Below are 57,671 nucleotides of genomic sequence, written 5' to 3'. Positions count from 1 at the left end.
CAGGTCGATTTCAGTCACTTTACCGAATCTACCCGCTGCATCGATAAAATCACCGACTTTATAAGGTCTAAAAATCAACAGCATAACACCCGCAGCCAAATTCGACATCGCGCCCTGCAATGCTAAGCCAACGGCTAAACTTGCTGCACCTAACAGCGCGACGATCGACGCCGTTTGCACGCCAAATCGATTCAATACAGCGATAAGAACAAACGCCATAACAACATAACGCGCAACACTGCCTAAAAAGCGAAATAACGTATCGTCAAGCTTATCGTGTTTCTTACTCACGCCGACTACAAGCGCATTGACTCTGCCGGCAATCCACATACCCACCAATAATATGACGATCGCAAGCAATACGTTCGTAGCCCAATCAATCGCAGTTGGCAAATATTGGTTTATATCTACCCCTTCCATAAGATCCTTCATGTCTTTACCCTTTTTGTATTTACTTAGTCCTACATTCTTACCATCACGAATATCGCTTTAATACGAATATTGCTTTAAGAGACCACACCTTAACAGAACTCTCTTACAGTTAAAGTTGACCAAATGTAAAAATATATATCTAAATTGAACACTCTAGTAATTTCATGACCTTTAACGTACTTTCAAGTACTATCGAGCCAAAGGCTTATGCATCACATAGCTGTCGACATAACCTAGACGCTTATGCCGATAGGCTTTTGGAATCGTTCCAATAATCTCGAATCCCATCTTTTGCCAAAGCTTCACTGCTACCTCATTTGTCGAAACCACAGAGTTAAATTGCATGGCCTCGAACCCAAGCTCTAACGCGATATTTTGCGAATGTTCACACATTTTTCGCGCTAGACCTTGCCCTCGAGCATTTTCGCTAACCATGTACCCGCAATTACAAATGTGGTTACTTGGCCCCATTGCGTTTGCTTTTATATAGTAAGAACCCAAAATCGAGCCGTCTTCACCCTCAAACACAAATGTCTTAATAGGTGAAACACACCACAGCGAATACCCATCCTCGAAACGCATCTCGGGATCAAACGCATAGGTTTCCTGAGCGGCAACAATGGATTGAAAAACCGGCCAAAATTCTTTGAAATCTTGCTCTGTTATCAGCCTAAGCATCTCTTCTACCTCTGGAATTACGAAAATAAGAATCAAGAAATGAAATGTGACATGAACGAATCTATTTGACGCCTCAATACAAGCGCTCTTTCATTATGTTATACAGTAACACGGCTGTCTTGTTGTCTCTATCACTTCACGGCAATTCGCAGGTAAACCGTGATCACGATTAATAAGCTTAGAGTGAGTTACTTGTATCAATTCGAGGATTTTACTAAAAGAATTTACATCACACACTTACTTCATTGTGATGTAAATTTCCGATTGAGCTTGATCTAAATTCGTCTATTGGTGGTTCAATCTTCTGCTTCAAAATAAGCGAAGACTTCTGCACCCGTCATATTATGAGTTTCGTTTTTGAACTCGTAATACTCAGGCTTCTCGTCAATGAATATTTGATGAGTAAAAGTAAATTTGTTATCCGTTTGCAGTAAACCAATAGGAAGATGGTACTGATTGGCGGGTTTAAGGAAGTAAAATAGGTGAGTTCCACATTTGCTACAAAAGCCTCTCTCAGCCCATTCTGATGATGCATAACGAGTGACACTGCTCTCGTCTGATATTTTTACAGAATCGGCACAGTCAATCGCTAGCATTGGTCCGCCTCCCCAGTTGCGACACATGCTACAGTGGCATGCAGCAACTTCGCTACTGGCGTACTCAACTTCTAAAGCAACCAAACCACACATGCATTTACCATGACCTTTCATCGCAGTCCCTCCTCAATGTCTATATAGAAATAGTAACTATTTGCCATAATTGTGACAACCTCACTGTTGGCAGAGCCAATCGAAGCCTTTTTATTTTATTGAAAACCACACTCTTAACGGAGCGGCCATCAAACCCTTGGCTCTTGTTGAGTCGTACAATGAATGCCTCCGCCTCCCGCCGCTATAGCGTCGATGTTGATCTGGATAACATCTCGTTCAGGAAACGCTTTTTGAAGTTGGCGTTTTGCTGCGGCATCCGTTCGTGGATCACCAAATTCAGGAGCAATCACCGCACCATTACAAACGTAGTAATTGATGTAACCTGCAGCAAAATCGTCACTAGCATACTCTTCACGGATCCTTGTCGGTGCTTCTAATGTAATAATCTCCAGTTTGCGACCTTTTGCATCCGTCGCTTTACGTAGGATTTCCAAATGCCGCTTGGTAACAGCGTGATCAAACGAATAAGGATCTGGATCGTATCCCACCACAACCACCCCAGGACGAGCGAAACGAGCATAAAAATCAGTGTGCCCATCAGTAATGTCTTTGCCTTTAATGCCGGGCAACCAAATGATCTTGTTCAATCCAAGTAAACGCTTCAGTTCTTGTTCGCATTCACGCTTGCTTACACCGGGGTTGCGATTTTCATTGAGCACACAACTCTCTGTTATGATGGCCGTTCCGTGTCCATCGACCTCAATCCCGCCGCCTTCAAGAACTAAATCCGTCAGGATACGAGGCACATCAGCGTTTCTCGCAACAAACGCAGCGACCTTTGCGTCATGTTCATAATCTTGCTTATCGCCCCAGCCGTTAAAATTAAAATCAACGGCGGCCTTGTCGCCACTCTTTGTGACGACGAAAACAGGCCCTGAATCACGAATCCATAAATCATCAAGAGGACTAACGATGAGATCAACCTTGTTCCCCATTAATCGTCGAGCCAGTGCCAAGTCTGATTGACGAACCAACATTGAGACAGGCTCATACTGAGCAATGCTCAAAGCAATGGTCGCCAAGTTACGTTGAACCTCAAACAAAAGCTCGTGGCCCCAAATATCTCGACTCGCTCCAAAAGCCATCCATGTACGCAGGTGCGGATCACTTTCATCTGGCATAACCCAAATTTCTTCACCCTTGGACACAGCAAAAGCCCCTTTCGCTCCTCCAAGTACAGTGGATGCTGCTAAAAAGCTAAGTGATTTAATGACTGTGCGTCGAGTGGCCACGGTGTTTATCTCCTCAAGAATAAGACAAAGAATAATCGCCCAATGTTAAGCATCAGTTTACACAAGGTAGATTACGATGGACATGAGCATGATTGTCACAAGACGGTAGCCCGCTTGGATGAGTAACAGCGCCTTCCCCCAGCCACAAAACAAATTATCCGAAAGCAACGCGGGAAAAATAATCAGAAAAACCAACACAAAACCTAAAATTACTGCCTCTGTCACACTTGAAATGTCGAGATTTTCAGAAAGAAAAGATACACCGAAAGCACTAAGAATACAGGCAACGATACTGCCTATCATGGGTAAAGTTTGATTGCCTATATTTTCTGGCGTTTTACCGATGCTGGCCATCCATCTAGGGCCGAATGCTATTGGACTGTACCACAAAGCACCTAAAATCATCCCTGTTACAGAAGCTGCTAATATATCTATTATTTGAACGGACAATAATTCCATAGAGCAACACCTCATTTTACAGTGAACAGAAATCCGAAAATTTAAGAGTAATACAGTAACGCAGCTACTGCGATTATCAACAAACAATCGACTCAAAACGGGACATTAAACCTTGATAGCTCGCCCCATTTGCACAAGAGAACAGCCTAGTAACTACAACGATGCCAGTGTATGAGTAAATAAGCTCCTTACGCCATTCACAAGCATTTGAACCGCCATCATCAGGAGTAACATTCCCATCAAGCGCTCAAGAGCGGCAAGGCCTTTTTCTTTTAAAAGTCGATTTAACAAAGGAGCCATCGCTAAGATGGCGACAGAAATACCCCATGCAGCGACCACGGCTATTAATAGATTATTGGTACTTTCAGGATAGCTTTTAACCATCACCAATAACGTCGCTAAGGTAGAAGGTCCCGCTAACATCGGTATGGAAATAGGAACAATAAAGGGTTCCATCGCAGGACCTGAATCGGGTTTAGCAACGCTTGGAAAAATCATTTTCAGCGCAATCACGAAGAGCACAACACCGCCTGCAATGGAGATCGATTCTGTTTCCAGATGAAGCAGTTTTAAAAACTCAGCGCCGAAAAACAGAAAAAACATCAAGATTGCCAACCCGACAAAGCCATCTCGAATAACAATCTGTACTTGGCGTTTTTGGGGAACACCTTTCATAACCGAAAGCAATATTGGAATATTGCCAAAAGGGTCGATAACAAACAAAAACAGCAGCGCGGCAGATAAAATCGAAAAATCAGAAATCATGTTATGAAACTAAACGTGTCGTTAAAAAAGGGCGAGCATTATATGTATATACAAGTAACAAGTGAAGCTTGAAATAAGGTCGTAATGAGCAAGTCCGTCTGCTCATTAAAGACGTTCAGCAACACCTACCCTTGTTGAGCGAGCTTTACTAAGGTTTCAAGCGATTGCTTAAGCGCTTCAAGGTCATCCCCTTGAGGAACGGCTTTCTTTGCGCAGTCATTAACTGCAACAGCGTAATCCGTTACCAACTTTGAACCGGGGTATCGACTATTGAGGTTATTTACCAGTGACGCTTTATACGCATCTACCTGCTTCTGCATTGCGTCCGCTTTGCCTTGATCGCCATTGTTAAACGCCAATAAACCCGGAGAAACGACCGTTTTTTGAATAAATTGGTCGTACGCTACTAGTCCTTTTTTAACCGTTGCCAGGTCTTGGTCGTCATAAAGATCAGCTGCACCATCGACCTTATGTTCAACGAAATCAATAACGCCTTGGCACCCTTGCATCTCATTTATATTTGGTTGAGCAGCAAGTAGTAACGGTGAAGCGAAACTCGCCAACAAAAAAGCAGCGATTTTTGGTGTGTTCAGCATATTTGATTATTCCCTAATTCAGATTGTTGTTCTTCGTATGTCATTATTTAACACCTAGCTCTTTTATACCTAGCTCTTTTGCGCCTAGACGTATGAGCAACCTGCAAATCGATCAGACGTATATTAAACCAGAGATGAGGGTAAAGATAACAGATAATACGAAAACATGTTCAATAAATACTCATTCTAAGAGGGAGCTTGGTACGACGTCACGAGCGAAGCCAGGATAAGGCAAAAATAGACAAAGAAGCCGACACTTACATGAACGTAAATGCTAGGCCGACGCAGAGGTCTAACACCGCTTTTATGCGTTATTGAAGCACACAGTAATCATGCAGAGTTTCTATAAGCAGGAAAATGAGGAGCAGCCATCGACCTTTCAACAGTGCCCTCATTACAGGCATTCTAAAAATAATCTTGTTTATCAAGATAGGCTTGTTTGATGTGTTCAATCAATAAGCGTAACTTTTGAGGTAAGTACTTCGAATACGGGTAAATAGCATAAACTCCAAGCTGTCGGGGCTGGTAGTCAGTTAAAATTGCCGTTAATTTCCCTGCGACCAAATCCTCATACACGCAGCAACGAGGCACATAAACAATGCCAAAGCCAGCTAACGCGGCTTTCCTCAGCGCTTGCGCATTATTCGTCGCGATACTTCCCGAAATTCGAACGGTTAATTCTTCTCCTTGATGGGTAAAACGCCAATCATATGACCCTTTCGCCTGATACGTGTATGCAAGACAATTATGCGTCTTAAGGTCATCCGGTGTCTCAGGTTCACCATACTTGTTTATATAGTCTGGTGAACAGCACACAATCCAATTGGATTGAATGAGAGGCTTAGCAATGAGGCTAGAGTCTTCGAGAATTCCCGTCCTAATGGCCAAATCAAGCCCCTCTTCGATCAGGTTCGCAAAGCCATTGTCTAATCTCATATCAACTGAAATATCAGGGTGTTGATGACAAAACTCAGCAATCGCTTCAGACAATAACAGCTCGCCAGAAATCGTAGGCACCGACATTTTTATCGTCCCCGACAACCCGCGGCTGGCGTTAGAAACCGACGCGACCGCATCATTTACCTGCTCTTCGATGTTTTTCGCGTGCACATATAGACTTTCTCCGGCTTCTGTCAGACTCAAACGTCGAGTCGTCCGGTGAATAAGTTGAGCGCCTAGACTTTTCTCCAGTTTACTTATTTTCTTGCTGAGCGACGGTGTTGAAATACCCGCAACCTCAGCAGCCTTATTAAACGATCCTGTATCGGCAACATACGCAAACAGCGTTAAATCTGAAGCATTCATTTTATTACGTCGTTTTTGGAAATAGTTTTTTAGTTTATGTCATATTTATTAAGACTAGAAACCCTTTTATCCTAGAAAAATGAAAAACAACTCGGTTTTCGACCTAGGAATGATAATGAGACTAACAGACTGCCATAATTTTCAGGATTTTCGCGAGTTAGCAAAAAAACGATTACCCAGCCCTATTTTCAATTATATTGACGGCGGGTCCGATGACGAAAGTACATACCGCAGAAACACCAGTGCGTTTGAGACGTGTGATTTAGTGCCTAACGTGCTGACAGGAGTGAAAGACGTTGATCTGTCGGTAACCGTTATGGGTCAAAAACTCGATATGCCAGTTTATTGCTCACCCACGGCGTTGCAGCGACTTTTCCATCATCAAGGCGAACGCGCGGTTGCCGCAGCAGCCGAAAAGTACGGCACCATGTTTGGTGTGTCGTCTCTTGGGACAGTCAGCATGGAAGACATTGCTAAACAAGTGGACACCCCTCAGGTATACCAGTTCTACTTTCACAAAGACCGAGGCTTAAATCGCGTCATGATGGAGCGTGCCAAAGCGTCTGGTATTCAAGTAATGATGCTCACGGTCGATTCCATCACAGGGGGCAATAGAGAGCGCGATTTACGCACTGGGTTCTCGATTCCATTTCGCCTGACGTTAAATGGCATGCTGCAATTCGCCATAAAACCAATGTGGGGCATCAATTACGTCACTCACGAAAAGTTTAGTCTGCCGCAACTCGCCGAGCACATCGATATGGACGGCGGAGCAACCTCAATTGGCGATTACTTTACCAACATGCTGGACCCTTCAATGAACTGGGATGATGTCGCTGAAATGGTGAAATTTTGGGATGGTCAGTTCTGCTTGAAAGGCATAATGAGCCGAGAAGACGCACGACGAGCCGTTGATATAGGCTGTACCGGAATCGTCATTTCTAATCATGGTGGGCGTCAACTAGACGGCTCTCGAAGCTCTTTTGATCAACTTGAAGAAATCGTTGACGAAGTAGGAGATGAAATAGACGTTATTCTCGACAGTGGCGTCCAGCGCGGGACGCACGTTCTTAAGGCGCTGTCGCTGGGTGCTAAAGCTGTTGGGATTGGCCGGATGTATCTTTATCCGCTTGCGGCGGCGGGCCAACCCGGCGTAGAAAGAGCGTTGGGGCTCATGCGTTCGGAACTAGAGCGCGATATGAAACTGATGGGAAAAACCTCAGTGGATCAACTAACGCGTGCGAACCTCAGATTTCGCTAGCAACCTTTCTTCTATTCTTAAAATCACCTATCTTTAGACTGTCTATCTTTAGATAGTCTATCTTTTAGAACATTGTAGGCGTACACAAGGACACGCCTATGATTTCAGCAATAACCGATCTGTTTGCTATAAAAACATGACCATAATGTTTATAGTGATATACACATGGATATAAATAGGCGACAAGATGATTTTTAATAAATTTAAAGTCTCTCAAGTTCTAATGTTAGGCGTCGTGAATGTTCTGCTTTTATTGGTTGTAAACGACCAAATAACAGAAACGTTAGAACGAGCGTATTTGGACTTTAAAAAACAAGAAACACAAAATGCCGCCTACATGAGCAAAGCGTTTATTGAACGAACAATAGAAGAAGGCGAACAACTTGGCACACCTCAAATGGAGCTTGAGAATCAAGTCATCGACTATTTATCAAAATCTCACTTTAAAGACCTGTATGTATGGGCAAATGATGACTTAGCCGTTGCCCGAGTTCACGTAAAACCTGAGGTAATTGGCTCGTTTCAGAGATCCTATATTCGTCATACAAAAGCGCTTGAAGGCAAGGATATTATTTTTGAGACACTGGACAACATTAACCCCGTCACGGAAAACATTGAACAGAAGGTGAACGCGATTGTATTCATCGATAAATGGGGCTGGATTATTGGCTATGGCAGTTATTTATACGAAAGTGATATCTCGAAGCTCAAAAACTCGATTATGATTTGGGTTGGCTTACTTATTGTCTTGCTGGACTTGGTATCGTTAGCACTTATTTTCAAACTCTCTATTCGAAACCCAAAGTCGGTACTCTGAGATCGGCATAGGTTTGGCAAAATACCACCCTTGACCAAGCGCATTTGGGAGCTTCCCTAGTAAACGCGCCCTTTGCTCTTCCGTCTCTATACCCTCGTAGACAACACGAGCACTTTGCATCCCACTCAACATCGAAACAATGCCTTCAAAAGCAAAACCTTTAGGCGATTGATCGCCATTGGCTTGAGTAAACATCTTATCGATTTTAACTTCGTTGGGGTTTAATAGCGTCAACCAAGAAAGGTTCGAATGGCCTGTACCAAAATCATCTAATGACAACTTAACACCTAATTCATGAAACGACGCACACGACTGGATAAGCGATCGCTCAGGTGTGGAACTGCGTTCTGTTAGCTCTAATATCACTTGATCATAGCCAAACTCGTACTTCTTTACCTCCAACATTAGAAACTCTAAAAATCTCTTATCTGTTAATACTGAGGCAGACACATTAATTGATACGGTGAAGTTCGTGTCAGACGTCAAACGATCCTCAAGCTCCATAAACGCTTTTGAGACAACTACCTTTGTGAGGTCTAAGATATATTCTTGAGTTTCGCAGAACGGAATAAAAATATCAGGTGGAACTTGCCCGCACCTGCGACTCTCCCATCGCGCAAGCACCTCTACACCCGATAACGCTTCATTGTCTAAATGAAACAAAGGCTGGTAAACATTGTAGATTTTTTCTCGCTTTATCGCCCACTTAATGTCAGATGCCAACCCACGTGCACCTGAACGTAAAAGGACAAAAAAGTAAAATAGAAGAGAGCCAAATAAAGCGCTAAATGAGCCAAATGATAAGACAAAGGTCTCAGATGCGCGAAAAATACCTAAGTCTGTATCGATCGAAGTAAGGCATACATCCACATAAACGCTACAGCGAGAAATGGCCAACTTTTTCCCCCTAACCGGTAAATAGTCGCTCAGAGCATTCTGGTGATCTATTTCGTCTGTAAAGCTTCGCCTATCAACATCACCAAAATATAGATAGACTGCGCCTTCCCTGCTATGAATGATTGAGCCAATGCTGTTTTTAAGTGTATTTTGACTACTAAGGTCTCGGATAAATGATTTTGATGTAAAAAACACTAAATCGTTTTTCACAAAAGCAAAATTGCTATAAAGCACTTTATTTCTTTCCGCATCGAACGTTTTAACTCGAATTTGGTCCGTTCCATTCGTTAAAACATCAGGGACTTCTAACCCTCGTTGCCTTCCTGTCATTAGTGAGCAGTTTAACTTACCCTCACTCACACGTCCGATATCACCGATAAAGTAATACTGCTTTAGAATGTCGCTTTTCACAAACAGTTCGCTGCGAGTGCAGGGGGTAGCACCGGAATCTTGCAACTTTTTTGCGCCGCGTTTCACTTGAAACGCCAAGCGCTCGAGCTTTTCAAAATTAAGCTCTGAATGTTTCTCTAGCTCAGGAAAGTCGTAACGAATGATAGCGAAATGCACCACGATAAACGCGAAACATACGAAAAAAACCAAAAAAGAGAGATAGCCTAGCATGCTCCCTTTTCTCTTTTCATTCTTCGCTATAAACGCAATGATATTGTTTTCACTTGGCATACGAACATCACGGTCACTTTGCTCAATTTAGGTCAGACAAGGGCAATTTACAAAACCATCAGTCAGATTTATAGACTGTTTACGCTCGTGAATTTTGAACGGCATTCAACGAAAAGACGCTCAATTTAGTAATTTATAAAACACCGTTAACGCGCTGACACTTTCTTTAATATTCAACTAAATCCAATGCCCAAACAAGTAAGTAAATGTTGGTTAAAGAGATTAATTGTAAATATTCTGCCAATGATCAGCCGCATTAGTTCATATGAACTAATGCGTTATGAACCTTACTTTTTAAATGCTTAGGAAAAACCTTGCTCACCGACACGTCGTCGCATTGCTGAAAAGTACGGAAGTCCATCATAGACTGCGAGAATGCTGCTAAGAACCGATCGTAATCAATGCCGTCCAGCTCTAGAAACAAGACTTTAATTTCCAGATGCTTCGTCTTTCGATGTACCTTACAGTCCATCCGTCCCATGAAGCGGTCTTGGTACAATAACGGCAAACAGAAGTACCCGTATTGGCGCTTCGCCTCTGGAACATAACATTCAATTTGATAGTCAAATTGAAAAACGCCTTGTAAACGGTCTCGTTGAATCACCACAGGGTCAAACGGCGAAAGTATCTGAACTCTATCAAGCACTCTTGGTGCTCGTTGGTCAAAGGCACCTGCACCAACAACAAACTCCATGCCATTTGGTAAAACGTATTTTTCCAACGTCTTATCGTGTGTTTTCGTTTCGATGATCGCCTTCATAGCCTTTCGTAATTCGGGGTTACGACGAAGGTAAGTCGCACTCTTCAATGAAGCCATTCCTTGGCTTCTGAGCTGTTGATCCAACAGATGTTCGGCAAATTCATCAACACTGGGTGGCGTTTTATCCACCCAGTCGGGAAGAACTCTTTCTGTCAAATCGTACACTTTTTGAAAGCCATCGCGGCGACTCACCATTAAATCGCCTTCCATATAAAGCTGCTCTAGAGCTTTTTTAGCCGGTTTCCAGTCCCACCATCCTGCACCATTTTTCTTCTGATCTGCCTCAATGTCACGGGAACGAATGGGGCCATCAAGGCGAATTCGTTCAACTAATTCCCCAATCAGTTTACGATCAGGCTGTTTATACCAATGAGTTTGTCCGTTCTTTATTGCGTTTTTATAGGGAAGTGAAAAACGAAAATCATCAATGGGTAGGAAAGCCGCAGCGTGTGACCAGTATTCAAAAATTTCGTTTTCAGAGAGTAAACGATTAAGCATCTCTGCATTAAAATTCGGTACTCTGGAAAAAAGCACATGGTTATGTGCTCGTTCTACAACGGAGATCGAGTCTATTTGTAAGTAACCAAGGTGATTAATCGCATTGGATGCGCCACTCAGCCCACGACCAAACGGCTGAGTGTGCAGTAACCCTTGCGATGTTAAAACGAGCCGCCGAAGACGTTGGCTGTCTCTCTTGCTCCATTTTTCACTTACTTTGCTACCTACTTTTTTAGTTACGTTTTGACTTAAAACAGGATTCGCCATTCCTCAAGTTTGCTCTAAGAATGCGGCAGATGCAAACCCATCTAAGTGTCCATCTCCTTCCAAATCAATGGATGCCCAGCCTTCCTTTATCTCTTTTACATAGACAATCTGGCCGCGGCTCATCCCTCCAATAATATCGAAACCAGTACCTGGGCCTTCTCTAAGACGCAAGCCGCTTCGCGCAATAACACGATAGCGCGATTCGTTTTTCCCTGCCCCCAACGCTTGGCTTTCATCGTCCTCTATCGTAAAACTTCCAAAATCACTCACCTCTGGATTGACCACATCATAGTCAAAGCTCAAACCAAATTGAGAGACAGCTGGCGCTTGTTGGCACAGGTTGTACACTCCAGCGGCAAACGCTTGCTTGGTTCCTCTAAAACCACGTGACATAGACAGCCAAATAAACTCAACTAACCCTTTTTCCGTGAGACTATTACTGACGAGCCCTGAACCATACACACCAATTTTGTACTGAGGCTCATCGCCACTGACGGTGTCAAATCCCTCTTTAATTCCTTTGAAATACGGTATGATATTCGCTTCGATCTCCTCATGACTTGCGTCGAAATCGACAGCGAAATAGATGGCAGATCCTTCAGGCTGACCAATATCGTCTCTCGCATAGCTGAACGCACGTTTCCCTGCCGCAACCCCCTTTTGAAAGCTAAAACACGAGACCTTGTTTTGCAGCTGTTGAAATACAACCGCAAGCTTCATACCGTTCGCACAAATATGCTGAGCTTCTGCCAGTTCAAGCCGTTTTTCTGGCAAAGTTCTAGAATTACTAAAATTGTAATATCGAATAATGGTGGTGATACCTAACGAAGATAACTTAGCCAACTTATCCGACGTATTCCATGGTGTATCGATAATATTCATTTGAAACTCTCCATCACAACTCTCTTTCCCACTATCGTCCATCGGAAACAATTCCGATCCCTTACTTACCATAGTCAATATTTGGTTCGTTAGAGGGCATTAGCAATAAAATATCATTACTTTAAAAAATGATTCCCACAGACAATGACGTGGTTTCATAAGATTTGTGATGGTGTTCTGTACTTTCCTTCAAACCAGTATTTTAGTCGACCAAGCCGTTTTAATTGCTACTAGACAAGCATCATTAGACACAAAATTAGAGTCAATTGTACGAATCGCTTCTTATGCGTCCTATGCTTTAGAACCAATGAATATGAGACTTGGTCCAATTAGCGCAACAAAGAAAGCTCTTAAACTCGCAGACTGGAATATTCAACAAGTAGAATTAGCAGAAATTAACGAAGCATTAGCAGGTCAATCTACAATTGTAATCAAGGAACTTGGCATCGACGAATGTATCGTTAACGCTAATGGAGGCGGCATTGCACTCTGTACGTTGACAGGGTCTGTATGTCGAATAGTGGTATCGTTAATTCACGAAATGTATCGGAGACAGACAAAAAAGGCGATACAATGATGTATCGCCTTTTTGAGTCGAACTGTCTATTCTCGTTTAAGCCTTGGTAGGTAAGGGTTAAAGCTTAGTATGCAGACCACATTCGCGACCAAATTGAGCTTTAGTCGGGTCAAAATAATGATCTGGTGTAGGCAGACCATTTTCTTCTAGATACGTCATCATGTCAGCTTCTTTCCAATGCAAGACTGGCGCAACTTTAACAACACCATTAGGCCCTGTTTCTACAACACTCATGTCTTTACGGAATTCAGTTTGCTCACTGCGAACCGCCGTCAACCAAATATCAGGCGCTTGATCTGCCATCGCACGGCGGAAAGGCTCAAGTTTAAATTGTTCGGTAAACTCAGCATGCGCTTCGTCGTCAACACTTGGGATACCTCCAAGAGCGGCGTCGCGTCGAGCTGCACTCACCTTTGGCGTGTAAACTTCAAGGTTCAGGTTTAGTTTTTCTATAATTTCTTCTGCTACTTTATACGTATCACGAACGTTGTAGCCCGAATCAATCCAGATAACTGGGATGTTAGGATTAACTTGAGTCGCCATGTGCAAGATAACCGCTTCATGAGGGCCAAAGTTTGTCGTAACAATCGGCTTGTTCGCCTGTCCTAGTGCCCACTCAATAATTGCTTGAGGGGTTGCACCTTCTAATTCTGCGTTTGCTTTTTCAATATCGATCATAATGACACTCCATCTTTAATGGGAGCATACTAAAAGTTTGTATCTACAAATACAAATCCGTTAAGGCGTTATTTAAAGACTTAATTTGAATAAGAAAATTCGAATCGATTGTATGAGCTTTGCCTTGAAAGAGCGCTTAGAAAAGGCGCCTTAGTTTGTGAGCATAGAACACAAAAAATTAATCAAAGCCTCTGACCTTATGATACTGATTCATTTTCGTAATATTGTGCTTTACCTTCGAACGATTATGTTTCGCATCCGAAAGCTCTGCGCTCACTTTTTGACGCTCTAATTCAACAATAGACTCCGCTCTTCGGATATTTTGGGCAAACTGAAGCAGAAGCGAATGATTGGCTTTCAACTGATCAGTACTCAATGCTCGAAAATCAAACTGTCTAATATATTGGTCTAATTCAAGTATTGATTTAACGTCGCTCTGCTCAATCATTGTATGCAACGCATCATTGAGCCGTTCAATAGAGTTTGAATCAAACTCTATTTTTTTACCTACTAACTTTTTTTCGTCGACATTAGGGTGGCTAGTCAAAACTACGAACTCAATGAACTTAAGCTTTCAAGCAACGCAGTACCACTATTATTTAGGCTTGCTAACAGCACATCTAAGTTAGAAAACTTTTCCGTTAATTGCTCTTCGTATTGATCCATTCGATATTCGAAATTTTCCAAATCTTCCTCTGTGTCGTCTGCTGCCTCTTGTGCCGCATCACTTAAATCCTTCATTAAACCACTGGATCCCGTATAACTGTCCAAGTATTCGTCCATGATGTTCGCTAGCCCATCGTCGCCAGTGAACAAGGTGACGACATCGTCATAGCTGTCTTCCATCGCCTCACTAAAAGCCGTCGAGTCGAGTGACAACGTACCATCGTCATCCATTTCAATTCCAATATCAAAGATTGACGTTAAGTCACCAGCATCCAAAAACGTCGTCATCAAATCCGCATTTAATTGACTTTCCAGGCCTCGCACTAAGCTACTGCCATTTAGAATAGCATCCGTATCTGTGTAAGAATCGAACGTAGACATTAACGAGTTGTAAGATGATACAAAACTCTCTAAGGTTTCCTGAACTGAATCTGTATCGTAATCAATGACTGACGTAGCGGTTTCGAGCTCCCCATCAGAGTCTTCCTCTGAGACAGCCAGCGCCTTAATAGTAAGACCTGACACTGCGTCTTCGAACGAATTAGTATCGCTATTGATAGTAATACCATCAACATTGATAATGGCATCTTGTGCCCCTTCTCCCGACGCAATAGACAACCCCGCGCTCCCTGTACCTGTCGCAACAGACGAAACACTGTCTAACGACTCATCGGTATTGGTAACGACAAGATCATTACCATCGCCGGTCACATCAGAACTTAGCGTTAAGAAAACGTTTCCGTTGCCATCATCGACAAGGTTCGCCGATACACCAAAATTCTCATCCGCGTCATTAATTTGCTCTCTCAATTCAGCAAGTGTCGTCCCTGCTTCCACTGTCACAGTAAAGGTTTCGTCCCCTGCGGTGAAAGTCAAATCTCCACCTGTAGACGATACAACATCATCACTAGAAGAGAACAGTCCATCTGCAGAGACACTTCGGCTTCCCTGAGCAAGCTGAGAAACAGAAATGTTATACGCACCATTCGATGCATCTTCATCGGCGGTCACCGAAACAATGTCACCAGAATCTGGCTGCGTAGTAGTGGCCGTTCTTCCAGTAAACAGCTCTTCATCATTCAACGTTTCTACAGAATCTTGAAACGTCTCTAGGGCTGATTTGATCGCCCCGTATGCAGACACTTGAGATTCATAGTCGCTAATTCTGTCTTCGTAAGCGTCCACTTTAGTATCTCTTTGAACACTGACCATGTTTTCTAACAAGGTTTGTAGGTCTAAACCTGAACCTACGCCCAATGATGATACTGTCATATTAATCTCTCCTACTGGCCACACTCGATTGTCAATTCACACCCGTATGACACGCATGAATCCATACTATTATTATCGGCCAGCATGGAAAGTGCTCAAGACCGCACTCTGTAAGCGTATTGAAAAACTATTGACACTTTATTGTCAGCTTTTCGAAAAGAAACGATAGGTGAGAAAAAGCAGACCTATAAAGGCGTATTAAAGACGACATTCTGCTTAAAATTCGGAGACGACAAAGATTAAGGAAGGTACGAATAAGTCTTATGAGCTTCAGTCTTATCAGAGAAACAGCTTATTAAGGCGAGAGTGAGCAGGAATGTTAATACCTTTCAATCACTCTTAACGAAGATAGGCTGTTTCTCTGAAAGACCCAAAGGAGGCCTACATGGATGTAGGTCATTAGGGCAACGCAGGAGCAGTTGCCGAGCGAGGGCTAAGCTTTCTTTAATTCTTTGTTAACTTTCTTGCCAATATGCTCAATATTGGACAGCGACATTTGTCTCCAGACACTTGCCTCGAATAAAGAAGCGTTATCCACACGCTGAAGCCAGTGGACTTGTTCATACCTTCCTCAAATAGAGTGAAGAAATAGAAAGTATGTTGAAAAAAGTAAAAAAAGGATTCGAAATTTGATACTTGAATACACTCAAGCACCAAACTTCAGATAAAAGACATAACAGAATAACTTAATGTGTTTTGAGATAGTCTATGACATTCTGAACATCGGGAAGCACGGTAATTTGGTCGTCGCTAAGCTCTGAGATTAAGGCATTTAACTTGATGGAAAACGCCTCAGACTGCGCTTTCCACTGGATCGTCTCAAGCTGTACCTGCTCAAGCGACATATCGTCAGTGATTGGCACGCCACTGTTTTTTAGCATTTCTTTAAAGTCAACTTCGTCGACTAAATCAACAATCATCATAATCTTATTTCTCTAATCGAATATTCGCACTGTGCATTCACACTGTATGTGCAATAAATCATTAGTATAAACAATAACGGTTCAGTAAGGGTAGAAGCTACTCCGCATAAATAGCAGGCGGTTCTACAAGTATCATTTATTAAGAGTTATCACTTACTAAGAATTGTCCAGACACTGACGCCAGCGGACTTGTTGCCACCTTCCCTAGCGAATTACTTTTTCTTCTATTAGAAGATCAAAGATCGCTTGTGCTTTTTCCTCCGCACTTTCATCGCTCATCACTTTACCCGAACCGCCTTGCGCTTTAGCCGTCGCAGCCTTGAAACGCTCTGCTGCGGTTTTCGCCTTTACGACTTTCAAACGTTTTGGACGAGGTTTAGCGGGTGCTTCACTCCAGTTAACACGAAGTTCATCCTGTACTTCAGGTACGTCAATGACATCAATTTTTGCACGTTGAGCGGGTCCATACGCCGTTTGACGCGGAGCCGGAGCGGCATTGTCGACCGTCGCAATAAACGGCAATCTCACTGATACGGCACGTCTTTGACCGCGTGGTAATGCGAGTAATACCTCCGCTATGCCGTTTTCGACAGAAACAATATCAGCAACACGAGACACAATAGGCCAACCCAGAGATTCCGCCAAGATATAAGGCACCATCCCTGACGACTCGCCACTTTCTGAGCGAACACCCAGTAGCGCTATCTGAGCGGACTGAGACTCGATATAGTGGCGAAGACTAGGAATCACATCCACTTCGACCGATTGCTTAAGAACGGTCATTTCTTTCAATCCCATTCCCGCGTATTGTCGCAACACAGCGTCTTGAGGGTTTCCCGCGTGAGCAACGCGTAGATTAGTGCCAGACAGTTTAAGTCCGAGCTCCAACGCTCTTGCATCCTGTTCAGAGCGGCGAGCTCTTCCCGATTGAGGATGACGTCCAATCGAAACAAGGCTGATTACATTAGGCTGCATGCTCAGACCCCTTTTCTAATGTTTCTCCCTCAGGAGAGACTTGCCCCTTATGGGCATGAACAATTTTTACTAATTCTTCGAGAATTTCTTCACTATCACCAATCACACTCAAAGCGGCACGTTTCACCATGTCGCATCCTGAGTCTGTGTTAATCGCAACGACTTTGTCGCATTGACCAATGCCTTGCATATGCTGAATAGCGCCAGAAATCCCCACAGCAACGTAAACGCGAGCCGTAACCCATGTTCCTGTTGCACCAACCTGTCTGAATCTTGGCATATAACCATCATCAACCGCGACCCGGCTCGCGCCTTCAGTCGCGCCCAAAGCCTTCGCAGCGTCGTGAAATTGCTCCCAGTTGTGAATACCATTACCTGCTGAGAGAATAAATTCTGCTTCAGCAAGAGGGATAGCATTTGGATCAACATCCATTAAACCGTGATCGACGATGTTAACTGCGCTCACTTCGACAGCATCGACATCCAATGCTTTAGCTTCGTGACGAGTTTCATCTATTGCATCACCGCATTCTTCCAATAACAGCAAAATACGCGGTGTTACCCGAGTGATATCAATACTAGATGAAGCACCACGGCAGACAGTATTTTGTGTGTCTACTTGCCAAGCTTGCACGGCTGGACGTTCGCCCAAGCGGGCAGAAAGCCTGCTTCCAAGATCCGCTCCACCGTGGATACTGTCCGGAAATAGCCAATGCTTAGGTTGATACATTTGCTCAATTTGAGCGACTGCTTCTAGGCGAGCTTCTGGAGCAAAGCCTTCAAACACATCATTTTGAAGGTGAATCAGACGGTCTACACCCGCTAGATCCAAAGACTCTTCTTTCATCTCGCCAAAACACACAGCGACAACGGCACCCTGTGAACTTCGCCCTTGATCTCTTTCATCCGCTTCATACGTTCTACATAGCTTATGAGCCAACCCAAGAACGTCTTTATCATGGCTTGTTAATCTGCCACCCACTAGATCGGGTGCCACCATGATATAAAAATCAGGTGTTTCTATCTGATGCAACGCAAGAACAGGCTCGTTAGCGCTTGATTTTCCTCTGCCAACGGCGCCAGCACCTTGTCCGTTGCCTTTAAGTCGATCTATTCGTTTGATACCGTTCGGTCCAATAAATCCGACCTTGTGAGGGTTCTTTCTAAGTAATCCAGTCGGCCCACGCACCTCTCCGGCGTTTGTATTGATTACAGACTCATGTAAAGGATGTAAACGATTGCGTGCAATCCACTCCGTACGAGGGTCTCGACGAATAATGTCGCTCATCAGTGAACCTCCTCTATCAATTGATCTACCAGTATTTCTGCAATATCGCGAATTTCAGGTCTCGGCTCAACGACTCCTTCAAGCATTGCAGTACATTGTTGGCACCCTACTGCAATTAAATCTGCCTGTGTTTCTTTCGCATCTTCTACACGCATGTCCGCGATGCGCTTTTCACCTGGAATATCGGTAATGGGTGCACCACCGCCACCGCCACAGCAGCGAGAACGGAATCCTGAACGCTCCATTTCGGCAACCTCAATTCCCATTGAGCGTAACAACTCTCTCGGCGCTTCATATTCACCGTTGTAACGACCTAAGTAACAGGGATCGTGATAAGTAACCGTACCACCTTTAAAAGTATCCAGTTTCAATTTGCCATCTTGCACCAAACGATTTAGATACGTGGTGTGATGCAGTACTTCAACATTATCAAGCGCATCCGATCCAAAATCCCCGTATTCATTGCGTAGGCAATGAAATGCGTGTGGGTCGGTGGTTACGATCGTCTTAAATTCGTACTGAGACAAGGTCTGAAGATTGCGTTTCGCTAAGTTTTGGAACGTTGCATCATCACCGAGTCTACGGGCAACATCACCACTGTCTCGTTCTTCATCTCCCAAAATCGCAACATCAACATTCGCGGCTTTCAGTAACTTCACAAATGAACGCAATATACGCTGGCTACGCATATCGAACGCGCCATCAGAAACCCAAAATAGAACCTCTGCTTTTTTCACGTCTCGCATGACATTTAGGTTTTGATCCGCCGCCCAGTTTGTACGGCTGCCCGGCGCATAACCGTTTGGATTGTCTGTTGCGATGATGTTATCGAGCACTTCTGCACCCTTATTAGGGGTTTCACCTTTTTCCATCGTGAGAAAACGGCGCATGTCGACAATGGCATCAACATGCTCAATCATCATTGGACACTCTTCGACACAAGCACGACACGTAGTACAGGACCACAGCGTTTCGGCATCGACAAGCCCAGCCGTAATTACTTCGGTTGGCGACCCTTTCGCGCTGCCAGGTTCACGACCTTTACCTTGAGGATCTGGGTAATGTGAACCTGCGTAATTGGCATCTGTTCCGCCTGCTAGCCCTACGACCATGTCCTGAATCAATTTCTTCGGATTAAGCGGTTGCCCAGCTGCAAACGCCGGACACATGGCTTCACAACGACCACATTGAACGCAGGCATCGAAGCCCAAAAGCTGGTTCCATTTAAAATCGGTTGGTTTAGAAACACCGTGAACTTCGACGCCTAATTCAGCAGGTTTTAGTCCGGTTGATCGCCCGCCACCAAATCGCTCCTGACGACGGTGAAATGCTAAATGTAAAGCACCAGCGAATGCGTGTTTCATAGGTCCACCCCATGTCATACCAAACAGCATTTCACCAAGGCTTATAAGAATTAACGCGGACAAAACCAGTGTCAATAAGACGTTCCCTGTGCCATCAGGCAAGATACCAGCGGCAGGAAGTGTCAATACAAAAAAGGTAACGGCAAACGTCATCAAGCTCTTAGGAAGGCGCATCCAAGGGCCTTTAGACAAACGAGACGGCGGGTTACGACGACGCTTGAAAACAAAAATAGCGCCCGTGAACATCATCACTAACGCAGCCAAAAGCGCCCAAGCCAGTATTTTACTGTCGACACCAAATAGGTGGACTAAAATGACCAGCGCCATCGCTAAAACAAAACCGCCACCTGTCGCGACGTGGGTTCTGGACATGTATTTGTCACGCTCAACCACATGATGGAGGTCGTGCAAATAACGTTTCGGCATTGCCATTAAACCCGCGATAATATTCACGGGTGAAGGCTGACCAGCACGCCAAAGAGAAATTCTGCGTACCGCCCCTACGACTGCCAACATCAACACGATTGCAATTAAAACAGAAGGTAACCAGTCAAAAATCATTTCCTACCCCATTAACATAGCAGGTTTTGTACGTGTTCCCGCCGTTAAAAGAGAGGGAACATCAGATCGAGCCATCGTGCATCATAAAGCGCTTTCTCCCCTCTCTTTAAAAACAGGAGGGGGGAGAATAACGCTATAAGTCTTTACACAATCTCAACGCATCGTACATAGCTGCATGGGTATTACGTTGAGAAACACAATCACCCAAACGCCACAAAATCATGCCATCCGCTGCTTCTGAAAGAATTGGCTGTGGCTTGATGTCAAATAACGCTTCAACATCAATCTGACCTTTGTTTACAGACTCTGCTTTCAATGCGTAGTAGAGCGCTTCGTTTGGACGAGTGCCGTTTTCAACCACAATTTGATCGACAACGCGCTCTTCTTTTTGGCCGGTGTACTCATTCTCAAGCACTGCGACTAAGCTTTCGCCTTCGCGATACACTTTGTCTAAGATCATGTCAGACGTCATGATCACTTCTTTTTCGTACAAAGAACGGTAATACGTTGGGAACGTCGTTCCACCAATCCCTACACCGGGTTTGATATCATCCGTTACCAATTCGACAAGCGAACCTTTCGCAGCCAAATAATCCGCTGCTGACATGCCTGAGAATTCACAGATCGTATCGTAAATCAGTACATTTTTGCCGGGTTCAACCGCACCGCTTAGAATATCCCAAGAAGATACGACGAGACCTTCTTCAGCCCCCCACTCTGGGTTCTGTTCTAAAAATGGGATTCCACCCGTTGCCAATATACATACATCAGGATTGAACTCACGAATAAGTGCTTCGTCGGCAGACGTTCCCAATCGAACATCCACACCCAGACGATCAAGCTCCATCGCTAACCAGCGAGTGATGCCTGCAATTTGATCTCGTTGAGGTGCTTTCGATGCAAGCGTAACCTGTCCACCCAATTCTTCGGCTTTTTCAATCAGAGTGACTTTATGACCTCGTTCAGCGGCTACACGAGCTGCTTCCATCCCACCAGGGCCACCACCGATTACAACGATATTGCGAATTGGCCCTTCCGTTTTTTCAATAATATGTGGAAGACCCATATACTCACGAGAAGTCGCTGCGTTTTGAATACACAACACGTCTAAGCCTTGGTATTGACGGTCGATACAATAGTTAGCACCAACACATTGGCGTATTTGATCAACCTGATCCATTTTGATTTTTGCAATAAAGTGTGGGTCTGCAATGTGTGCACGAGTCATCCCAACAAAATCCACGTAACCAGCCTCAACAATACGCTTAGCCTGATTTGGATCTTTGATGTTTTGCGCATGAATAACAGGAACACTTACGACTTCTTTAATACCAGCCGCTAAATGTAAGAACGGCTCTGGCGGATAGCTCATATTCGGAATAACGTTTGCTAGCGTATTGTGCGTATCACACCCTGAACCCACAACACCAAAATAGTCAACCATTCCAGTCGCATCGTAGTATTGAGCAATCTGTTTCATGTCGTCATGATTAAGGCCATCTGGATGGAACTCATCGCCCGTAATACGCAGACCAACAGCAAAATCTGGCCCGACTTCTTCGCGGACGGCTTTCAGTACTTCCATACCAAACTTCATTCGACCTTCAAATGTGCCGCCCCACTCATCGGTACGTTTGTTCACACGAGGAGACCAAAATTGGTCAATCATATGTTGGTGAACAGCAGACAACTCTACACCGTCTAACCCACCTTCTTTCGCACGGCGCGCAGCCTGAACGAAATCACCAATAACTCGCCAAATTTCTTCTACTTCAATCGTTTTACAAGTCGCACGGTGAACGGGCTCACGAATACCAGAAGGAGACATTAGGTTAGGCCAGTTTTCACCGTCCCAGCGTGAACGACGACCCATATGGGTGATTTGAATCATGATCTTGCCACCGTGCTTATGAACCGCATCGGCAAGGTTTTGGAAATGAGGAATAATTCGATCTGTTGACAGATTGACAGACGCCCACCAACTTTGAGGGCTGTCTATAGAAACCACGCTCGATCCACCACAGATACATAAGCCGCAGCCACCTTTGGCCTTTTCTTCATAGTATTTTACGTAGCGGTCCGTGGTCATACCACCGTCAGTTGCATAAACTTCAGCGTGTGCTGTACTCACGATACGGTTACGAATAGTGAGTTTATTAATATTGAGTGGCTGAAATAGCGCATCAAATTGGGACATAGTACGGAACTCCCACTTACTTAAACTTAGAATGATTCAAATATCTGGTTTATCAGAAAGGCCTGTTCTGCCCGATAAGCCTTTCGTCTTTATTAGTCGGCGAGTATCTTGGTTTGAAGATAATCTCAATCGACGTTGCTTATTACTTACGACCCCTCCCTAACCCTCCCCTTATTAAGGGGAGGGAAACGGAAATACTTCTGCCTATATTTCCCCCCCTTAGTAGTGGGAGGGTCTATCTGTTTCTCTCCCCTTAGCACTGGGAGAGTCAATCTGTTTTTCTCCTCCCCCTTTATAAGGGGGAGGTTGGGAGGGGGTCTACGTCTTGAAAAACCTAACTAAATAGGTGTCACCTCAAAATACCCCACGTCGCAACCGTCTTCGGCACCACTTTGCGTCTGCACTGCTTTAGTACGTACAGGGAAACCTAAGTTACCCGCAACCTGATCCAATGCACCTGCAAACCAGCCAGTAAACATGTAGTCAACTTTACGGTTAACTTTGCCATACTGATAAACGAAGCAAGAGTTCTCTAAACGAACTTTCGCTGTCCCTTTTTCGACATCCAGCTCTTCTGTAACAAAGATCCCCCAGCCGCGCTGAGAAAGGCGTTTTAGGTAATGGTGCCAAATCTCTTCGCCTTTGAAGCCATGCAGCTCTGCTTCTTTCTCACACCAGTAAAATGCAGATTTATGACCTGCTTTATACAAAATATCTGCGTAACGCTCTGCACCGATTTCTTCTTCAATTCCCATATGGTTATTTACAAAGAAGTGGCGAGGAACATACAGCATAGGCAATGCATCTGTTGTCCAAACACCGGTTTCATCATTTACTTCAATTGGCATTTCTGGTGCATGTGTACTCATTGTTGTGACCCTTAATTCTATAAATGTGTATATCGTCTAAAACGTGATAATAAAGCGCAGGGAGACTTACTCGCCCCACACTTCTTTTAAGAGATTGACCCAGTTATCGCCCATAATTTTGCAAACTTGTCGTTCAGAAAAACCGTGACGTAACAAGGCTTCGGTCAAATTAGGAAACTCACCTACAGTACGAATGCCTTTAGGGTTAATGATTTCACCGAAACGGGTTAGACGACGGGCATAGCCTTTGTCATGTGTTAGATATTCAAAGAAATCGTGGCCGTGTCCCTGCGTAAAGTCAGTACCAATGCCAATGGCATCCTCACCCACGATGTTATAAATGTATTGAATGGCTTCGACGTAATCGTCAATAGTGGCGTTGATTCCTGCCTTTAGGAAAGGAGTGAACATGGTCACACCCACAAAACCACCGTTATCCGCGATAAACTTAAGCTCTTCATCACTGCGGTTTCTTGGGTGTTCTTTCAAACCAGAAGGAAGACAATGGGAATACGCGACCGGCTTTTTCGATTCAATGATGACTTCTTTTGCCGTGTTTGGCCCAACGTGAGACAAATCACATAGCATACCCACACGGTTCATCTCAGCCACAATTTCACGGCCAAAGCCTGATAAACCGCCATCTCGCTCATAACACCCAGTCCCAACTAGGTTCTGAGTGTTGTAGCACATTTGAACAATTCCAACGCCAAGGTCTTTAAAGATTTGGACATAACCGATCTGATCTTCGAAAGCATGAGCATTTTGAAAGCCCATCATGACACCCGTCTTACCTTCTTCTTTGGCACGATAAATGTCTTTTGTCGTATAAACCTTGGTTAACAAATCACTATTTGCTTCAATAAGCTGATTCATTTCGACAACATTACGAACCGTACCTTCGAAGTTTTCCCAGAAAGACACCGTGCAATTTGCCGCCGTCAGTTTGCCTTTCGCCATATCTTCAAATAGCTCACGGTTCCATTTCGCACAGATCAAGCCATCGATCACTATTGCTTCATCATGTAAGTCAGCTGCATTCATCGTCGTATCCTTTGTGGTTCATAGAACAATGAATTCAGTGTAATTTTTAGACGGGAAAAAGAGTGGGCTGTTAGCGACTTGAGGCGTACTAAAACCGACGAGGAAAAAGTGCAGTGAATATAGCCACTAAGACTGCATAAACTTAAAAGAGCACCCTATCAGCTCCTGTTCTTTGATATGATTCGTCTCGCTAAGTAAAAACACATATGAACAGCACAAGGAGTGGTAATGAAAAAGACGTTCATAAATACGGCGTTCGTAATCTTCACTGCGGTTAATTCACTACATTTGAACGCAGCGTCCGCAAGTAAAGAATCCGTCGAGGAGTTTTTTAAGGTAATTAAGATGGAAGAGCAGATGACTGGCGGGTTTGAGGCTATGATGCCCGCTATAGATCAACTGTCGATCCAATTAAAATTAAATCAAGAAGAAAAAAGCGAGCTTTTATCGATTTATTTAGACTGGTTTGAGAATGACATCGACCGCCCCAAAGTAATCAATGAGCTTGTATCTATATACTCGCAAGCTTTCTCAGAAGAAGAAATAATATCTATTACCGATTTCTATCGCACTCCTGCGGGAATGAAGTTTACCGAAAAATCCCCCGAGCTTATGGGTATCGCGATGCAAATAGGTGTAAAAGAAGGTCAATCTAAACAACACCTTTTAATTGAAAAGCTCACCCCCTTTATTGAAGCTCACGATAAATAAAACACTTTCTACGTAAGACGTACGTTAAACTACTACAGTTAGTACGTCTTGCGTAAATTACACACAATCCAAGATCAACACTCAATCGCGTTAACAGCCAAACCGCCACGTGAGGTTTCTTTGTATTTATCTTGCATGTCGCGTCCCGTATCGCGCATGGTTTTGATCACCTTGTCTAAGGATATAAAGTGATCGCCATCGCCTCTTAAGGCCATTTGCGTGGCGTTAATGGCTTTCATGGCGGCAATGGCGTTGCGTTCGATACAAGGCACTTGCACCAAACCACCAACCGGATCACAGGTTAATCCTAAGTTATGTTCAAGCCCAATTTCTGCGGCGTTTTCGACTTGCATTGGCGTACCCCCAAGCACATCACATAAACCTGCTGCGGCCATGGCACAGGCAGAGCCAACTTCGCCCTGACAACCTACTTCTGCACCGGAAATAGACGCATTCTTCTTACAAAGCACGCCGATTGCGGCAGCAGCGAGAAGAAAGTCTACTACGTCTTCTTCGCCTACTTTGTCGGTGAATTCCATAAAATACATAAGAACTGCGGGGATAATACCCGCCGCGCCGTTCGTTGGTGCAGTGACCATACGACCGCCACCTGCATTTTCTTCGTTAACAGCCAATGCATACAGATTCACCCAATCCATCGCAGAAAGCGTGGAGCTGATTATGTTAGGGCGCGTCGCTTTGATAAGCGATTTATGCAAGCTCATTGCACGTCGCCTAACATTTAGACCACCCGGCAATACACCTTCTTTATGCAGGCCGTTTGCAATGCACTCCTTCATCGCTGCCCAAATATCCATCAGACCATCACGAATCTCAGCTTCTGTTCGCCATGTTTTCTCATTCGCCATCATCAGCTCGCTAAGACGCATATTATGCTCTTCACACAACGCGAGCAGCTCTTTGGCAGAGCTAAAATCATATGGGACAGCAACTTGTGGAACCACGTAGGCGTCTTCGTGCGCATGGCTTTCATCAATGACAAAGCCGCCACCGATTGAATAGTAAGTATTTGAATGGAGTGTCGTGCCATTTATGTCAAACGCTGAAATAGACATGGCATTCGGATGATAAGGAAGCACTTCCTCAAGAAAGCACATGTCGCGATCCCAGATAAATTCGATCGCGCGTTGATCCACAAATTTTAATCGATTTGTCGATTTTAATTCAGCGACGGTTGAATCGACAATCTCGGGATTAATGGTGCTGGGACGTTCTCCCATTAAACCTAGAATAATCGCACTGTCGGTCGCATGTCCCTTCCCTGTCGCGCTCAGAGAGCCAAACAGTTCTACTTTGACTCGTGCAACATTTGCCAAATCCGATTCGGATAGCGCTTCTCTAAAGTCTGCCGCTGCTTGCATCGGCCCCACAGTATGCGAGCTTGACGGACCAATACCAATTTTAAACAAGTCAAAAACACTGATGGACATTTTGCCTCCAGAACATACAAAATTTTGTGTATTCTAGAGCAAAGTGTCTGGAATACAACAATTAACCTATGTCAATTAAATTAGTTAGGTTGAATAGCATAGAAATTATAATAGCTTCAAGTAGTTAAAGTTTAGACAACTCTCTAAAAAATTGTCTATACAAGGCATCTAACATTACTCAACCTTAGATGCCTTACTTAGTTATCGACCGAATACTACGGTACGACTGCCATTTAAAAACACACGCTTTTCAACATGATACTTAACTGCATTAAACAAGGTTACGCGTTCCACATCTTGCCCTTTGGCGACCAAATCTTCCGGATAATGTGCGTGATCTACCGTTTGTATTCCTTGAGCGATAATTGGCCCCTCATCCAAGTCGTTATTCACGTAGTGAGCCGTCGCACCAACCATTTTCACACCCTTTTCCCACGCTTGATGGTACGGCCTAGCACCTTTAAAACCTGGCAATAGTGAGTGATGAATATTAATGGCTTTACCATCTAGGTACTGGCACATATCGGGAGACAAAACTTGCATATAACGCGCAAGCACAACCAGCTCAGCGTCGTACTTTTCGATCAGCTCTTTTACTTGAGCTTCTTGTTGAGGCTTTGTTTCTGCGCTAATAGGCAAATGATAATAAGGAATACCATGCCAATCAGCTAAATCCTTGAGGTCAGGGTGGTTTGAGATAATCACGGGCACTTCAATATTCAACTGACCAGTACGGTATCGGTACAACAAGTCATTTAAACAATGGTCGTATTTCGATACCAGAATCGCGACACGAGGCTTATGATCTGGAGGTGTTAACGCCCACTCCATGTTAAATTCATCTGCTCTAGCCTGAAAATCCGCTGCAAACACGTCTTCGCTAAAAGCGTCACCATTTGGAATAAATTCAATACGGATAAAAAATTGGTCTGATTCGTAATCATCAAACGAATGGATCTCTGAAACGTAGTTTCCTGATTCCGCCATATAGCGGGTTACCACATCAACCGTTCCAAGAATACTTGGGCATTTGGCGGTAAAAATCCATGGTTTTTTTGTCGATTTCATAGGTATTCTCTTTCAAAAATAGCGTGAAGTTAGTCATGACTAAAAAAGCCAGCCAAAGTTGGCTGGCTTTTTCTAAAGGTTTTCCAGGTACGGAACGTGATACTTAGTCGTTCTTAATGACCAAGCCATATTCACGGCTAGCATCTTGAATCCAAAGCCAAATATAATCCGCAAAACTACGGCGAATAATCAATTCGAATGCTTGCTCATCCAAACGACGAATCACCGCACTGCTCTTTGCAAACAGCGTGGAGACCACTTTACCCGCTGGAAACTCGCTAATATGAAAATCATAAGGCACAGATTTTTTCAGCATCTCGACAACATGCTCACCAGACACGACTAAAGTCGTCACGCCTCCGCTGGAGTTCACCAGAGAAAAATGGCCATCCACTTTTTCTTGGAACGCCGCCTCTAGATCAAATGCAGCTTCACCTGGCACTGAGATCAACCATTCATCCGGACTCATCCAACGAGCGGTTGTTGTCCCTTGGGTTACGGAGCTAAGCGGTTTAGTCGGCAGCTCAAGACCCAACACAGCATTCGCTGACGCCAGTAGATCTTTGTTTTCAGGGTTCAACCGTAACGTTAAAAAGCCTTGCAACGCGTTTTCGCGAAGGTGAACACCACCTTCGTTTTTTGCTGCGGCTGCACTTGCCAAATCAGCATGATGCAATGGCGATTCGCCTACGATCTCCGATGAAGGAAGCTGATTCATTACCATCACGTTTGGTGTTTCAACTGCGGTATCAGACATGTTGACGCTCCCCTTTTGGATCTAAAAATACTGGACTACAGATTTCAGCTTCTACTGTTCGGCCATCAACCAACGGGTAATAGACTTTTTCACCCATTCTTTCCGACCCACCTTTTACAAACCCCATCGCGACTGAGCGATTCAAGTTCGCACTCCAATAGCTCGACGTTACATGGCCGACCATTGGCATTGGGATAGGAGCATTAGGGTCGAATACACCCTGTGCGCCTTCAGGTAAAACAATATTTGGATCTGTAGTTTTAAGACCTACTAACTGTTTACGATCTGGGCGAACACAGTCTTCACGCTGCATACCGCGCTTACCGATGAAACTAAACGGTTTTTTCATAGAAACCGCCCAAGGCATACCTAGGTCAAATGGATGAACCGATCCATCTGTGTCTTGACCTGCGATAATGAAACCTTTCTCAGCACGTAAAATGTGCATTGTTTCTGTGCCGTACGGTGTTAAGTTGTACTTGTCTTCGTGTTCAAACAAGGCTTTCCATACATGCAAACCGTAGTTCGCTTGCACATTGATTTCGTAAGACAATTCACCTGTAAATGAAATTCGGAAAACGCGTGCAGGCACTCCAGCAATCGTCATTTTCTTCCAATCCATGTAGCCAAAATTCTCGGAAGAGACGTCATAATCCGTCAATTCTTCAAGCAATTTCCGACTGTTCGGACCCGCAATTGTCATAGTAGCCCAGTGATCAGTCACAGAAGTAAAGTACACTTCCATTTCTGGCCACTCTGTTTGATGGTAAAGCTCTAGCCATTCCAACACATGGGCTGCACCGCCTGATGTTGTTGTCATTAAGAAATGATTTTCGCCTAGACAAGAGGTAACCCCGTCGTCGAATACCATTCCATCTTCACCACACATAAGACCGTAACGACACTTACCAACCGCCAATTTAGCCCACGCATTGGTATAAACGCGCCCTAAGAATTCACGTGCATCTTTACCTTGAATATCAATCTTACCTAGGGTTGATGCATCCAATATACCCACTGATTCACGCGTTGCTAAACACTCACGATTTAGAGCATCTTGCATACTTTCGCCTTTTAGAGGGAAATACCAAGGGCGTTTCCATTGCCCAACATCTTCATACTCGGCACCACGTTCCTCATGCCATGCATGCATCGCCGTGTAACGCATTGGATCAAACAGCTCACCACAATCGCGACCAACAATTGCACCAAAGGTAACGGGGGTGTAGTTCGGACGAAAGATCGTCGTTCCCGTTTCAGGAATGGATTGATTGAGCATTTTTGCAGCAATCGCCATGCCGTTTATGTTACCCAACTTACCCTGATCAGTACCAAAGCCCATTGCAGTGTAACGTTTAACATGTTCAATCGATTCAAAACCTTCTCGACATGCCAACTCTATACCCGCTGCCGTTACATCATTTTGATAATCGACAAATTGTTTTGGAGCCTGTGACGTCGGTTTAGTATGAGGAACATGGTACAAAGCCATGGATTCGCTTTGCTCAGACTCATCAGTTTCTGGCAACGCAATGGATACAGCTTCTAACCCCAATGCTTTTAGAACGTCATTCGCAGACTCTACGCCTTGCCCTAATGCACCTTCGGTCGAATATTCACCATTAATTGCACCAGCGGTGAATTGATTTTGAACCGTTGAGCCCGGTACAAAACCTAGAGCTTCATCATTCCAAACTGGACGAGATCCTGTATGACAAGAAAGATGAACGACGGGGCTCCAACCACCGGATGACGCAACGGTGTCCGTGCCGATTTTCATAACGGAACCCGTTACACGTGAGCCATCTTCATTAAGCGGTGCAACGCTTACACTGGTAACGCGCTTGCTACCATGCACTTCAATGACACCCGAGCCCACCATAACATTGATACCTCGGCTACGTGCTGCCTCAACTAAAGCGCCTGATGGATTCTTACGCGTATCAACGATGGCCATCACTTTGCGGCCCGCATCGTGCCAATCCAATGCTGTATGGTATGCATTGTCATTGGTTGTCATAAGTACCAACTCATTCCCCGGCACGACGCCATAACGATTTATGTAAGTCGATACCGCACTCGCTTGCATACAACCCGGTACATCGTTATTGCCATAAACCAAAGGACGCTCGTGAGCACCCGTTGCCAACACAACCCATTTTGCACGAACGCGATGGTAACGTTGGCGGACCTGACCATTTGGCGCACGATCTGCAATATGATCAGTGCAACGCTCATGAATGGTAAGGAAGTTATGATCGTGGTACCCGTTTACAGTTGAACGAGGCATCAGAGCAACATTCTCAAACGTCGACAACTCTTCTACTACACTGCTCACCCATTCTGTCGCAGGTTTACCATCAAGAGTTTCTCGGCTGCTTAATAAACTGCCGCCAAATTCATTTTGTTCATCCGCAAGGATCACTCGTGCGCCTGCTTTTGCAGCAACAAGAGCCGCTGACAAACCCGCAGGCCCCGCTCCAACTACCAACACATCGCAGTGCTGGTTCATTTTGTCGTATATATCAACGTCGTATTCGTTTGGAGAACGGCCAAGTCCAGCCGCTTTGCGGATGTACGATTCGTATGTTTCCCACATTGATTTAGGATACATAAAGGTTTTGTAGTAAAAACCTGGTGGCATCGCTTTACCACCAATTTTACCTACCAACCCCATCAAATCATTGTCTACGTTCGGCCAACCGTTTGTCGCACCACAAACCAAGCCAGGATAAAGCTCTTGCTGGGTCGCACGGACATTCGGAGTTTGAGTCGCTTCAGTTGCACCGATTTGCATCACCGCATTCGGTTCTTCTGCGCCCGCTGCAACAATGCCTCGTGGACGGCTGTATTTAAAGCTTCGGCCAATGATGTCTACACCATTTGCTAACAGTGCAGAGGCAAGCGTGTCGCCTTCATAGCCGGAATATTGTTTATCATTGTAGGTGAACGACAAAGGCTTGGAGCGATTGATACGACCACCAGACATTAAACGGTTTTTTTGTGTCATTATTCGCTCCCCTACTCTGCAACAATCGTCGGTTTTTCGCCGACTTTGTATACTTCTTTTATTTCGTATGTCTGCGTATTTCTCGTCACGTTAAAGAATTTACGACAGCCCGCGGCATGAACCCAAAGTTCATGATGGATTCCACGAGGGTTCTTACGAAAATACATGAATTCGCCCCATTCCTGATCAGTACAAGCATCGGGATCAAGAGGTCGCACAATGTGGGCTTGACCTTTTGCATGGAACTCTTCTTCTTCTCGATATTCGCAGCAATGAGGACAGTAAATATGTAACATTAACAGGTCTCCTTTAGCATAAGGCTGTCGGAAAACGTCGCGCATGATGAAAGTAGAATGCCAGACGCGACGAAAAAGCGGAGTTCACTCTCAATATTGGAGCAGTTTGAATCGGTTTTTAACGCTAAACCTTTGAGCATAGTCATGTTCCGCTGCCTTAATTAGTGTGCGACGCCTGCCGCACCGTGTTCATCAACCAACGCCCCGTTGTGATAACGGAACATCGAGAACGGCTTAGCAAGCTCATGCATCTCACCTTTTGCAAGGGATGCCGCAAACACGTTGCCAGACCCAGGAGTCGCTTTAAATCCACCTGTTCCCCAACCACAGTTAAAGAATAGATTCTTAACAGGTGTTTCACTGACGATTGGACACGCATCTGGACAAGTATCTACAATGCCGCCCCATTGACGGTTCATACGAACACGGCTGAAAATTGGGAACATTTCAACAATGGCTTGCAATGTGTGCTCGATCGTTCCGTAAGAGCCGCGTTGACCATAGCCTGTGTATCCGTCAATGCCTGCACCGATAACCAGATCGCCCTTATCAGATTGACTCGCATAACCATGTACATGGTTAGACATAACAACGGTGTCTAAGATCGGTTTAATCGGCTCAGAAACCAATGCCTGTAGCGGATGAGATTCCAAAGGCAATTCGAACCCAGCTTTCGCCGCTAAGACACTCGAATTACCCGCAACCACACAACCCACACGGTCGGCTCTAATTTCACCGTAACGATCCGTTTTAACGCCTATGACCGTACCGTCTTCAATGATGAAGTCCACCACTTCTGTTTGTTGAATCAGATCAACACCATGAGCATCTGCACCACGCGCAAATCCCCACGCAACAGCATCATGTCGAGCTACACCCGCTCTAGGCTGCCAAGAAGCACCCATAACAGGATAACGTCGGTCTGAAGAGCAATCCAAAATAGGGACAATCTCTTTTACTTGCTGTGCGTCCAATACCTCACCGTCGATTCCGTTAAGGCGGTTCGCATTAACTCGACGTTCAATATCGCGCATATCCTGCAAGGTATGACCAAGGTTCAGACAGCCACGTTGAGAAAACATAACGTTGTAGTTTAGATCTTGCGAAAGACCTTCCCACAATTTCATGGAGTGCTCATAAAGATGGGCAGCTTCATCCCAAAGGTAATTTGAACGAACGATGGTTGTATTTCGAGCGGTGTTACCACCCCCTAAATACCCTTTTTCAATGACCGCTACGTTAGTAACGCCAAATTGCTTCGCTAGATAGTAGGCAGTTGCTAAACCATGACCACCACCGCCAACAATAATTACATCGTACTTTTTCTTTGGCGTTGGATTACGCCAAATACGTTGCCAGTTTTCGTGGTGGCTAAGACTGTGCTTTAACAGACCGAAACCAGAATAATGCTGCATCGATTTCCGCTCCCTAAGGATGATAAGGACAGGAAGTGTCTTCGGGCAAAGGGCTTAGCCCATTGAACCTCTAGATACTACTGAATTAACTCGATAATAAGGATAACGCCCTGTCGCATTATGCTTACTAGCGCCTCGCAAAGTACCAAATACGACGCCTTAAGAAGGTCGCAAATAGATTATTGAATTGGAAAACGAGATGAAGGAAGAAGGACTGACTAAAAACGGACACTAGGTCCCTAGAAAAGCAAAAAAGCGACCAATCTTAAAGATCGTCGCTTTTTCTCGAACACGCTCTTAACATAAACGATGACCAGAAATCGTCGTTAACGAACCGGCCTCCACGCTCGACACCAACCCTCGGCCGCCACCGCAAACCCTGCGAATATCGGACAAGCTCCATTTTCTGGGTTGAAGTAAGAGCAATTTAAGCATGTGCTATCAGGCTTATACTCTGGTTTCGACTGCACCGTTTTGTAATCATCGGTATACGCCAATGCTTTTGCATTAATAATGTTTGGGTCGAGCATCGGCAATCCAGATGCCTTTGCCTCAGAAAAACTGATATTGACCAAAGGTATGGTTGCCGCTCCCAACAAACCACGTTTAATAAATGTACGACGACTCGAATTCACAACATTCTCCCACCTGTAAACGACTTGCAAACGCTCTGCCCAGCGTTTGAAGATGCACACAATCTATCAAGGCTTATACGAGGTTTCCATGATTTAGGATGTGAACACGAACGATTGTGAAATATATGCTTAATCTGATAAAGGCAATGCCGCCATTACCACCCTCGCCTATCAGCAAAATCGTGCCATTTCATGATGGCGGGAAGAAACCAAGGTTTGCCGTAATACAGTGGTCGGCCTTTGAATGGCAACTCATCAAAGGATGTTTTACCTTCCTCTAAATTTAGTATCTGCTGGGCGGCTTTATAACCAAAATAATTCGCCCTACCCACACCTGAACCGCAATAGCCCATTGCGTAGTTCATACTGTCTAACTGACCAATATGTGGCACATGATCAAATGTGTAGGCGATCATGCCTGACCACGCATAATCTAACTTCACATGAGAGAGTTGCGGAAAAATACGCGTCATAAAGTCGTGCAGGTATCGACTGTACAACTGCGGTTGATCTCCGCTCCCAAAAGCGCGGCCACCAAACAAAATACGTTTACCATCAGGCGATGGCCGATAATAGGCAACTAACCTTTCCGTGCCTCCGTGTCCACGTAGATTGGGTGAAATTTCTCTAACAACCGATTCGGGTAGCTCTTCGGTCGCCACCATCGCCGATCGAATAGGAATTAACCGGCGTTTTAATGGGCGAAATGAGCGCCCTGTATAGCCATTGGTTGCAATCAGTACATGCGCCGCGTTGATCTCACCACCATCAAACTTAACGGTAAAGCGGCTTCCCGCTTTTTGAACATGACGTACCATCGAGTGCTCTGCGAGGAAAACACCTTCTCGCTGGGCAATTTGACTGAGCCCTGACAGCAACTTAGCAGGCTGCAATGTGCCGTCTTTTGGGTAAATCATTCCACCATAATAGGCTTCCGAGCCCACTTCTTGATGTTGATCTTGTTTCGATACCTCGATCGCAGGGAAATCCACCACTTTCAAAAGTGCTTCAGCCTGCTCAACCAATCCTGCATAATGACTCGGGTGACTCGCGCCACGAAAGCGACCACATAGGCTCAAATCGCAGTCTATATTTTCTTGTTGGATGAAATCCACAAGCCAGTTAAACGCATGAAGACTTTCCTTGATAGTGGAATGAACTTTATCTCGACCGTATGTTTTTTCGAGCCCATCCACACCCAGTTTGCTAAAACTGGGGCCAAGTAACCCACCATTGCGAGAGCTCGCGCCTTCCCCCAAACGTCCGCCTTCCAATAAAATGACACTCAACCCCGCACGGGCAAGTGTGATCGCGGCAGACATCCCTGTAAATCCGCCGCCAACTATCACCGCATCCGCCTTTGTCGGCAATGCGTAGCGAGGGGTTGTGTTTATCGTCTGAACAAATGAAGAGTCTGATAACCAATAGGGAAGATTACTGTATGTTGAAATGTTTCTTGAAGTCATAACGTTACGATGTCCGTCCATGGTTCACACTGTATGGTTCATAGCTATAAAACATGCTGCAAAAATTCCTTTGTTCTATCCCACTCTGGATTAACCAACACTTGCTCTGGCGGCCCCACTTCGACAATTTCACCGTCAGCCATAAACACGACTCGGTCAGCCACTTGTCGAGCAAATTGCATTTCATGAGTAACACATATCATCGTCATTCCTGTTTTTGCCAAGTCCATCATGACATCCAATACTTCCTTAACCATTTCGGGGTCGAGCGCCGACGTGGGCTCATCAAACAACATAATTTTCGGTTCCATAGCGAGTGACCTAGAGATCGCAACACGCTGCTGCTGACCACCCGATATCTGGCCGGGATAGCGCGACGCCAGATGCGCAATACCCACCCGATCAAGTAAACTCATGGCAAACTTTTCCGCTGCTTGCTCTGGCATTTTCTTTAACCAAGTCAAACCGAGTGTGCAGTTCTGCAATACCGTTAAGTGAGGGAACAAGTTAAAATTTTGAAATACCATCCCCATCGTGTCATGAATCAACTTGTCACTCTGACGGTCGTCGGCAAGTGTTTGTCCAAAAATGGAAACGTGCCCTTCCTGATATTGTTCCAAATGATTAAGAGAACGAATAAGAGTCGACTTGCCGGAGCCAGACGGTCCGCAAATCACCATAATCTCACCCTCATAGATATCCAGCGTCACATCTCGAAGTACATGGTGTTCTCCATACCACTTATTGAGCGAGTCGATTTCAATAGCGACCGATAACTGAGGCGCCTTAGTTTGCAATGAGTTCGACATTAACGATCCACCTTTAAACGTTTTTCAAGATTTAAGCTGTACTGAGACATGCTGTAACACAACACAAAGAAGAGCACTGCGATAAGGACAAGCGGCTCCGTATGTAATCCCACCCAATCTTTATCATTGGCGATATTTCGTGCCATTAACATAATGTCGAATAAACCGATGATCGACACTAACGTGGTATCTTTCAAAAGACTGATAAAGGACGTCATGATATTTGGAATCATCATGCGCAACGCTTGCGGAAGGACAATCAAAAACATAGTTTGCCAGTAACCAAACCCAAGTGTCGTCGCTGCTTCAAACTGCCCTTTCGGAATGGCCTGTAAACCACCACGAATATTTTCCGCCATGTATGCCCCTGCAAAAAGACACACTGCCACCAACACTTGGGACAGTTTATTAAACTCGACATCGGAAGGTAGAAAGATTGGCAACAAGGTCACAGCCATAAAAAGCACGGTAATTAATGGAACTGAACGAACCAGCTCGATTACCACCAACGATAGCCAATGAATCACAGGTAATTTAGATCGGCGCCCTAACGCCAATAGCACGCCCACAGGGATCGCCATTGCGATGGAAAACCCGGCAATGATAAAGGTTAAAAACAATCCCCCCCAACGCTCAATGGGTACTGGATCAAGATCAAAGCCGCCAATAACCAAAGCAACCAACATACTCAAGGCGGCCCAAACCAATATCAGACTTACAGAGGCAACTCTTCGCTTCAAGTACGTTTCGAGCAAAGGCACAAAGGCAAGATGCACTCCCTTGAACGAAAACATGGACGCGATTAGGTTCATATAAATCAGTGCCAAGAATCCAAGCGACAAACAGGTCATCAAGCCATGCCCCCAACTAAGCTCGTGACCAAATCGCCCTCCTAGAAAAAGATAGGCAGCAGCGAACGGAAATAACCCAACCCAGGACAAAAGAATCACATTTCGCAAAGGAATGCGCTTTGACAAGAGTGGCAGTAACCAAAACGCCCCAACTATCACACCCAAGTTCACACGCCACTGTTCTTGGAGAGGGAATCGACCATATATCAAACCGTTGAACCAACTCATTACACCAGCCCAACACGCGCCATTCGGGCTGATATCGAGACATTGACGTCGTGTATCGGCATCAAATACAGCCTCAAACAGCGCCCAATTCAACCCCCATTTCGCGAGATAAAATAATACAATCAACGACGCAATGGTTAACAAACTATTTCCAATAGTATTAAAGTAACGATTTCTGATTTTTCCGATAGCCCCGTTACTGTTTGTCTGTGGAGGTCTTGCGGGAGAAGGCACAAAAACCTTTAATGACTTTTGCTCACTCATTTCTGAATTAGACGGTATTTTTGCCATTCTTAGCGCACCTTGTACTGAACGAGGTCATTGTATTTATTAAGTAAATACGAAATCACCAAACTGATAACAATATAAAAGCCCATCACCATTGAGATAATTTCCAGTGCTCTGCCCGTCTGGTTAATAGACGTTTGCATAAACACGGAAACAAGTTCGGGAAAACCAATCGCAACCGCTAACGATGAATCTTTTGTCGCGGCCAACCAAGAGTTCGTCATTGGGGGAATAATCGCTCTCACCGCCTGAGGAATTAGGATCAGGCGCAAGGATTGGAACCGAGAAAAACCAATGGTAAATGCCGCTTCAGATTGGCCTCTATCAATAGATTGCATGCCTGCTCGAACGGTTTCCGCTATGGCAGCGGAGCGGTACACCGTCATGGCAACAAAAGCAGCTCCCAAAGACGCCGGAAGAAACGCGCCATCGCGGAAGTTAAAGCCTTTTAACTCAGGAATAGACCACGTTCCCCATTGAGCTAATAAAAGTGCCGACAAAGCGAAAATCACGCACCAGATAAGAACTAAAATATAAAACGTTGTTGTCCGCTTTCCTGTTTTATGTACACTGCGACTCGACTGACGAATAATCGCCCAGAGTCCTGCACCCAGTGCAATAACGAGTGCGAAAACCCACCAAAATGAGATCGATAACTCTATCGTCGGTATGTACAAACCACGGTTATTTAAGAAAAAAACATCGGCAATCGAATAACTTTTTCGAGGTGGCGGCAACGTCGAGAACACCACGGTAAACCAAAAGATCACTTGAATAAGCAAAGGCACATTACGAACTATTTCAACATACCAACGCGCGAACTGAGATATCAAAGGGTTGTTGGACAGCCTTAGAATCCCGACAAACGTACCTAGAATGGTTCCCACAAAAATAACAAGGGCCGACAAAACCAAGGTATTCAGAACACCGACAGCGAAAACTCGCCAATAGGTCATCGAGGAGTCGTATGGAATAACACTCCAACTAATATTAAAACCAGCGGTAACTTGCAGAAAGTCGAAGCCAAAGTGCATCCCAAGGCGATCAAGGTTATTTGCCGCATTTGAAAAAAGGTACCAAGCACCAAACAAAAATGCGGCTAAAACAAGTGCCTGAATCAACACACCGCGCGTTGCATCGTTATCAAAAAGACGAACCTTTGAAGGCGTCATAAAAGGCTTTACTGACGACAACCTGTCCGAACCGGAGTCGACAGCAGTTCGATCATGCTGTGGCTTTTTTGCCGCAGTAGATTGAATCATGTAATCACCACGTCATAGATTAAAAGGTGACGCGTACCGGAGAGCGTTACGCCCTCCGTACAGTCAAGATATTAACGGAAGGATTTGGCGTACATCATGCCGCCATCTTTCCACAAAGCATTTAGCGTACCTTCTCGCTTAAGACCTAACACGCTGTTTGGCCCAACGTTGCGCTCGTACACTTCACCATAATTACCCACGCTTTTAATCACCTGATAGGCCCAATCTTGCGGCAACCCTAAGCCCGTATTCAAATTACCCTCGACACCTAACAAGCGTCGCACGACTGGGCTATTACTTTCTGATCGCATTTGATCGACGTTATCTGACGTAATGCCATATTCCTCAGCTGCGACCATGGCCGCAAACGTCCATTTCACTACGTTGGCCCATTCGCTGTCATTCTGCTTCACCGCGAATGACAATGCTTCTTTCGATATTGTTTCAGGCAGGACAATATAGTCGTCTGGATTTTGTGCTGCTGAGCGCTGCGCCGCCAGTCCAGATTTGTCATTGGTTAATGCATCACAGTTGTCGTTGAAGAAAGCCGTGTTACGCACAGACGAGTCATCGAATACAACGGTTTTTAAATCAAGGTTATTCGCACGACTGAAATCCGCAATATTAAGCTCACTTGATGTGCCAGTCAGAACGCATACCGTCGCACCTTCAAGGTCATAGACAGAATCAACGCCTAAATCTTTGCGTACCATAAAGCCCTGACCGTCATAAAAGTACGTATCTAAAAAGTCTAAACCTTGCTGTGTATCGCGAGATAATGTCCAAGTCATCCCTTTTGATAACATATCGCCTTTACCACTTTTGATTGACGTAAAGCTTTGCGCCCATTGGACAGGCAAAAATTTCACCTTACTGGAATCACCAAAAACAGCCGCGGAAACACTACGACACATATCAATATCCATGCCCTGCCACTCGCCTTCTTTGTTTAAGCTATAGAAGCCTGGAAACGAGTTACCAATGACACAGTTCATATAACCTCGGCTTTTCACTTCGTCTAACGTAGAAGCCGTTTCGGCAGCATAACTTGCCGCCGAAAACATAGAAGACGCCAGTATTAATAATGATGTTGCTTTTTTCATCTATCGCGGTTCCTTGTGTTTTTGTGATATTTGTAATTTTTAAGTTCATTTTTATATTATTTGGTGCATGTAAAAACATGCTGAGAGGCGCAACTATGAGTGCGCCAAGGTACGCTTATAATCAAGCCTGTGGATATGATCACAGCTTATCTATACGATACTAAGTTAAGCGTTTTAATAATCACAATGAATATTTTTGATAGGTTAATAACCTAAGGTTATGCTTAGTGAACATAAACAAACTCCGAATTTTTCATGAAGTATTCGTAACTGGCAGCATTACTCGCGCGGCTGAACGCTGTTATGTGAGTCAACCTGCCGCGAGTAAAATGCTGGCAAACTTTGAAGAAGAAATTGGCTATAAATTGTTTGTTCGAAATAATGGAAAGCTCACCCCCACCGACGAATCCGTCTTCTTGCATGAGGAAGTTTACAGCCTATTGCAAGGCGTGAATCACTTAGAGGACAGCATTAAACGGGCAAAAAATGAGAACGCAGGACGTTTGAGAATTTGCAGTATATTCGGTCCTTCCTATCAATTTCTTCCTAGTCTCATTGCACGATTTAAAGAAGAACATCCTAACACTCATGTAAGCTTGCATCATTCGGGGTGTTCCGCCATTCGACAAGGTGTTGCTTCGGGACAATATCAGATTGGACTGGTAGACAAAGCACAAAGCTCTTCTAAACATGATTCCGCCGCCTTTGATCTAACCTGTTATTGTGCTGTTCCGAAAAACCATCACTCAGCACAGCTTGACGTCATAGAACCGAAAAACCTTGTGGGGCTAGATTGGATTACTCTGGATTCTGAAAACGCGACGACAAAAACACTCAAAAAAGTGTACGCTCAAATGGATCAAAAGTTGTCACGTTCAATTGAAGTTCACACCACAGTTCACGCGATGTCGTTTGTAAACTTAGGCATGGGAGCGACACTGGTTGATGCTCTAAACTTCCACCATTTTAGCGACGTTTTCAATTTTCCAAACATTGTATTACGCCCATTTCACCCCACGGTTATCGAACCTTTGGAAGTCATTACCTCCAACCTTAACCCTCTATCAGGCGCCGCCAAACACTTTTATGATCAGTTACTCACTGAATTAGACATTACTGAGGGCGTAAAACGAGCGGAATAATCTACATCAAAAAGGCAGAATACAATTTAGGGACACACTGTGTCAGATATTCACGTCGACCGCCAACGGATCGAGAAACGCTCTCATATATGGATTTGAAGCCAAATATCAGGCACGGTGAACGGGATAAGACTCGCTGATTACGAGTCATAGTAAATATGTCTAATCACCGCAATCCATTAAAGATCACCTTTCCTATTTGGGTTATCGCATAACGCTCGTACAGCTCGTTGAAAACCCTCTATGAAAAAATCCGCTTCCGACTGCGTCAGGCAAAGCGGCGGTCTTAGTTTTAACGTGGAACCATGCTTCCCAGCAGCACCAGCGAGTATTCTTTGTTCACGCAATTGATCGATTAACTGTATAGAAAGCGTTGCACTTGGGGCGCCATTTTCCTCAACGTCTATCCCAAAAAATAACCCTGCCCCTCTTACCTCACCAATGATATTCGATTGTCCAGCAATGTCTAACAAACGATCTTTAATATAGCGACCTATTTTCAACGCGTTATCTTGTAACCCTTGCGACTCAATCGTGTTTAAGACAGCGAGACCCGCAGCGGCCGCGACGGGGTTTCCGCCGAACGTGTTAAAATACCCAACGTCTTGACAATACGTCGCTAGGAAACTCGGTTTGGTCGCAACCCCCGCCATGGGAAAACCGTTTCCCATTGGCTTGCCCATCGTCACAATATCTGGAAACACATGATGCGCTTCAAAGCCCCAAAATGTCTCCCCTGTACGAGCAAATCCAGGTTGAACTTCATCCGCTATGTAAACGCCTCCTGCGTTTCGAATAACATCAACGGCAGAGCTCAAAAAGCCACCTTTTTGATAATACACACCGTCCGATGAAAAAATAGAATCCAACAACAAAGCCGCCACTTTCACGCCTCGCTCACGCAATTCGTCAACCGCCGTTTTGACGCGATGGGCGAAGCCTGCCTCAATGTCCACGCCGTAATTGCTAGTAGACGGCTCAGGAATGGCAATCACATGTGGAGGGAGCACACCTTTTTTCATCGCAGATGGAGACACCTCGGTGACGTACGCGGTATTTCCGTGATAAGCACACTCTGTCACAATAAAACCACTGCCTCCGGTGACCTTACCAGCAAGACGCATTGCGAGATCATTTGCTTCACTGCCCGAGCACGTAAGCACAATATTCGATAATTCGTTTGGGAGCGTACGTTTTAACGCGTCAATATAGTCGTCGACAATGGAAACAATATATCGGGTATGGGTGTTCAGTTTCGCCATTTGTTGAGAAACCGCGTCAATAACGGAGGGATGACAGTGTCCAAGGCAGGGCACATTATTATAAAAATCCAGATACGTGACGCCGTCTGATGCGGTCATCCACGCCCCTTTCGCTTCGACCATTTCAATAGGTGCACGATAAAACAACACGGAAGAAGCGCCAAAATTATCAAGCCTTCTCTCTACTGACGAACTGAGCATTGAAGTACGAGCATCAAACGCGTTCATTTCTAGGATTTTAGCGGGTGTATCGACACTCTGCTCCTCTAACGAAGCAAGATATCGCCGTGCAAGAGAAACGGTTCCTTTCGTAAATTTTCCTAATCCGACCGCTTGCGCCGTTTCTGTCTCCGAATGACTTGCAACCCATGCGGTCAACAAAAGTCGTCGAAACAAAATAAACATTGGGATCATATTTTCATCGGCAAGAGATAAAGCACGAACAGAGCGATACCCTTTTAACCAAGCAGATTGAAGCTCTGGGATATAAGGCTCTTCTTCGTAAAATGAAATGGCAGCCGCAAAATCGTACATAAACCAACTGAAACCGCAATCGTCAAAGTCGATCACTGACAAAGCGCCATTGTCGACTAATAAATTCGCTAACCGAAGGTCCGCGTGTATCAACCCAAAACGATCGGAATGCTCGCCATAGTCATTTAGCTTGCGCCTCAGCACGTCACACAACGTCTCAAGAAGCGCTTCATCCTCTTGGGTCAAATCTAGTGCCTGCCGCCAACTTCCCCATAGAGGCTTGTCGCCCAATGCAGTGTCGTATGTCCAACGCTTGCGTACAAACCCTTCTGGAAGCGGCCAATTTTCAGCATGCTGGTGAAGTCTGGCGGAAATCGCGCCAAGCGTCTCAAACCCTTCGGTTAACTTATCGTCTGCTTTTGGTTCTTGACCTTTTATAAATTCGAACGCAACAACGTACCTTTCTCGCTCTTCGTCTGGCGACGCCAGATCTGTAAAAGACGCGATGAAACTACCATCCCTTAATGCTAACGGCGCAGGTGCGACAACGATATTACTTTGGCGCAAAGCGTCGATCCACTTAAGTTCTGACGCTATTTCGTCAGGCGTATGGTAACTCGGACGATGAACTCTCAGAATAATAGGCGCAGCTACATTAGAGTCTCGAACCAAAAACGTTGCATTCTCAGATACTGTCAGCAAATGAATCTCAGCGGTTTCGCTTATTCCCCATGAAGGAAGAAGCTCGACTAATCCACTTTTTATCCTTTCGACAAAGCTATCATTGTACAAAGCCATACTGCCCGACCCTCTCCTTTATTCATCAACAAACATACCGTTCACATATGAATTTTACTTATCAAATAGTTTTATTTGTCTCACTTTGACTATTGCAATGTTAATCACATTGTGTGAATTATGTACAGAAGTTAATCCACATAACGATAGGATCAATAATCATGTTTGCATCTTTAGCAGGAAAAGTCGCCATCGTCACCGGAGGTTCAAAAGGAATAGGCAAAGGCATCGCTAAGGTATTTGCCAACCAAGGCGTTAAAATCATGATCGCTGCCCGTGGTGAAGCCGACGCTAAAAAAGCGGTGGATGAAATCGTCTCTTCAGGCGGTGAAGCAGACTATTACCTTTGTGATGTCTCCAGTTGGGACGGTGTACAAGGCTTATTATCGAAAACAATCGACACCTACGGTAAGCTCGATATCCTCTGTGCAAACGCAGGCATTTTCCCACAAAAGAAAATGGCGGACATGAACCCAGACGAGTGGGACACCGTCATGTCCACGAACTTGAAAAGCACCTTTCTCGCCGTAAAAGCCTGCATACCCTATTTTGAAAAAAGCGGCCAAGGTCGTGTCATAGTCACTTCCTCTATCACAGGGCCAATTACAGGTTACCCCGGTTGGTCTCACTATGGCGCGTCTAAGGCAGGTCAGCTCGGTTTTATCAAGACCGCCGCGATGGAACTGGCGCCCTATAACACAACCATAAACGCAGTCATGCCGGGCAACATCATGACAGAAGGTCTCGCGGATTTGGGTGAAGACTATTTAACCGCTATGGCGTCCTCAATCCCGATGAAACGACTCGGCGCGGTAGAAGACATTGGCAATGCCGCCCTTTTCTTTGCAACCGACGAAGCCAGTTACATTACAGGGCAGCAAATCGTAGTGGATGGAGGCCAAATCCTGCCGGAAAGCCTCGATGCCATCAACGAAATGTGATGAACAAGGTATAGGTTATCGATGTTGCTAGGGCGTGTTGATCTTTTATGTACATATTTCAATCAACCCACATAGGTAGCCACATTAACCTTTTTTGACTAGGCATTGAAGTGCCTAAATATCGTGTTCCAAACCCCAAACTCCTTGGACAAGTCACGCCAAGGGCTGCCTGTTCTCATGCGGTATAAAATACCTTCAAGGGTCATCCTATGTTCAGGTTTGTTATAAACACGTCCCGCTAAGGGCATAATTCTTGATAGCAGTGTCCAACTATCACCTGTTAGCATTTGGAGCGGTTACTTTGATTATTGGCGAAACCATTATAACGGCTCCTCTTGCTGCTTGTTTTTATACTACAAAGATCAACACGCTCTCTCTAGGACACTCTCGCTAAAAACCTTGATTTTACTGGCTTCTTAACCCGTGTGTCCTTTTAACGCCCGCTTCAACTGCGCCGAAGCTGGAGTGTTTTGTGTTAATGTTTGAGCGCAGCAAGTGACACAAAAAAGCGGAAGTTTTGGCGTCAGACTGGAAGCGCTTGTTAGAGTAAATTTAGCACTTCGCTAGAAATTTCGCCTTCACATATTTTACGAACCGCCCCAGTCATTGTTGCGAAGAACGCTGAATCCAGCTCTATACCAATTACACCTCCCGGCATATGAACATCTATAGTTGATTTACACAACCCTAAAGCGTGTACAACCGAAGCCGCTGCCGTACTACTCGAACCAGAGGCAAGCGTATAGCCCGCACCCCGCTCCCATATTTCAATTTGAATAGAGGACTTATCTATAACTTTGACAAATTGCACATTTGTCCTATTTAAAAATCTTGTGTCGTTTTCAATAATACTACCGTACTCTTTAGCTAAAGAGGGAGTAACATCATCTAGAAGGATAACGCAGTGAGGGTTGCCAACATTAGCGAGATAATACGTAAATTCTCTATTTTTAATCTTGATGATTTCGGGTATAGGTTCAGATTCTAAATTCGATTCATGGGTAAAACGAACCTTCCCCATACCCACCGATACCGTGAGGCCATCTTTACCTACAATTGAATTAACTACCCCACCTTTAGTTTCAATCGTAAATTCATCATAAGAAACTAGAGATTGATCCCAGAGGTACCTAGAGAAAATTCGGAGGCCATTGCCACTTTTTTCGGCTTCACTTGCATCAGGGTTGAATATTTTCAGAGAGAAGTCACAGCTATCACTTTCGTTGGGGCCACAGAGAATACCATCAGAACCAACACCAAAATGACGATTACAAATCGCCCTAATATCGGTTTCCGATAATTCTCCTGATAGATTTTTTGGATCAATTACAATGTAATCATTACCCAATGCATGATATTTACTGAACTTCATTTTTTACTCTAACAATTAAGGGTTATACGGCGGCGCAGCCGCAGTTATAACCGCCTGTTGAACTGCCGCGTCTTTATATAGGGAATTTGCTTTTTTCATGATGCGACCTCCCTGTGTCTTTGCGGTGTGTTTTCGAGTGCTCTTGTCCTTAAATCAGGCTAAGAAGACTCTTTTTGATCGTCTATCTCTATAGTTTTACCCAGATACTAGGCAATTGGCAAGCCTAACCCCTCAGGGTCTTTGACTTGATTCTATTTTCGCTGACGTTCGAGCAAAGTTATGGGTGGCCTGCATTGTTTTAATCTTAAATTCGATGTTGCGAGATGGTGTCTTGTGGGAAGCGCCAAAGTCGGTAAATTAACTATTGACGCCATAGTCTCTTGTTAGCAGTATTTTTTATATTTTTGGGGTAACTCATCAAATAGTTCCAGATAATACAATATAGCCATTGTTATAGTATTGCGAATATCGCACTGATTATGCGTAGGATCATTTTTACCTAAACTCTCCGTGACGTCTTTAAACTCAGTGTCTTCGGGGCATAATGCATCTACAAATATAGATATAACTCTGTACCCATTGTCTCCATCTGTAACAATGAGGCCACTGTATTCTCCTTCACCACAGACCCCAAAGCCGCCAGTAGTACAGCGCTTATATTTTAGGTTTAGTTTTTTAAATTCAAGGTGATCTTCAAAAATAGGAGAACCTATACCTTGCTCCCAAAGCTTCTTCGTTGCTTTAACTACATTTTCATAGGCTTGATTTTCAGTAATTCGATCAAATTGCACAAATTTTCCTATACTGCTAACCGAGGCGTTAACAGATTCTTAGTAAGCAGGATTCGTTGAAGTAACAATGGCAAAAGAGTTACCCCGACCGGTACCAAACGAAACTTGATACACAGGATCTTTATCAAAAGACTCTATACTTATTAGTGTATTTCCGTCTTCGAATTCTCGGTAAACTGCGTCGCCCCCATAAAATGTCAACCCTTGCTTTGCTAATGTATGGAATGCTGACTGATATTCGACTGGCCCAATTTTTTCAAATAGATTGCGAAGAATATCCTCTACTTTTTGTTCTGGTACGTACCCTAGATGCAAACGGAATGACTCACTTTCCCCTGGGTTTAGCGTAAACGGAATTGCCACTGGCCTATTCATAGAGTCAGTTAACCCGCCATCTAGCCCCGAAAAGTATGATACACCGCCATTGCCTTCCAATTTATGCACTGTATACGAAGTAATTGAAAAAGTTACCTTGCCAGTATTAGAGATAGTAAAGACCCAAGGTATTTGGATAGCTCTTGAGTTTTCTAGATTGCCCGATAGTCTCAATATACCACCGCCTGACTCAGGCTTTGCCGTAATATTTATAGCTTCTTGACTATCCGATATATCCTTCACATACGGCAATACGATTGATGCACAAGCCAACACCAAGCCTAATACCGCCACCACTCTTGCGAACCAATCTGTATTGTTTCCGTTGCTCATGATCTTCCTTTTCTACAGCTAACGCCTGCCAGCAAGGGCTAGCGAAACGAGCCCAGCGAGCTTGCAGGCGAATTGGCTGGCCTCGTGTACGCCCAGCATGGGCATGAACTTATGAGGTGAAAGCCCTCTGTAGGAAGATCACCGTCGAAAACCATGTTGTGATTAGACGATAACTACTAGCGAATGGCAAGGGCTTGACCGTGAGGTCTAGTCTGGAGGAAGCCGGACGCAAAACTGCGAGCTGATGAACAAGAGCATCATATGAGGCGTAGGCTGGAGGCGAGTTGGCACAAGACGACGAAGCCAAGTAATCTAACGGCCACCGTAAATGATGCAACAGTGCAGTGAAGGTTCATGCTCTTGTCTGGGGAGATCTGTTTACCACGCGGTCGGTATAACAACCAGTGAGACTCTGGTTAATAAGTGCCTTGGCTCTGAGACTTCTTAGCTGCATGGCCATGCCTCATATATTGAAATTAGAGTCCTTACAGGCTCGGCGAAAATGCTCCACAAATAACCAATCAAAGCGAATATGGTAAATACCCAACCACCAAAGCTTGAGTATTTACCCATAAGCTTGTTGTCTTCACTTACAAGGACAGTTTTATAACGCCTGAAATACCATGCAGGAAAAATAAACAATATTAAAGATATTGCGGATATACCTAGACCAGCGTTTGTACTATCAGCGTTGATTGCATAAACACCTATCCCCAAACACCCACTGCCCAACAAAAATAGAATCCAGGATGGGCCACCAAAAAACAAAGACGTCACTTTAATATATGAATTGAAACTATCTGTATTGTTTTTGAAGTAAGGATAAACGAAAAATATAACCGACCAAACTACAAACATTGGATAAATTGCTTTCACTAGTGCATCTACGATCATCGGCTCGACATCAATTAACTCTTTAATAATAGGAGCCAAAATCATCTGATTTTTTAGCCAAAGATGAACAGGTGAACCTATGAACAATCCAATAAAAATGTAGCTCGCAAAGAAGGTCGCACAAACCGAAATAGCTAAAAGGCCGAGCATTACATTTTTATAGATTGTTATTGGTTTTTCGGCTATTTCCATTAGATTATCAGTTCCTTATAGCAGCTAACGCCGCGTGCAGCGCTTTGTTAGTTTTTCTTTGGCTTGCACTTTTTTGTCTTTGACCAAATGGGGTCAATATCTATTTTAGATAGGGAAATGTTGTAATTTAACGCCCTTAGTGTTTTTAATGAATTCTTTAATGTCACCTTTGAAAAAAATGGGAGCTCTTCAGGTATGCTCTTGGTTGTGGCAATTGCATAAACCACCCTATATTTGCTTGGATCTGGCCTTGGTTTTGGATCAGTTAATTTGATTGATGAAGGCAATTTTGGGTTCAATTTCTCTCTGTAGTCAGAGTCTTTTATAAACGCTTCCGCAGCAACAAACCCTTGAGAGAATAGGTGGCTTAGTGTACTTGAGCTTCTGTATAACTTAACATGAACAAATTCACTTCCATCCTTTATCAAATCACAGTGCTCTAACTTGTCATATGGGCCACCAATCTGGATATTCTTTTTATCCATCAAGCAAAAAGCGCTGTTTGTATATGCAACCAGCTCGTTATAGTCGCCCTCGTCATTATGAGAATATATGGGAAATGAGAATGGATGAATATCAATATCGCTGAGATAGTCATCAACTGCTGACACAAAATCACAGTTTACTTTGTACCACACTCCATTTCTTAGAATATAATGATCGTTTCCAAATTTAATTTCAGCATATAAGCAGCGGTAGACAGGCCAACTTTTTATAGACTGATACTCATTGTTGTTTACGTGAACAACGTTGCTCTTCATTAACTCAACTTTAGGAGTAACCTTACCAAGGTATGCTATATAGTCATCGAAAGATAAAACCACATGCCGAAGGGTTTTCTGGTACATATCAAATGAATAGCCGATTTGACCTTCCCAATCTACTATTTCCGGCTCTCCTAACCAGAAATTAGAAACATTGTTACTGCTCAAGTATTGATCTAGTTCCAAATCTAGTATTTCAATCTCGTCATAGTCCCGAACCCTGTTGATATTTTCTACCCAGCTAAATTTATCTGGAAGATCAGAGCGATATTGTTTGATGGACCTTGAAAGAATCGCGGGTATATCTGCAAGGTTAGTTTCTACTGCTATTGTCAGGGCATCCCTACCAGTTACATGGCTACCAAATTCTTTAACTAATGATATACCTGTTACCGCGTAAAGCATCTCCATCTCAGAATCCAGATGAAGGTTAAATATATCTACATCCCGAGTGCTTTGAGTTCTTGAATTCAATGGGTTGTGATCATAACTGGCTTTGTCCAAGCTTCTTAGTTTGTCAGGATCTACTGAGTTAAGCGTCACTTTTAGACCGAAATCACGCTCAATAGCCTCTTGCTTTAAAAGATGAAAGCCTGTGCCAAATGACAATAGAAAAGTAGCTCCTGATATTCTTACTACAAATACAGCCCCTACATTTGAAGAAGTGCCAAATTCGGAAACATCAACTTTGGCATCTGTTGTAAACAATCTAGTCCAAGGAGGAGAGTTTTTAGGTGGTTGCTTTTTTATGTAAAGACGGGCTGATTCTGTTTCTGGCAAGTCCAATTCAATAGGTTGCTTAGCATTTTCTACCTTAATAACATCAGAATCAGGCTTGCTGCCATCTCTCGCCAAATAGATAGATAGTTTTTCTTTTCTGATTTTCTTTACTTTTGCCATATATCCCTTCTCGGCTCAGCGATGTAAAACTAACAATTAATGGTTATACGGCGGCGCAGCCGCAGTTATAACCGTCTGTTGAACTGCCGCGTCTTTATATAGGGAATTTGCTTTTTTCATGATGTGACGTCCCTGTGTTTTTGCGGTGTGTTTTCGAGCGCTCTTTGTCCTTAAGTCAGGCTAAGAAGACTCTTTTTGATCGTTTTTTATCGTCTATCTCTATAGTTTTACCCAGATACTAGGCGATTGGCAAGCCTAACCCCTCAGGCTCTTTGACCTGATTCTATTTTCGCTGACGTTCATGTTCGTTTTATGCCACTAGCCTGTTCTTAATCTTTCTCGCTTCCAACGGTTCGAGGAGACTTCGCCTATGTAGTGTGCCGACGCATCATCACATGCAGGGCAATGACATCCCGTTACCGGTGCGTCTTGTTGGATGCTTTTATCTTCCGGCTCCTTTTTATCTTGTTCAGGACGGGGCGTGTCTTGTTCTCGTATTTTTAATAGGCTCTTTCGTCTAATCGCATTCGACATATAGCCATAGTGTCTTACTCGCATGAAACCTTTTGGTAGAACGTGAAGTAAAAACCGCCTTAGCAGCTCTTCGGGTGTGAGTGTCATCTGGCTTTGTGTATTCGTTCGGTAGTCTTTGTACGATAAGAGAACATGCTCGCCGTCCCACGATTGAATACGGTGATTACTCAGACCAATACGATGCGTATAGCGAGCAAGGTAACGGATCAGGGTATCTTGGTATTCCAGTGCGGATTTGCAATACACCACCCAAGGAACAGACATCAGTGCATTTAGTTTAGAAGTAAGCTGTTGCTGTGTAACACCTTCCAATTCGCCTTACTAGAAAAGGTTAATAAGAAAATAAAAAATCACCCTGAAAAGAGTGATTCGGTTAAGTGCGGCCTTAACCTAGCCGGAGCGTCCATATATGGCTTATTTTAAATTGCACAGGGAGGCTACGTTTGCCCTAGCGAGCTTGCGAGCGAGTTTATGCGTTTGTTAGTTGCCGTAAAATCAATATGCGTGCTAACATTTGTGTGTACAAACCTTAGGAGTTTACGATGGATACTCGCATACAATTTAGAGTAGATGAAGAAACTAAACGACTGGCTCAGATAACGGCCGAAAGCCAAGGGCGCACTTTAAGTGACGCTTGTAGAGAGCTTACGGAAGAACTTGCTGAACAGCAACGCAAAATAATTACCCATGATCAGTGGCTTACTGAAGAGGTTAATGCTGCGTTTAATAAATTAGAAAGTGGGCAGAGTAAGTTTGTTAGCCATGAAGAGGCGAACTTGGACATGGAAGCTCGAAAAATGAAAATTAGGAATAAAGCCAAAAAATGATCGTTTGGGAAAAAAGTTCGCTGGACGATCGTGAGGCTATTTTCGAGTTTTTATACGATTTTAACCCATTAGCAGCAGAAAAAACTGATGCTATAATTGAGAAAAAAGTCAAAAACTTGAATCAACAACCCCTAATGGGAGTTGAGAGAGAGGGTATACCGGGAAGATTGTTAATAATTCCTGAGGTCTCAATGATTGTTTCATATTTCATAAAAGACGAAATAATTCACATTCTTCGAGTTTTACACCAAAAGCAAAAATTTCCTGTAGGTAACTAGACATAATGACTCCCCACGAGGGCTAGCCTCCAATTCCGTGGGTTAGTGTAAAACCAGAGCCATAATTAGTGTTTATACAACTAAATAATGGAGGCTAGCATGTCTAACAATAGCATATTGTTTATCGGTTTGGACACTCACAAGAGTTTGTCGAAATCGCTTATATTGAAGAACAACGAGGTGCTCACCCCATCCACTTCGGCCGTATCTCGAGTGCCAAAATAGCCATTAAAAAGTTTGCTCGCCAGACGCAATCCAAGTACCCAACAGCAACGCTTCATTTCGTCTACGGAACAAGCAACGGGAGTGGCATACATGTCTGTATAACAAAAGCAACGGCGTTAGGATGGCAATAAGCCAACCCGTTTATTGAACCACGAACATAGACTGAAGACCCAGTGCCACGACGTATCAAGTAAGGTCAGCTCTGAATGGCTTATGTCATTTAATCTACGATAAAATCGTCAGGAACGATTTTAAACAGCTCTGCTGGTCTTCGATGGAGGGCAGGAGCCCGACATAATACCAGCATGATAACCGACGACATTACTGGCTTCTTCTGACGTGTTCACTCATCTATTTTGAAGTGGAAATTTAGCCTATTAAATTAGGCCTGAACCTTTGCGTTTTACTTGACGTGGGGAGTCATACCAACGCTTGCTTCACGGGCAACTTGTTACGAGATTATGAATTCAGGCCTTAACACCTGTGTATGGGTAAGCGGCAGTGTAAACCGTCCTAGCACGCGCTTTCTGCGTGCGACATGACACACTTGTTATAAATCTAGCTCCATTGTCCTCGACTTAATCGGCGACTTCGGCCACAAGACAAATTTTCCAGTAACACTATAGAAGTCCGCGAGGTAATAGTTCTTTGGAATTAAAAATGGAGTTTTTTCCATAGCACCTATATAACTATCTGATTTAACGAAGAATACAAAAACCTCTGCCACATCTTCCTGATTCTTCGCCAACGCTACACTCACTAGAGCGTTAGCCTGCGATTGTGAGATTCCGTCCAGACTATCACATACCATGTAAACTGACGCAGACCTTGAAAAGTTATCACCTGACAGAACATGAGCGTCAGGAGAGCATAGTTCATCCACAGCTAAAACTCGGCCACAAAATGCAACCAGAAACAAAAATATAAGTAATCGACACATAGATTTACCAACGCCTCATAAGAGGCAAAAAATTGTTGGCTAAAATTAGCGACGATGGAGCAAAGCCAACTGTTATGTTTTGAGTTACTTTAAACACTTGGCTATCCCTCTTTCCTTCGCAACAGCTTGCAAGTATTCGATTGATTGCTCGTTAGTTGGCTTTAAAACTTCACAATGTACGAGTTCCATTTCTTCATGGGTTACCTCATAGCCAACTACGTGATAACAACCTCCGGCAATATTTTCACCTCGCCCTTCTTCAATACATTTAGACACTGCTTTGTAAAAAAAGTGAGCGCTGGTCGCCTTAATACATGATCTATTAGATTCATGGATTTCTTTGGTAACTTCCGAGCGCAACTTTATATATTCAGGAGTAAGCTCACAAGCTTGTGCACTGAAGTTCAAAATAAGTAAAGGGGTAACAAATATTCTCATAGAAACATAACGCATATTGTGCTGGACAGCCTTGTTAAGTTTTGGACGCATGCACCCTACCTTGCCAAAAGCGAAGAGCTAAAACCGCTGCAACTAAAACAATGCCTGATAAGCCGCTAACTGAGGTCAATAATGCCAATGGATAAAATAACCAAGGCCCCATATTTTTGCACTGGTATACGAAATAACCTAGAGTAAAGCGCGAAACAAGAAAGACCAATTCAAGAGCTACGGCGCCGACAAACAACATTCCACCGCTTTCAGGTGATGCCCAGAAATCCCAGCTTTGCTGAGCTTCGGACGCGCTAGATATTTTGAGAACAAGTAGAGCTACCCCGCTTAATATTAGAGCTGCGCCAATTCCTTTTTGTATCAATACTCTATTCATAATTTGGAAACTTAAACGCCGCTAGCAACGGCGGCCAATACGTAGCTTCTTTTGTGTTAATTTGGGGAGCAGCGACAACACAAAAGAAGCGGGGTGTTGGACGTCCAAGCGCATGTGTATTTATGCGCTGATGTTGCCTAGCTTTGTTATGTGTTTCTAGGCTCAGTCCTATTATATACCTTTGAAGAAAGTACAAATGTTATCCAAAGACAGGAAAAATATAGTATTGAAAATATTGCCCCGGTGAATGGTGCAAAAGTTCTTCCAGTATCCGAAATAACACGAAGCATAGCCTTCTCTTGCTCCAGAGTAACTTCGTCACCCGAAAACATCCCATCCTGATTTAAGTCAAATGCAGCCAACTCTGCCTCATATTTGTAGTCATAGTACGCTGCACTGCCGACAATAAATAGGTATACAAGTAACGCAGAGAGCAGAGAAACACCAATACTTTTAAATTTCTCTTTGAGAATAAACTGATTACCTAACCAAACAAGTAAAGGTGTTAATAACAAGACCAATATGGCAGTAAATATACTCATACTCTCAGCTTCTGATTACACGTAACAATTAAGGGTTATACGGTGGCGCAGCCGCAGTTATAACAGTCTGTTGAGCTGCCGCGTCTTTATATAGGGAATTTGCTTTTTTCATGATGTGACGTCCCTGTGTTTTCGAGTGCTCTTGCCTTTAAATCAGGCTAAGAAGACTCTTTTTGATCGTCTATTTCTATAGTTTTACCCAGATACTAGGCAATTGGCAAGCCTAATCCCTCAGGCTCTTTGACCTGGTTCTATTTTCGCTGACGTTCGAGCAAAGCTATGGGTGGCCTCCATTGTTTTAATCTTAAATTTGATGTTGCGAGATGGTGTCTTGTGGGAAGCGCCAAAGTCGGTAAATTAACTATTGACGCCATAGTCTCTTGTTATGTTTTTAGTTTTTTGTGCCATACCCAAGCCCCTAAACACAAGGTTGTACTAAAAAATAAAGAAACGGAACCCCAATAAATAAACAGTTGCGGCATGGGTGCAGAATTTTTAGTGAGTAAAAAGCCAAGTGAACATGAAAGTAACAGAGAAACTATAAGTGCTGATTTGAGTGATAATGTTTCTTTGATACTCATTAGGATGAAGTAAATAAAACAACTGAAGAATATTAATGGGACAAAACCTAGGAAAATTGCGAAACCACGAATATAGCCATCATTTTCGGAGTTTTCTGGTGGGTAAAAAATTTCACCAAGAACGAAGAAAACTATAAAAGAAACAGGAATAAGTAATGAGGTTAGTGCGCCGATGAAAGCTGCCCGCATGTGCCTACGTTGTAAATTTATATGTGGTTCAGTACTCATAGCTTAGGAAACATAACAATTAATGGTTATACGGCGGCACAGCCCCAGTTATAACCGTCTGTTGAACTGTCGCGTCTTTATATAGGGAATTTGCTTTTTTCATGATGTGACGTCCCTGTGTCTTTGCGGTGTATTTTCGAGTGCTCCTGCCCTTAAGTCGGGCTAAGAAGACTCTTTTTGATCGTTTTTTATCGTCTATCTCTATAGTTTTACCCAGATACTAGGCGATTGGCAAGCCTAACCCCTCAGGGTCTTTGACCTGATTCTATTTTCGCTGACGTTCGTGTTCGTTTTATGCAACTAGCCTGTTCTTAAGCTTTCTCGCTTCCAACGGTTCGAGGTGACTTCACCTATGTAGTGTGCCGACACATCACCGCACGCAGGGCAATGACATCCCGTTACCGTACAGTCCTTTTGGGTGCTTTTTTCTTCCGGCTCCTTTTTATCTTGTTCAGGACGGGGCGTGCCTTGTTCTCGTATTTTTAATAGGCTCTTTCGTCGGATCGCATTCGACATATAGCCATAGTGTCTTACTCGCATGAAGCCTTTTGGCAAGACGTGAAGTAAACATAGTTGAGCAGGAAAAGTCGCCATCGTCACCGGAGCTTCAAAAAGAATAGGCAAAGGCATCGCAAAGGTATTTGTCAGCCAAGGCGTTGAAATCATGATCGCTACCCGTGGTGAAGCCGACGAAGCAAGTTACATTACAGGGCAGCAAATCGTAGTTGATGGAGGCCAAATCCTGCCGGAAAGCCTCGATGCCATCAACGAAATGAGATGAACAAGGTACATGCGATTAATGTAGATGAAATTTTACGTAATAGTCCTGAGCTCCTTGCTTAATATACTTGGTAAGTCTGACCAATGGCCAAATTTCTCTTTATAATTTTCGATGGTCTGCTACCACAATTGTCGCAAAGTGCTACAATTAATCAGAAATAACAGGAGAAAATCATGGCTACAGCAAGTATTAGATTAGACGAGGGCTTAGTAGAAAAAGCGAGCATTATGGCGAAAGCGTTAAACCGAACTACGCCTAAACAGATTGAGCACTGGGCTAAAATTGGCGAAATGATGGAAGATAATCCAGATTTACCTTATGAATTTGTAAAGCAAGCGATCATTGCCAAAGCAGAAAAAGAAGCTGGCAAACTTGAGGCTTACGAATTTGACTAAAGTCACACACGTTACACAAACCCCAAGTTTTAAAAAGGCCGTCAAAAAACTCCACAAAAACCAAAAGAGTGATCTTGATAAAGCGGTTAAAGAACTAATAAAGAACCCTCTGCTTGGCGAACCTAAAAAAGGTGATCTTGCATTTATGCGAGTTTACAAGTTTAAAATGATTAAGCAGCTCACCTTACTAGGTTACTGCTATGAGGATGATGCTGTCGTTTTAGAGCTACTAACTTTTGGTTCTCATGAAAACTTCTATCGAGATGCTAAGAAGTTACTTTGAGGGATCAGAGCTAAGACCATCTAAAAGCAAGATCACAATACTAGCGCCTCAATTCCACGGATAACTGACCAAGAAATTGCGTCATAAATTCAGTTCGCTTTCTCGCTTCCGCTCTCGCCGATAACGTATGCATAGAGTCTTCTAGGTTAAGCAGCTTGGTGTAAAAATGATCGAGGGTAAATTCGGCATCGTCAGGGTCTCGATCTTCGCAAAATGGATCGATTTGGGAGTAAAACGTTCTGTCTAGTTTGGAACCTATTTGAATACATCGAACGATCCCCATCGCTCCTAAAGCATCCAGTCGATCTGCGTCTTGAACAATTTTTGCTTCGAGTGTGCGAGGGGGAACGTTGGCGCTGTAGCTGTGTGCCACAATCGCGTGGTGGATATCAGCTAGGTCGTCTTGGGGATAGTCTATGGTTTTCAAGAACGTAATCGCTTTGTCGGCGGCGTATTGCGAACTTTGGCTTCGTTGCGGATGACCTTTCCCAAACGAAAAACAGTCATGTAGATACGCTGCTGGAATCACTACTGAGCGATTCGCTTTTTCGGCATCACACAATGTTTTTGCAGTCGATACGACGCGTAGCACGTGATTCATATCATGCGCTAAATCTTGATCCATTTCACCTGCGATGTAATCCCGCAATAAAGGCTCGTATTCTTTCAATAACATCTCAAGTTCTTATTTTGCCGCTTACTATCTTAGTTTACTGCATACCGTGCAATGACACTTAAACGCTTTGCAGCTCATACTACTGTCGCGAATACTACTGCCGTGTATACCCATTTAAATTAGATCATCTAAGAACCTTGAGCAGTAGATGTCTTTTCCTCTCTCATCATAGTTCTTAGACAGCGCGTTCATAAAACCATGTAAATAGTTCGATCTTTCAATCTGTACATTGGGCTTGTCTTTGACTGCGTCGATCAGTTCATCAACCGAAAAGTGTGCCTCTTCTCGCGGAAAAATCAGCCTAATATTGAAG

At 44.0% G+C, this 57,671-nt stretch carries 55 protein-coding genes and 5 pseudogenes (2 of these 60 only partly in view); 12 read left to right on the top strand and 48 right to left on the bottom strand.

Going from position 1 to position 57,671, the window contains the following annotated elements:
• The 8 genes from MARME_RS08675 to MARME_RS08640 all read right to left on the bottom strand — a co-directional run.
• Nucleotides 1-432: the 5' portion of a mechanosensitive ion channel family protein gene (locus MARME_RS08675; RefSeq protein ID WP_013660878.1), read on the bottom strand. Its footprint begins 399 nt before the window's first position; only the first 432 of its 831 coding nucleotides appear in the window; it begins with the start codon at nucleotides 430-432; its stop codon lies beyond the left edge, outside the window.
• 189 nt (nucleotides 433-621) lie between these two features.
• On the bottom strand, nucleotides 622-1,110 hold the full coding sequence (locus MARME_RS08670; RefSeq protein WP_013660877.1) for a GNAT family N-acetyltransferase: 489 nt from the start codon (nucleotides 1,108-1,110) through the stop codon (nucleotides 622-624).
• 296 nt (nucleotides 1,111-1,406) lie between these two features.
• On the bottom strand, nucleotides 1,407-1,820 hold the full coding sequence (locus MARME_RS08665) for a GFA family protein (protein ID WP_013660876.1): 414 nt from the start codon (nucleotides 1,818-1,820) through the stop codon (nucleotides 1,407-1,409).
• A gap of 128 nt (nucleotides 1,821-1,948) precedes the next feature.
• The gene (locus MARME_RS08660) at nucleotides 1,949-3,052 is read right to left on the bottom strand and encodes an agmatine deiminase family protein (RefSeq protein WP_013660875.1); all 1,104 of its coding nucleotides are present in this window, start codon (nucleotides 3,050-3,052) and stop codon (nucleotides 1,949-1,951) included.
• Between the two features lie 57 nt (nucleotides 3,053-3,109).
• The gene (locus MARME_RS08655) at nucleotides 3,110-3,511 is read right to left on the bottom strand and encodes a DUF1761 domain-containing protein (RefSeq protein ID WP_013660874.1); all 402 of its coding nucleotides are present in this window, start codon (nucleotides 3,509-3,511) and stop codon (nucleotides 3,110-3,112) included.
• A gap of 153 nt (nucleotides 3,512-3,664) precedes the next feature.
• On the bottom strand, nucleotides 3,665-4,276 hold the full coding sequence (locus MARME_RS08650; protein ID WP_013660873.1) for a MarC family protein: 612 nt from the start codon (nucleotides 4,274-4,276) through the stop codon (nucleotides 3,665-3,667).
• A gap of 125 nt (nucleotides 4,277-4,401) precedes the next feature.
• Entirely contained in the window at nucleotides 4,402-4,872 is a 471-nt protein-coding gene (locus tag MARME_RS08645) for a hypothetical protein (RefSeq protein WP_013660872.1), read from the bottom strand.
• A gap of 405 nt (nucleotides 4,873-5,277) precedes the next feature.
• The gene (locus MARME_RS08640; protein WP_013660871.1) at nucleotides 5,278-6,177 is read right to left on the bottom strand and encodes a LysR family transcriptional regulator; all 900 of its coding nucleotides are present in this window, start codon (nucleotides 6,175-6,177) and stop codon (nucleotides 5,278-5,280) included.
• 115 nt (nucleotides 6,178-6,292) lie between these two features.
• Here MARME_RS08640 and MARME_RS08635 point away from each other — a divergent pair, with 115 nt between their 5' ends.
• Both MARME_RS08635 and MARME_RS08630 read left to right on the top strand, forming a co-directional pair.
• Nucleotides 6,293-7,438 carry an alpha-hydroxy acid oxidase gene (locus MARME_RS08635; protein WP_013660870.1) on the top strand — a complete coding sequence of 382 codons (1,146 nt, stop codon included), beginning with the start codon at nucleotides 6,293-6,295 and terminating at the stop codon, nucleotides 7,436-7,438.
• Between the two features lie 187 nt (nucleotides 7,439-7,625).
• Nucleotides 7,626-8,255, top strand: coding sequence for a cache domain-containing protein (locus tag MARME_RS08630; RefSeq protein ID WP_013660869.1), 630 nt, complete (start codon nucleotides 7,626-7,628; stop codon nucleotides 8,253-8,255).
• On the opposite strand, the gene MARME_RS08625 is transcribed toward MARME_RS08630, so the two are convergent.
• From MARME_RS08625 to MARME_RS08615, 3 genes are all read right to left on the bottom strand, one after another.
• Nucleotides 8,205-9,773, bottom strand: a complete 1,569-nt coding sequence (locus tag MARME_RS08625) for an EAL domain-containing protein (RefSeq protein ID WP_013660868.1) — start codon at nucleotides 9,771-9,773, stop codon at nucleotides 8,205-8,207. The two genes, MARME_RS08630 and MARME_RS08625, sit on opposite strands and share 51 nt — an antisense overlap.
• Before the next feature lie 316 nt (nucleotides 9,774-10,089).
• Nucleotides 10,090-11,358 carry a winged helix-turn-helix domain-containing protein gene (locus MARME_RS08620; protein WP_013660867.1) on the bottom strand — a complete coding sequence of 423 codons (1,269 nt, stop codon included), beginning with the start codon at nucleotides 11,356-11,358 and terminating at the stop codon, nucleotides 10,090-10,092.
• Between the two features lie 3 nt (nucleotides 11,359-11,361).
• On the bottom strand, nucleotides 11,362-12,240 hold the full coding sequence (locus MARME_RS08615; protein WP_190273426.1) for a glycoside hydrolase domain-containing protein: 879 nt from the start codon (nucleotides 12,238-12,240) through the stop codon (nucleotides 11,362-11,364).
• 169 nt (nucleotides 12,241-12,409) lie between these two features.
• Here MARME_RS08615 and MARME_RS08610 point away from each other — a divergent pair, with 169 nt between their 5' ends.
• Nucleotides 12,410-12,817 (top strand): acetyl-CoA C-acetyltransferase, encoded by a 408-nt coding sequence (locus MARME_RS08610; protein WP_041647834.1) that lies wholly within the window; start codon nucleotides 12,410-12,412, stop codon nucleotides 12,815-12,817.
• A gap of 57 nt (nucleotides 12,818-12,874) precedes the next feature.
• Here the strand turns inward: MARME_RS08610 and MARME_RS08605 are convergent, their stop codons facing one another.
• The 10 genes from MARME_RS08605 to MARME_RS08560 all read right to left on the bottom strand — a co-directional run bounded on the left by MARME_RS08605 (nucleotide 12,875) and on the right by MARME_RS08560 (nucleotide 24,654).
• On the bottom strand, nucleotides 12,875-13,495 hold the full coding sequence (locus MARME_RS08605; RefSeq protein WP_013660865.1) for a phosphoadenosine phosphosulfate reductase domain-containing protein: 621 nt from the start codon (nucleotides 13,493-13,495) through the stop codon (nucleotides 12,875-12,877).
• Nucleotides 13,496-13,673: 178 nt separating this feature from the next.
• Complete coding sequence (locus MARME_RS08600; protein WP_013660864.1) at nucleotides 13,674-14,042, bottom strand: hypothetical protein; 369 nt, start codon at nucleotides 14,040-14,042, stop codon at nucleotides 13,674-13,676.
• A gap of 2 nt (nucleotides 14,043-14,044) precedes the next feature.
• A complete protein-coding gene (gene fliD, locus MARME_RS08595; RefSeq protein ID WP_013660863.1) occupies nucleotides 14,045-15,433 on the bottom strand; it encodes a flagellar filament capping protein FliD in 1,389 nt (462 codons plus the stop codon).
• Nucleotides 15,434-16,119: 686 nt separating this feature from the next.
• The gene (locus MARME_RS08590) at nucleotides 16,120-16,356 is read right to left on the bottom strand and encodes a hypothetical protein (RefSeq protein WP_013660862.1); all 237 of its coding nucleotides are present in this window, start codon (nucleotides 16,354-16,356) and stop codon (nucleotides 16,120-16,122) included.
• Between the two features lie 204 nt (nucleotides 16,357-16,560).
• On the bottom strand, nucleotides 16,561-17,331 hold the full coding sequence (etfB, locus tag MARME_RS08585; protein WP_013660861.1) for an electron transfer flavoprotein subunit beta: 771 nt from the start codon (nucleotides 17,329-17,331) through the stop codon (nucleotides 16,561-16,563).
• Entirely contained in the window at nucleotides 17,321-18,619 is a 1,299-nt protein-coding gene (etfA, locus tag MARME_RS08580) for an electron transfer flavoprotein subunit alpha (protein WP_013660860.1), read from the bottom strand. The genes etfB and etfA overlap by 11 nt, the downstream gene beginning before the upstream one ends.
• The gene (locus MARME_RS08575; RefSeq protein WP_013660859.1) at nucleotides 18,619-20,544 is read right to left on the bottom strand and encodes a (Fe-S)-binding protein; all 1,926 of its coding nucleotides are present in this window, start codon (nucleotides 20,542-20,544) and stop codon (nucleotides 18,619-18,621) included. The genes etfA and MARME_RS08575 overlap by 1 nt, the downstream gene beginning before the upstream one ends.
• Nucleotides 20,545-20,677: 133 nt before the next feature.
• The gene (dgcA, locus tag MARME_RS08570) at nucleotides 20,678-22,741 is read right to left on the bottom strand and encodes a dimethylglycine demethylation protein DgcA (protein ID WP_013660858.1); all 2,064 of its coding nucleotides are present in this window, start codon (nucleotides 22,739-22,741) and stop codon (nucleotides 20,678-20,680) included.
• A gap of 338 nt (nucleotides 22,742-23,079) precedes the next feature.
• Nucleotides 23,080-23,610 (bottom strand): DUF5943 domain-containing protein, encoded by a 531-nt coding sequence (locus MARME_RS08565; RefSeq protein ID WP_013660857.1) that lies wholly within the window; start codon nucleotides 23,608-23,610, stop codon nucleotides 23,080-23,082.
• 66 nt (nucleotides 23,611-23,676) lie between these two features.
• Nucleotides 23,677-24,654, bottom strand: coding sequence for a dipeptidase (locus tag MARME_RS08560; protein WP_013660856.1), 978 nt, complete (start codon nucleotides 24,652-24,654; stop codon nucleotides 23,677-23,679).
• Nucleotides 24,655-24,882: 228 nt separating this feature from the next.
• Between MARME_RS08560 and MARME_RS08555 the strand changes: the two genes are divergently transcribed.
• Nucleotides 24,883-25,365 carry a DUF2059 domain-containing protein gene (locus MARME_RS08555; protein ID WP_013660855.1) on the top strand — a complete coding sequence of 161 codons (483 nt, stop codon included), beginning with the start codon at nucleotides 24,883-24,885 and terminating at the stop codon, nucleotides 25,363-25,365.
• Nucleotides 25,366-25,439: 74 nt separating this feature from the next.
• Here MARME_RS08555 and MARME_RS08550 read toward each other — a convergent pair whose 3' ends face one another.
• The 12 genes from MARME_RS08550 to MARME_RS08495 form a co-directional block, all read right to left on the bottom strand.
• Nucleotides 25,440-26,816 (bottom strand): L-serine ammonia-lyase, encoded by a 1,377-nt coding sequence (locus tag MARME_RS08550; RefSeq protein WP_013660854.1) that lies wholly within the window; start codon nucleotides 26,814-26,816, stop codon nucleotides 25,440-25,442.
• A gap of 201 nt (nucleotides 26,817-27,017) precedes the next feature.
• Complete coding sequence (gene purU, locus MARME_RS08545; RefSeq protein WP_013660853.1) at nucleotides 27,018-27,884, bottom strand: formyltetrahydrofolate deformylase; 867 nt, start codon at nucleotides 27,882-27,884, stop codon at nucleotides 27,018-27,020.
• A 103-nt stretch (nucleotides 27,885-27,987) separates the two neighbouring features.
• Nucleotides 27,988-28,641: a sarcosine oxidase subunit gamma gene (locus tag MARME_RS08540; protein WP_013660852.1), complete on the bottom strand. Its 654-nt coding sequence runs from the start codon at nucleotides 28,639-28,641 to the stop codon at nucleotides 27,988-27,990.
• Nucleotides 28,634-31,651 (bottom strand): sarcosine oxidase subunit alpha, encoded by a 3,018-nt coding sequence (locus MARME_RS08535; protein ID WP_013660851.1) that lies wholly within the window; start codon nucleotides 31,649-31,651, stop codon nucleotides 28,634-28,636. The genes MARME_RS08540 and MARME_RS08535 overlap by 8 nt, the downstream gene beginning before the upstream one ends.
• A gap of 11 nt (nucleotides 31,652-31,662) precedes the next feature.
• Nucleotides 31,663-31,947, bottom strand: a complete 285-nt coding sequence (locus MARME_RS08530; protein WP_013660850.1) for a sarcosine oxidase subunit delta — start codon at nucleotides 31,945-31,947, stop codon at nucleotides 31,663-31,665.
• A 161-nt stretch (nucleotides 31,948-32,108) separates the two neighbouring features.
• The gene (locus tag MARME_RS08525) at nucleotides 32,109-33,362 is read right to left on the bottom strand and encodes a sarcosine oxidase subunit beta family protein (protein WP_013660849.1); all 1,254 of its coding nucleotides are present in this window, start codon (nucleotides 33,360-33,362) and stop codon (nucleotides 32,109-32,111) included.
• Nucleotides 33,363-33,688: 326 nt separating this feature from the next.
• A complete protein-coding gene (locus MARME_RS08520) occupies nucleotides 33,689-33,997 on the bottom strand; it encodes a high-potential iron-sulfur protein (protein WP_013660848.1) in 309 nt (102 codons plus the stop codon).
• 155 nt (nucleotides 33,998-34,152) lie between these two features.
• Entirely contained in the window at nucleotides 34,153-35,463 is a 1,311-nt protein-coding gene (locus tag MARME_RS08515) for an NAD(P)/FAD-dependent oxidoreductase (protein ID WP_013660847.1), read from the bottom strand.
• Nucleotides 35,464-35,507: 44 nt separating this feature from the next.
• Nucleotides 35,508-36,272 carry an amino acid ABC transporter ATP-binding protein gene (locus tag MARME_RS08510; RefSeq protein WP_013660846.1) on the bottom strand — a complete coding sequence of 255 codons (765 nt, stop codon included), beginning with the start codon at nucleotides 36,270-36,272 and terminating at the stop codon, nucleotides 35,508-35,510.
• Nucleotides 36,272-37,642 (bottom strand): amino acid ABC transporter permease, encoded by a 1,371-nt coding sequence (locus tag MARME_RS08505; protein WP_013660845.1) that lies wholly within the window; start codon nucleotides 37,640-37,642, stop codon nucleotides 36,272-36,274. Before MARME_RS08505 ends, MARME_RS08510 begins: the two co-directional genes overlap by 1 nt.
• A 2-nt stretch (nucleotides 37,643-37,644) precedes the next feature.
• Complete coding sequence (locus MARME_RS08500) at nucleotides 37,645-38,901, bottom strand: amino acid ABC transporter permease (RefSeq protein ID WP_013660844.1); 1,257 nt, start codon at nucleotides 38,899-38,901, stop codon at nucleotides 37,645-37,647.
• A 71-nt stretch (nucleotides 38,902-38,972) separates the two neighbouring features.
• Nucleotides 38,973-40,004, bottom strand: a complete 1,032-nt coding sequence (locus MARME_RS08495) for an amino acid ABC transporter substrate-binding protein (protein ID WP_013660843.1) — start codon at nucleotides 40,002-40,004, stop codon at nucleotides 38,973-38,975.
• Between the two features lie 227 nt (nucleotides 40,005-40,231).
• Here MARME_RS08495 and MARME_RS08490 point away from each other — a divergent pair, with 227 nt between their 5' ends.
• Nucleotides 40,232-41,146, top strand: a complete 915-nt coding sequence (locus MARME_RS08490) for a LysR family transcriptional regulator (protein WP_013660842.1) — start codon at nucleotides 40,232-40,234, stop codon at nucleotides 41,144-41,146.
• Between the two features lie 179 nt (nucleotides 41,147-41,325).
• Here MARME_RS08490 and MARME_RS08485 read toward each other — a convergent pair whose 3' ends face one another.
• Nucleotides 41,326-43,680, bottom strand: coding sequence for an aminotransferase class III-fold pyridoxal phosphate-dependent enzyme (locus MARME_RS08485; RefSeq protein WP_013660841.1), 2,355 nt, complete (start codon nucleotides 43,678-43,680; stop codon nucleotides 41,326-41,328).
• Nucleotides 43,681-43,841: 161 nt separating this feature from the next.
• Between MARME_RS08485 and fabG the strand changes: the two genes are divergently transcribed.
• Entirely contained in the window at nucleotides 43,842-44,621 is a 780-nt protein-coding gene (fabG, locus tag MARME_RS08480; protein WP_013660840.1) for a 3-oxoacyl-ACP reductase FabG, read from the top strand.
• Between the two features lie 104 nt (nucleotides 44,622-44,725).
• On the opposite strand, the pseudogene MARME_RS21825 reads toward fabG, so the two are convergent.
• The 7 genes and pseudogenes from MARME_RS21825 to MARME_RS08450 all read right to left on the bottom strand — a co-directional run.
• Nucleotides 44,726-44,908: pseudogene (locus tag MARME_RS21825) on the bottom strand (transposase); the annotation flags it as partial.
• Nucleotides 44,909-45,162: 254 nt separating this feature from the next.
• The gene (dapF, locus tag MARME_RS08475; protein WP_013660839.1) at nucleotides 45,163-45,993 is read right to left on the bottom strand and encodes a diaminopimelate epimerase; all 831 of its coding nucleotides are present in this window, start codon (nucleotides 45,991-45,993) and stop codon (nucleotides 45,163-45,165) included.
• 383 nt (nucleotides 45,994-46,376) lie between these two features.
• The gene (locus tag MARME_RS08470; protein WP_041647832.1) at nucleotides 46,377-46,784 is read right to left on the bottom strand and encodes a hypothetical protein; all 408 of its coding nucleotides are present in this window, start codon (nucleotides 46,782-46,784) and stop codon (nucleotides 46,377-46,379) included.
• 39 nt (nucleotides 46,785-46,823) lie between these two features.
• Complete coding sequence (locus tag MARME_RS08465; protein WP_013660838.1) at nucleotides 46,824-47,492, bottom strand: hypothetical protein; 669 nt, start codon at nucleotides 47,490-47,492, stop codon at nucleotides 46,824-46,826.
• Nucleotides 47,493-47,936: 444 nt separating this feature from the next.
• A complete protein-coding gene (locus MARME_RS08460) occupies nucleotides 47,937-48,578 on the bottom strand; it encodes a hypothetical protein (protein ID WP_013660837.1) in 642 nt (213 codons plus the stop codon).
• 47 nt (nucleotides 48,579-48,625) lie between these two features.
• Nucleotides 48,626-50,242 carry a TIGR04141 family sporadically distributed protein gene (locus MARME_RS08455; RefSeq protein WP_013660836.1) on the bottom strand — a complete coding sequence of 539 codons (1,617 nt, stop codon included), beginning with the start codon at nucleotides 50,240-50,242 and terminating at the stop codon, nucleotides 48,626-48,628.
• A gap of 391 nt (nucleotides 50,243-50,633) precedes the next feature.
• A pseudogene (locus tag MARME_RS08450) lies at nucleotides 50,634-51,094 on the bottom strand (IS91 family transposase); the annotation flags it as partial.
• Between the two features lie 224 nt (nucleotides 51,095-51,318).
• Here MARME_RS08450 and MARME_RS08445 point away from each other — a divergent pair.
• The 3 genes and pseudogenes from MARME_RS08445 to MARME_RS21820 form a co-directional block, all read left to right on the top strand.
• Nucleotides 51,319-51,603: a type II toxin-antitoxin system TacA family antitoxin gene (locus tag MARME_RS08445; protein WP_013660835.1), complete on the top strand. Its 285-nt coding sequence runs from the start codon at nucleotides 51,319-51,321 to the stop codon at nucleotides 51,601-51,603.
• Nucleotides 51,600-51,881: a type II toxin-antitoxin system RelE/ParE family toxin gene (locus tag MARME_RS08440; protein WP_013660834.1), complete on the top strand. Its 282-nt coding sequence runs from the start codon at nucleotides 51,600-51,602 to the stop codon at nucleotides 51,879-51,881. Before MARME_RS08445 ends, MARME_RS08440 begins: the two co-directional genes overlap by 4 nt.
• A gap of 99 nt (nucleotides 51,882-51,980) precedes the next feature.
• Nucleotides 51,981-52,171, top strand: a pseudogene (locus tag MARME_RS21820) (IS110 family transposase); the annotation flags it as partial.
• 959 nt (nucleotides 52,172-53,130) lie between these two features.
• Here MARME_RS21820 and MARME_RS08430 read toward each other — a convergent pair.
• From MARME_RS08430 to MARME_RS22950, 5 genes and pseudogenes are all read right to left on the bottom strand, one after another.
• A complete protein-coding gene (locus tag MARME_RS08430) occupies nucleotides 53,131-53,535 on the bottom strand; it encodes a hypothetical protein (protein WP_013660832.1) in 405 nt (134 codons plus the stop codon).
• Nucleotides 53,519-53,872: a hypothetical protein gene (locus tag MARME_RS08425; RefSeq protein WP_013660831.1), complete on the bottom strand. Its 354-nt coding sequence runs from the start codon at nucleotides 53,870-53,872 to the stop codon at nucleotides 53,519-53,521. The genes MARME_RS08430 and MARME_RS08425 overlap by 17 nt, the downstream gene beginning before the upstream one ends.
• A 146-nt stretch (nucleotides 53,873-54,018) precedes the next feature.
• Complete coding sequence (locus MARME_RS08420) at nucleotides 54,019-54,414, bottom strand: hypothetical protein (protein WP_013660830.1); 396 nt, start codon at nucleotides 54,412-54,414, stop codon at nucleotides 54,019-54,021.
• Nucleotides 54,415-54,797: 383 nt separating this feature from the next.
• A complete protein-coding gene (locus MARME_RS08415; RefSeq protein WP_148231014.1) occupies nucleotides 54,798-55,223 on the bottom strand; it encodes a hypothetical protein in 426 nt (141 codons plus the stop codon).
• Between the two features lie 370 nt (nucleotides 55,224-55,593).
• Nucleotides 55,594-55,790: pseudogene (locus tag MARME_RS22950) on the bottom strand (transposase); the annotation flags it as partial.
• Nucleotides 55,791-55,815: 25 nt separating this feature from the next.
• Between MARME_RS22950 and MARME_RS22945 the strand changes: the two are divergent.
• The 3 genes and pseudogenes from MARME_RS22945 to MARME_RS08400 form a co-directional block, all read left to right on the top strand.
• Nucleotides 55,816-55,872, top strand: a pseudogene (locus MARME_RS22945) (hypothetical protein); the annotation flags it as partial.
• 305 nt (nucleotides 55,873-56,177) lie between these two features.
• A complete protein-coding gene (locus tag MARME_RS08405) occupies nucleotides 56,178-56,399 on the top strand; it encodes a TA system antitoxin ParD family protein (protein ID WP_013660827.1) in 222 nt (73 codons plus the stop codon).
• The gene (locus tag MARME_RS08400) at nucleotides 56,392-56,682 is read left to right on the top strand and encodes a type II toxin-antitoxin system RelE/ParE family toxin (protein ID WP_013660826.1); all 291 of its coding nucleotides are present in this window, start codon (nucleotides 56,392-56,394) and stop codon (nucleotides 56,680-56,682) included. Before MARME_RS08405 ends, MARME_RS08400 begins: the two co-directional genes overlap by 8 nt.
• Nucleotides 56,683-56,722: 40 nt before the next feature.
• Here MARME_RS08400 and MARME_RS08395 read toward each other — a convergent pair whose 3' ends face one another.
• Nucleotides 56,723-57,358 (bottom strand): HD domain-containing protein, encoded by a 636-nt coding sequence (locus MARME_RS08395; RefSeq protein ID WP_013660825.1) that lies wholly within the window; start codon nucleotides 57,356-57,358, stop codon nucleotides 56,723-56,725.
• Nucleotides 57,359-57,472: 114 nt separating this feature from the next.
• A protein-coding gene (locus MARME_RS08390) for a dienelactone hydrolase family protein (protein WP_013660824.1) crosses the window boundary here: on the bottom strand, nucleotides 57,473-57,671 show its 3' end. Its footprint extends 362 nt past the window's final position; the window shows 199 of its 561 coding nt (coding positions 363-561); its start codon lies off the right edge, out of view; the stop codon is at nucleotides 57,473-57,475.

Origin of the sequence: Marinomonas mediterranea MMB-1 (assembly GCF_000192865.1) — a bacterium.
GTDB lineage: Bacteria > Pseudomonadota > Gammaproteobacteria > Pseudomonadales > Marinomonadaceae > Marinomonas > Marinomonas mediterranea.
This window is presented reverse-complemented; position numbering and strand designations above follow the sequence as displayed.

What these genes read in the sequence shown, in the direction of transcription:
- MARME_RS08670 (WP_013660877.1), bottom strand. Translation starts at nt 1,110, where the DNA reads ATGCTTAGGCTGATAACAGAGCAAGATTTCAAAGAATTTTGGCCGGTT.
- MARME_RS08665 (WP_013660876.1), bottom strand. Translation starts at nt 1,820, where the DNA reads ATGAAAGGTCATGGTAAATGCATGTGTGGTTTGGTTGCTTTAGAAGTT.
- MARME_RS08655 (WP_013660874.1), bottom strand. Translation starts at nt 3,511, where the DNA reads ATGGAATTATTGTCCGTTCAAATAATAGATATATTAGCAGCTTCTGTA.
- MARME_RS08650 (WP_013660873.1), bottom strand. Translation starts at nt 4,276, where the DNA reads ATGATTTCTGATTTTTCGATTTTATCTGCCGCGCTGCTGTTTTTGTTT.
- MARME_RS08645 (WP_013660872.1), bottom strand. Translation starts at nt 4,872, where the DNA reads ATGCTGAACACACCAAAAATCGCTGCTTTTTTGTTGGCGAGTTTCGCT.
- MARME_RS08640 (WP_013660871.1), bottom strand. Translation starts at nt 6,177, where the DNA reads ATGAATGCTTCAGATTTAACGCTGTTTGCGTATGTTGCCGATACAGGA.
- MARME_RS08635 (WP_013660870.1), top strand. Translation starts at nt 6,293, where the DNA reads ATGAGACTAACAGACTGCCATAATTTTCAGGATTTTCGCGAGTTAGCA.
- MARME_RS08630 (WP_013660869.1), top strand. Translation starts at nt 7,626, where the DNA reads ATGATTTTTAATAAATTTAAAGTCTCTCAAGTTCTAATGTTAGGCGTC.
- MARME_RS08625 (WP_013660868.1), bottom strand. Translation starts at nt 9,773, where the DNA reads ATGCTAGGCTATCTCTCTTTTTTGGTTTTTTTCGTATGTTTCGCGTTT.
- MARME_RS08620 (WP_013660867.1), bottom strand. Translation starts at nt 11,358, where the DNA reads ATGGCGAATCCTGTTTTAAGTCAAAACGTAACTAAAAAAGTAGGTAGC.
- MARME_RS08615 (WP_190273426.1), bottom strand. Translation starts at nt 12,240, where the DNA reads ATGAATATTATCGATACACCATGGAATACGTCGGATAAGTTGGCTAAG.
- MARME_RS08610 (WP_041647834.1), top strand. Translation starts at nt 12,410, where the DNA reads ATGGTGTTCTGTACTTTCCTTCAAACCAGTATTTTAGTCGACCAAGCC.
- MARME_RS08605 (WP_013660865.1), bottom strand. Translation starts at nt 13,495, where the DNA reads ATGATCGATATTGAAAAAGCAAACGCAGAATTAGAAGGTGCAACCCCT.
- fliD (WP_013660863.1), bottom strand. Translation starts at nt 15,433, where the DNA reads ATGACAGTATCATCATTGGGCGTAGGTTCAGGTTTAGACCTACAAACC.
- MARME_RS08590 (WP_013660862.1), bottom strand. Translation starts at nt 16,356, where the DNA reads ATGATGATTGTTGATTTAGTCGACGAAGTTGACTTTAAAGAAATGCTA.
- etfB (WP_013660861.1), bottom strand. Translation starts at nt 17,331, where the DNA reads ATGCAGCCTAATGTAATCAGCCTTGTTTCGATTGGACGTCATCCTCAA.
- etfA (WP_013660860.1), bottom strand. Translation starts at nt 18,619, where the DNA reads ATGAGCGACATTATTCGTCGAGACCCTCGTACGGAGTGGATTGCACGC.
- MARME_RS08575 (WP_013660859.1), bottom strand. Translation starts at nt 20,544, where the DNA reads ATGATTTTTGACTGGTTACCTTCTGTTTTAATTGCAATCGTGTTGATG.
- dgcA (WP_013660858.1), bottom strand. Translation starts at nt 22,741, where the DNA reads ATGTCCCAATTTGATGCGCTATTTCAGCCACTCAATATTAATAAACTC.
- MARME_RS08565 (WP_013660857.1), bottom strand. Translation starts at nt 23,610, where the DNA reads ATGAGTACACATGCACCAGAAATGCCAATTGAAGTAAATGATGAAACC.
- MARME_RS08560 (WP_013660856.1), bottom strand. Translation starts at nt 24,654, where the DNA reads ATGAATGCAGCTGACTTACATGATGAAGCAATAGTGATCGATGGCTTG.
- MARME_RS08555 (WP_013660855.1), top strand. Translation starts at nt 24,883, where the DNA reads ATGAAAAAGACGTTCATAAATACGGCGTTCGTAATCTTCACTGCGGTT.
- MARME_RS08550 (WP_013660854.1), bottom strand. Translation starts at nt 26,816, where the DNA reads ATGTCCATCAGTGTTTTTGACTTGTTTAAAATTGGTATTGGTCCGTCA.
- purU (WP_013660853.1), bottom strand. Translation starts at nt 27,884, where the DNA reads ATGAAATCGACAAAAAAACCATGGATTTTTACCGCCAAATGCCCAAGT.
- MARME_RS08540 (WP_013660852.1), bottom strand. Translation starts at nt 28,641, where the DNA reads ATGTCTGATACCGCAGTTGAAACACCAAACGTGATGGTAATGAATCAG.
- MARME_RS08535 (WP_013660851.1), bottom strand. Translation starts at nt 31,651, where the DNA reads ATGACACAAAAAAACCGTTTAATGTCTGGTGGTCGTATCAATCGCTCC.
- MARME_RS08530 (WP_013660850.1), bottom strand. Translation starts at nt 31,947, where the DNA reads ATGTTACATATTTACTGTCCTCATTGCTGCGAATATCGAGAAGAAGAA.
- MARME_RS08525 (WP_013660849.1), bottom strand. Translation starts at nt 33,362, where the DNA reads ATGCAGCATTATTCTGGTTTCGGTCTGTTAAAGCACAGTCTTAGCCAC.
- MARME_RS08515 (WP_013660847.1), bottom strand. Translation starts at nt 35,463, where the DNA reads ATGACTTCAAGAAACATTTCAACATACAGTAATCTTCCCTATTGGTTA.
- MARME_RS08510 (WP_013660846.1), bottom strand. Translation starts at nt 36,272, where the DNA reads ATGTCGAACTCATTGCAAACTAAGGCGCCTCAGTTATCGGTCGCTATT.
- MARME_RS08505 (WP_013660845.1), bottom strand. Translation starts at nt 37,642, where the DNA reads ATGGCAAAAATACCGTCTAATTCAGAAATGAGTGAGCAAAAGTCATTA.
- MARME_RS08500 (WP_013660844.1), bottom strand. Translation starts at nt 38,901, where the DNA reads ATGATTCAATCTACTGCGGCAAAAAAGCCACAGCATGATCGAACTGCT.
- MARME_RS08495 (WP_013660843.1), bottom strand. Translation starts at nt 40,004, where the DNA reads ATGAAAAAAGCAACATCATTATTAATACTGGCGTCTTCTATGTTTTCG.
- MARME_RS08485 (WP_013660841.1), bottom strand. Translation starts at nt 43,680, where the DNA reads ATGGCTTTGTACAATGATAGCTTTGTCGAAAGGATAAAAAGTGGATTA.
- fabG (WP_013660840.1), top strand. Translation starts at nt 43,842, where the DNA reads ATGTTTGCATCTTTAGCAGGAAAAGTCGCCATCGTCACCGGAGGTTCA.
- dapF (WP_013660839.1), bottom strand. Translation starts at nt 45,993, where the DNA reads ATGAAGTTCAGTAAATATCATGCATTGGGTAATGATTACATTGTAATT.
- MARME_RS08465 (WP_013660838.1), bottom strand. Translation starts at nt 47,492, where the DNA reads ATGAGCAACGGAAACAATACAGATTGGTTCGCAAGAGTGGTGGCGGTA.
- MARME_RS08460 (WP_013660837.1), bottom strand. Translation starts at nt 48,578, where the DNA reads ATGGAAATAGCCGAAAAACCAATAACAATCTATAAAAATGTAATGCTC.
- MARME_RS08455 (WP_013660836.1), bottom strand. Translation starts at nt 50,242, where the DNA reads ATGGCAAAAGTAAAGAAAATCAGAAAAGAAAAACTATCTATCTATTTG.
- MARME_RS08445 (WP_013660835.1), top strand. Translation starts at nt 51,319, where the DNA reads ATGGATACTCGCATACAATTTAGAGTAGATGAAGAAACTAAACGACTG.
- MARME_RS08440 (WP_013660834.1), top strand. Translation starts at nt 51,600, where the DNA reads ATGATCGTTTGGGAAAAAAGTTCGCTGGACGATCGTGAGGCTATTTTC.
- MARME_RS08430 (WP_013660832.1), bottom strand. Translation starts at nt 53,535, where the DNA reads ATGCGTCCAAAACTTAACAAGGCTGTCCAGCACAATATGCGTTATGTT.
- MARME_RS08425 (WP_013660831.1), bottom strand. Translation starts at nt 53,872, where the DNA reads ATGAATAGAGTATTGATACAAAAAGGAATTGGCGCAGCTCTAATATTA.
- MARME_RS08420 (WP_013660830.1), bottom strand. Translation starts at nt 54,414, where the DNA reads ATGAGTATATTTACTGCCATATTGGTCTTGTTATTAACACCTTTACTT.
- MARME_RS08415 (WP_148231014.1), bottom strand. Translation starts at nt 55,223, where the DNA reads ATGAGTACTGAACCACATATAAATTTACAACGTAGGCACATGCGGGCA.
- MARME_RS08405 (WP_013660827.1), top strand. Translation starts at nt 56,178, where the DNA reads ATGGCTACAGCAAGTATTAGATTAGACGAGGGCTTAGTAGAAAAAGCG.
- MARME_RS08395 (WP_013660825.1), bottom strand. Translation starts at nt 57,358, where the DNA reads ATGTTATTGAAAGAATACGAGCCTTTATTGCGGGATTACATCGCAGGT.